This is a genomic window from Streptomyces sp. NPDC002133 (genome assembly GCF_040296405.1).
In the GTDB taxonomy this organism is placed as follows: domain Bacteria; phylum Actinomycetota; class Actinomycetes; order Streptomycetales; family Streptomycetaceae; genus Streptomyces.
Map to the genome: position 1 here is coordinate 171,340 of NZ_JBEOXF010000001.1, position 57,671 is coordinate 229,010.

A 57,671-nucleotide genomic window follows, 5' to 3' on the forward strand; every position below is an offset into this window, starting at 1 on the left:
CGACGCCTGGCTGCACGCGGGCACGCTCACCGGCGGCCGGGACATCCAGCAGTACTACGCCTCCGTCGACGGTCACGCCCGCGAAGGCGACTTCGAGTTCGGCAGCTACTGGCGCCGCTACGCCCCCCAGATCACCGAACTCGCCGTCGCCGACGGCTCCGTGCTGCACCCGCTGACCTCCGGCGTGGGCTCGGCCAACCTCGAGGGCACCGGCTCCGCGCAGCTCGTCGACGCCGGGTCGGGCACGGCGGCGGAACTCGCCGCGGCCGGGGCCGAGGGCCGCGTCGTACTGGTCCGCGTCCCCGACGGCACCACGTCGGTCGGCCAGCAGGCCCAGGCGGCCAAGGCCGCGGGCGCCGTCGCCCTGATCGCCCACCGCGCCGCCCCCGGCGCCTGGTACCCGTCCGCCGGCTTCCTCGGCGCCCCGCTGCCCGCACTCTCCGTGCCCTCCGTCGAGGCCGCCGGTCTGCTCACGCGGCTCGCCGGAGGACCGGTCACCCTGCGCTGGAAGGCCACCGCGACGAGCCCGTACGTCTACAACCTCGCCTTCCCCGAGGACGGCCCGGTCACCTCGGACCGCACCTACCGGGTCCGCGACGGCAAGCTCGCGGCGACCGAGGCGACGTACCGGGCGATGGGCGTCGCGGCCGACTACCTCGACAGCGTCTCCGCGGTCCGCCCGGCCACCGGCCAGCGGATCTACCTCGGCGGGCTCGTCGACATCGTCGCCGCGCCCGGCAAGCGCACCGAGTACCACTCGCCCGGGGACACGACCTACTCCGGAACGGTCTCCAGCAGTTTCCCCTGGGGCGAGTTCATGCTCGGCGCTCCCCGCGTCCACAAGAGCGGCGAGCGGCGCAGCGAGTCCTGGTACGGAGGCGTTGTGGCCCCGACCGCCCCGCGTGACGCGTCGGGTGAGCCGGTGCTCGCCGGCGAGCGGCAGGGCAATCTGATCGGGGTCGCGACCGCCTTCTGGGGCGACAGCGAGCACGACGGCGCGGCCGGGTCCTTCGGCGACATCGGCAACATGACGCTCGAGCGGAACGGCGAGGAGATCGGCAGCTCCCCCTACCCGTACGGGGTCTTCGAGGTCCCGGCGGACGACGCCGCGTACGAACTCACCCTGAACACCCTGAAGGTCGGGTCGCCCGCCAGGGTCTGGCAGCGCTCGACGCAGCTGTCCACGGTGTGGACGTTCCGCTCCGCTCTCGACGAAAGCGCGTACTCTCATGGCATCCCGGTCCTCTTCCCGGTGATCGGCCTTCCCGAGGACGGGCTCAAGACCCTCCCGGCGGCCGACGGCCAGAAGCTCACACTCGGGGTGTCGGGGCACGCGGGGTACACCCCGGGTGCGCTGGTCTCGGCCAAGGTGTCGTACTCGTACGACGGCGGCACGACGTGGACCGAGGCCAGAACCACGCAGCAGGGCGGCGACCGGACCGCGACCGTGGACCACGCCGGCAGGAGCGGTCAACCGGTCACCCTCAAGGCCGAGTTGACCGACGCCAACGGCAACTCCGTCACCCAGACCGTGGAGCGCGCGTACGACGTGCGCTGACCACCCGTACGTCCGCCGGGCGTCCTTCCCGTGGGGGGTTGGGCCGCCCGGCGGACTTCTTCGTGCATCCGTTCGCCGACAAAATCTCCCGTTGACCCGTTTTCGGTCGCGCCCTGCGGTGGACAATAAGGGCATGAGTCAGCAGGGGGAGAAGCCCGCCACCGCCGACGACGACTGGTGGCACCGGCTGTACGACGAGTCCACCCCGGACACCGCACCCGCCCCTTCGGCGGGTGACACACTGGACGACCGCTTCCACTCCGCGGTCGACACCGTGGGCGAGGAGCAGGAGTCCGCACCGCCACCGCCTGCACCCGGGAGCGGCCCTCGTGTCCGGTGGGAGCCGTCGTCCTCCGGGCCGCCGTCGCACCGCGCGCCGTGGGAGCCACCGGCCCCGCCCGCCCTGACCGTTCCGCCGCAGGCCACGCGGGCCGGCACGGCCCGTTCGGGCGGGAGGTCCGCCCCGGCCCCGCAGCCGGACGCGGGTACGGGCGACGCGGGTACGCGTAACGCGGCCGTGGGTGACGCAGTCGTGGGCACAGGCACGGACACGGGCCCCGCCGGGCCGTCGAGCCCACCGCCGCGGCCGTCCTCCGCACCGCCGCAGGTTTCGAGCGCACCGCCACCACCTGTGTCCGTACCGCCACCCCCCTCGGCCGTTCCGCCGCGGCCGCCCGAGGTTCCGCCGCAGCCCTCTGCGCCGCCCACCGCCGGCGCCGAGCCCGCCGTCCGGAGCGCCGCGTCCCCGCGCCCCCGCACCGAGTACGTCGGCGACCGCCCGCCCACCTACGACGCCGAGCCGACTGCGCTGCCCGTCGCACACCCCCAGGAGCTCGACGAGCTGGTCGCGGACACCGTGCTCGACGGCGCCCGGTACGGGGCGTACACCCTGCGCGCGGCTTCCGTGCGCGGGGACTCCGCGCGGTACCGGGGCGAGCCGCGACGCGACGCGCTGCTCACCGCACGCTTCGGCACGGGCGAGGGCGCGCTCGTGCTGGTGGCCGTGGCCGGCGGGGCCCGGGCAGTCGAAGGAGCGCACCGCGCCGCCGTCGACGCGACACGCTGGATCGGCGGAGCCGTCGGCCGCAGCCATGTCCGGCTCGCCGAGGACATCAGGGCCGGGCGGCGCGGTGATCTCAAGTCCGGGCTGCAGCGCCTCACCGACCGCTCCTTGGGAAAGCTGCGCGCCCGGGCGGCCGAACTGGGCGTCCCACCGCAGGAGTACACGGCGAGCCTGCGCTGCCTGCTGCTCTCCGCCGACCCCGCCTGCCGCACCCGCGTGTTCTTCGGCGTCGGCCCCGGCGGGCTCTTCCGGCTTCGCGACGGCGGCTGGCAGGACATCGAGCCGCAGGTCCCCGAGCCCTCCGCGGTGACCGGTGAGCCGGTCGTCGGCTACGGCTCCCAGCTCCCGGAGACCCCCGAGGACGACCGGCTCACCATGGACCTCGGCATCACCACGGCCCCGTCGCCGCACGTCGACGCGCCCGTACCGCCACCCGCCGAGTCCTTCCGGTTCCGCGCGTCCGTGGCCCGGCCCGGCGACACCCTCCTCCTGTGCAGCACCGGCCTCGCCGATCCGCTCCGCGGCGAACCCTCCCTGGCCGAGGAGCTGGCCCGGCGGTGGGCGGGCAACGCGCCCCCCGGCCTCGCCGCCTACCTCGCGGACACCCAGCTCAGGGTGAAGGGGTACGCCGACGACCGCACGGCCTGCGCCGTCTGGGAGGCGTAACGCGAGAGGCGTGACCGGCTCGGCCGTGGATAGATGGATCCATGGCCAAGCAGAACGTCGCAGAACAGTTCGTCGACATCCTCGTCCGCGCCGGCGTGCGACGGCTTTACGGGGTCGTCGGCGACAGCCTCAACCCCGTCGTCGACGCCATCCGCCGCAACGCCGCCATCGACTGGATCCAGGTCCGCCACGAGGAGGCCGCCGCCTTCGCCGCGGGCGCCGAAGCGCAGATCACCGGCAAACTTGCCGCCTGCGCCGGCTCCTGCGGCCCCGGCAACCTCCACCTCATCAACGGCCTCTACGACGCCCACCGCTCGATGGCCCCCGTCCTGGCCCTCGCCTCCCACATCCCCTCCTCCGAGATCGGACTCGGCTACTTCCAGGAGACCCATCCCGACCAGCTCTTCCGCGAGTGCAGCCACTACAGCGAGCTGATCTCCAGCCCGAAGCAGATGCCGCGCCTCCTCCAGACGGCGGTGCAGCACGCCATCGGCCGCAGTGGCGTCAGCGTGGTCACCCTCCCCGGCGACATCGCCTCGCATCAGGCACCCGAGAAGTCCGTCGAGCACGCCCTCGTCACCGCACGCCCCTCCGTCCGCCCCGGCGACGCGGAGGTCGACGCCCTCGCCCGACTGGTCGACGAGGCGGAGCGCGTCACCCTCTTCTGCGGCAGCGGGACGGCCGGCGCCCACACCGAGGTCATGCAGTTCGCGGAGCGCATCAAGTCACCCGTCGGGCATGCGCTCCGCGGCAAGGAGTGGATCCAGTACGAGAATCCGTACGACGTCGGTATGAGCGGCCTCCTCGGCTACGGCGCCGCGTACGAGGCCACCCACGCATGCGATCTGCTGATCCTGCTCGGCACCGACTTCCCGTACAACGCCTTCCTCCCCGACGATGTCAAGATCGCCCAGGTCGACGTGCGTCCGGAGCACCTGGGCCGTCGCTCCAAGCTCGACCTCGCCGTCTGGGGCGACGTGCGCGAGACGCTGCGCTGCCTCACGCCCAGGGTGCGGATCAAGAACGACCGGCGCTTCCTCGACAAGATGCTGAAGAAGCACACCGACGCGCTCGAGGGCGTCATCAAGGCGTACACCCGCAACGTCGACAAGCATGTTCCGGTCCATCCCGAGTACGTCGCATCGGTCCTCGACGAAATCGCGGACGAGGACGCCGTGTTCACGGTCGACACGGGCATGTGCAACGTATGGGCTGCCCGTTACCTGACGCCGAACGGGCGCCGCCGCATCATCGGCTCGTTCAGCCACGGTTCCATGGCGAACGCCCTGCCCCAGGCCATCGGAGCACAGTTCGTCGACCGCGGCCGGCAGGTCGTGTCGATGTCCGGCGACGGCGGCTTCGCCATGCTGATGGGCGATTTCCTCACCCTCGTCCAGTACGACCTGCCGGTGAAGGTCGTGCTCTTCAACAACTCCTCGCTGAGCATGGTCGAGCTGGAGATGCTGGTCGCGGGCCTGCCCTCGTACGGGACCACGAACCGCAACCCGGACTTCTCGGCGATCGCACGGGCGGCGGGCGCCCACGGCATCCGTGTGGAGAAGCCGAAGCAGCTCGCCGGGGCGCTGAAGGAGGCCTTCGCGTACAAGGGACCCGCCCTCGTGGACGTCGTGACCGACCCCAACGCGCTCTCCATCCCGCCGAGGATCAGCGCCGAGATGGTGACCGGCTTCGCGCTCTCCGCCAGCAAGATCGTGCTGGACGGGGGAGTGGGACGCATGGTCCAGATGGCTCGCTCCAACCTGCGGAACGTCCCACGACCGTGACGAGCGGAGCGTGCTGTCTTCATTACACGTGGTGAATCCCACATGCGTGGCCGCACGGGGGCGGGGCATGCATTTCGGGAGGGCTTGTGAGTGCCTGTGCGAGCAAGCGAGAAGGAAGGGACCGTTCCGACGTGCGGTGGGGGATGATGACGAGGCGTCAGGGAGGGTCTCGGCCGGCGCAGCTGCGCCGCAGAGTGGGGCGCGCGGACCTGAGAGCCGTGCCGGAGGTGAGGCGGGCCCTGCGCGACTTGCTGGGGCACGGCGACTGGGGCGAGCCGGGTTCGGCGGACGTCGCCGAGCTGCTCGTCAGCGAGCTGGTGACCAATGCGCTGGTCCACACGGCCGACGGCGCGGTCGTGACGGCGACGGTGGCGCCGAGCCGACTGCGGGTCGAGGTCCGGGACTTCACGTCCGGGCTGCCGGAGCCGCGCGTTCCGGTGGCCGACGAGAGCACCCACGGGCGGGGCCTCGTCCTGGTGCAGAACCTGGCGGATGCGTGGGGCGTGCAGGCCCACGCGCTGGGCAAGGTGGTCTGGTTCGAGCTGGACGGCGTGCGGACGTGAACCGTCCTGTCCGCCGTCCGCCCGACCTGCCGACCCGTCTCGTGCCGGCCGTCACTCGTCCGCCGGCCCGTGTGCCGCCGGTCCCTGTGCCGCCCGTTCAGCCGAACTGCCGCTCCAGATCCTTGAGTTTCCGCTCCAGGGAGTCGAGTCGCGGCAGCGCCTGGGTGTCGTCCTCGGCGGTGAGGTCGACCGTGAGGGGTTCAGCGCCCTTCACGGCCTGAAGGGAGGGCCGGGGGCGTCCCGCCTCGGCGGCTATGGCAGGCTCCGCGACCGGCCCCACGGAGGCCTGCGCGGAGCCGACCGGGCCGCCCGTGGCCGATCCGGGCACGGCCGATCCGGTCATGGGCGCGCCGCTCATGGTGGTGACCTCCACCTGACGGCCGCCACGGCCGCGGCCCCACGCCCGGTGCTGCCGGCTGAGGGCCCGCAGCTGCGCCCGCTCCCGCCTCTCCCGGTCGCGCCTGCGCATCCGGTCCTGCTCCTTCTGGCGTCGGTCCTCGCGGACCTCGTCCACGGCCTCGTCCAGCGTGCGTACGCCTTCGAGGAGCATCAGCGACCAGGCGCCGAAGGTTTCACGGGGCGCCCGCAGCCACCGTACGACCCGGATCTGCGGCAGCGGGCGGGGCACGAGGCCCTGCTCGCGGAGTGCGGCCCTGCGGGTCTGCTTCAGGGCGCGGTCGAAGAGGACCGCGGCCGACAGCGACATGCCCGCGAAGAACTGCGGGGCGCCCGCGTGGTCGATGCCGCGCGGCGCGTGGACCCAGTTGAACCAGGCGGCGGCGCCCGCGAACGCCCACACCAGCAGCCGGGAGCCGAGCGCGGCATCGCCGTGGCTGGCCTCGCGCACCGCGAGCACCGAGCAGAACATGGCGGCGCCGTCGAGGCCGAACGGGACGAGGTACTCCCAGCCGCCGGAGAGGTTCAGATTCTGCCGGCCGAAGCCGACCAGGCCGTGGAAGGACAGGGCAGCGGCGACCGCCGCACAGCAGAAGAGGAGCAGATAGGAGGCGGTGCCGTAGACCGCCTCCTTGCGCCTGCGGCGCTCCTCGCTGCGTTCCCAGGAGTCGTCGGCCGCGGAACCGTCACCGGCGCGCCTGCCGCGCGCGAGCACCGCCACCGCCGCCACGACCCCCGCGAGCATCACGGCGCCCGGAAGCAGCCAGTTCAGCGATATGTCGGTCAGTCTCATGCGGGGGTCCCTTGCATCCTTGCGTCGGCGACTGCTGCGTCCGCGTCGCGGTAGGGCGATTCGGGCGCCCATATTGGCCGAAGTCCGGTGGCGGACACGGGGTTTCGCGGCAAGAGAACGCCAAAGGGCCTTCGAGGCATGCGAATAGGTGCGTTCTGCTCGAACACGCACACACGGAGCGGGAATTGAGTTCGAATAACGCCACCCTGATGAGTGGCGCGAGAATGGGCGGGCGCCGTCAGTCCTGCGTGGCCGCGGTCAGCCTGCGCACGCGGTCGGCGTCGCACGTGCGCGGGCAGGTGACGCAGGTGTCCTCGGGTCGCAGCGCGTAGAACAGGCAGCAGCTCGCCCGGTCGCGGGTGGGCAGCGGCTCGCCGGCCGGGCCGGTGAGCTCGCGGAAGCCGGCCGTGCCGACGTACGGCTTGGTCGTGCCCGGCAGCAGCGCCTCCAGCTCCGCGATCGCGCGCCGCTCCTCGCCCAGCAGATGCGCGACGTACCAGAGGCCCTCGACGACCTCGTCCGTCACCATGCCCCACAGGGCCCGCCTGCCGCGCCGCATGCGCGGGCCGAAGCCGTCGAGGACGGGCCCGAAGTGGTCGGCGACGGCGTCCCGCACCTCGGCGCGCAGTGCTTCCTCGTCGGGCACGACGCGGGCGCCGGGCAGCTCCGCGGCAGGGTCGCCGGGCAGGCATGCGAAGTCGCGGACGCGGACGCTCAGCCGCCCGAGGGCCCGCTGGATGGCGACCTCCTCGACGGGGACCCGAGGCACCCGGCGGTCCAGGAACCAGGGGACCGTGATCAGCAGACAGGCCGGCCAGGCGTAGCGGTGCAGCCCGAAGCTGGCGATGACATCGGGGCGGGCCTGCTGCCCGTAGTCGCGCAGCACCTGGGCGTTGTCCCAGGCGAGGAACGCGTCCAGTACCGGGCCTCCGGCCGCGAGGTCCGCGGCCGCCGACCAGCCGCCGCCCCGGAGGGCCGGCTCGCCGTCGCGCAGCTCCTGGATGCGCAGCCCCGGGAACGCCTCGGTCAGGCGCGCGTAGGCGTCCGAAACGGGCGTGGCGGCGGAGGCGGAGGCGGCAACCCCCGAGCCGGGGAGAACGGCGGGGACGGTCATGCAGGGACCACCGAATCGCGATCGTCAGCAGGTTAGCCTTACCTTACCCGACGCGATCGATGTTTGAACTGCGGGCGTGTCCGCCTATCGTGCACAGGGGGCCCGTGCGGTGCGAGCCGGGCCCGTCGACGCCGGAGGAGGACCCGGGTGGAGCAGGGCAGAGCGCGCGGGGCCGCCGCGGCGCGGCCGTACGCCTCGTCGTACGAGTCCTCGTACGGGCCCGAGGCGCAGGTGCGCGTGCCGGAACAGGTCCGCAGTGCCGAGCAGGCCGGGGTGCCCGAGCCTGCCCGAGGTGAGCACACGCACAGCGAGCCCCCGGCGCCCCGGGTCGCCGTCCAGCGCCATTCGGTCCGCGGCCAGATTCTGGAGGCCCTGCGCACCGCCCTCGTCACCGGCGAGCTGGCCCCGGGCGAGATCTACTCGGCTCCCGCGCTCGGCGAGCGCTTCGGCGTCTCCGCCACCCCCGTGCGCGAGGCCATGCAGCAGCTCTCCCTCGAGGGCGCGGTCGAGGTCGTCCCCAACCGCGGCTTCCGGGTCGTCGAGCGTGACGCCCGCGAACTCTCCGAGCTCGCCGAGGTCCGCGCCCTCATCGAGGTCCCGGTCATGCTCCGGCTCGCCCGCACCGTCCCGGCCGCCCGCTGGACCGAGCTGCGCCCCCTCGCCGACGCGACCGCCGCGGCCGCGGCGACCGGCGACCGCGCCGGCTACGCCGAGTCCGACCGGGCCTTCCATCGCGCGGTGCTCTCCCTCGCCGGCAACGCGCAGCTCGTCGCCGTCGCCGACGACCTCCACCGCCGCTCCCAGTGGCCGCTCATGAGCGCCCCCGCCACCCGTCGCGCGCAGCTGGCGGCCGACGCCGCCGAGCACTCGGCGCTGCTGGAGGCCCTGATCGCCCAGGACTTGATGGTGGTCCAGACGCTGGTGCGGGAGCACTTCACCGGCGCGGACGGCTGAGGACGGGGGCGGGGCCCTTGCCGGACGCGATCGTGCCCCTCGCGGGCCAGAGCGTACGAGGCGCCGTCTGGGCACTGGCGAACCAGCTCGGCGTGGTGGCGCGGACACCGGGTGAGCTGATCGGCGCCCTGACGGCCGACCCGCGCCGCAGGGTGCTCGCCCTGCCGGACCTGCCCGCCGCCCACGACCCCGAGGCCCTGGCCGAACTGATGCAGGCGCTGCGGGAGCTGGGCCACATCCGGCTGATCACCGAGGCGAGGCCGGGCAGGACGGAGCCTCCCGGCGGCGCCCCGCCGGACCTCGACGACCCTTCCGCGGTCTGCGCGGCGGACCCGCTGCGGGTGACGGCCGCCTACGCGGACGACACCGGCCACGCGGACGACACCGGCCACCCGCACGACGCCCACGGCGGTCTGCGGGCCGCGTGGTTGCGTGCGGGTCAGTCCCTGGTCCGCGATCAGCCGGTGGCCGACCGTGCCCTCGTCCTCCTGGCCGCGCTCGGCGACGGCGCGGACCCCCGGCTGCGCCCGGCCCTCACCGGCCTCGCCACCGCCGCGCCCTGGCGGGTCGACTGGACCCGGGTGCGCGGCGACGTCACCCCGCCCTGGCCCGGTGCCGTGGCCGCGCTGGCCCACGGCACCGGCCGGTGGACGGACCACCTGCTCGTGGCGGACCAGCGCGGCACGGTCCGCTCGCTGCACCCCGCCGACGCCACGCCCGCGCCGGGCTCCGCCCCGATGCCCGTACGGATCAAGGCACTTGCGCCGGTGGCCGACGGCAGCCTGCTTCTGCTGGACGAGCGGGGGCACCTGCACACCCAGGGCCGTACGCCCCTCACGGAAGCCGTCGCGGCCACGCTGGCGAAGTACCCGGGCACGGCTCTGACCGCGACCGACGGCCTCGTTCTCGTCGGTGACCGGCACGGCTCGGTGCATGCCTTCGGCTTCCGGGGAATGCACCAGGCCGCCCTCCACCGGGGCCGGGTCACCGCCTTGGCGGTCAGCGACGCCACACCGGTGCCGCGGGCCTACAGCGGAGGGGCGGACGGCACGGTCCGCGCCTGGCACCCGGGCCGGGCCCCGGAGCCGGTCCCCGTTGCCGAGCGCCCCTGCCCGGTGGTCGCCCTTGCCGCGCAGGGCGCGGCGCTCGCGATCGCCTGGGCCGACGGCCTCGTGGAACTCGTGGGACCCATGGATCCCGTGGGACCGGTGGAACTCGTCGAGCCCCACCGCCCGGACGCCGCCGGTGCCCTGACCTTCCGTCCGGGCCCACCGGTCCGCGCCGTCGCGATGGCATCCGACCGGTCGGTCGTCATCGGCATGGACGAGGCCCTGATCCGCCTCACCGCCCGATCCGCTCGCTGATCCGCTTCCCGTGCGCATCCCGAGGCATCCCGGGCGCGTACTGCTCGTCGTCGACGGTTCCGTCGAAACCGGACGGGCGGCCCGGGCCCAGGGCCACCCGGACGCTACGCCGTGCGGCAGCAGCGCGAGCGCAACGACGGCGCGCCGGCCGGGTGGTCGACCGGCACGCTGATCATCCTCGTGGACATGGCGCGGTGATTTCTGCACGCAGGAGCCATGCCGTGGCCGTAGCCTCGTCGGGCCGCCGGTCGATCCTTCGGCGCGGAGCTGCCTCTCTCGCGGTGCCCGTGTCCGCCGGCTCAACGGTGCCGGACCTGTCGACGGCGGCTCAGGAGGGCACCATGGATTCGCTCGCCGCACGGAGCCGGGTGCGCTCCCGGAAGCGATTCCTGCTTGCCGCCATGGGATGTGCCGGCGGAATGGTCCTCTTCGACCAGACCGTCGTCGCTGTTGCCCTGACCCCCATGGCACGGGATCTGGGGCTCGATGCCGCGGCCATGTACCGCGTGGTGCTCATCTACGTCCTGTCGCTGTCGTCGTTGGCCGCCGTCGTCGGAATGATTGCGCGCCGATTCGGGTTCCCCCGCACCGTCCGGTGCGGGGTCGTGCTCTTCGCCGCCGCGGGGTGGGTGGTTCTGCGGTCCCGGCGGCCGGTCCTGGACCTTCGTCTCATGAGGCTTCGGGCCTTCGCTGTCGCCGTGGCACTGACGTTCCTGGTGCAGGCGGGACAGCTGAGCCTGATGTTGCACGCGGCGGTCCACCTGCAGCAGGTGGAGCACCTCTCGGTGCTGACCTCCGGCGTCGCGCTGCTCGCCCTGGTCGTTCCGCTGGGAGCCGGAACCTACCTGTCCGGTCGTCTGCGGGACCGCTTCGGCTCGGCCAGGGCGGCGACCGTGACCGGGCTGGCGTGCGCCGCGGCAGGAGTGGCCGTGTGGACCTCGGCCCTCGCGTCCGGCGACCCCTACTGGCAGATCCCCGGAATGCTCGCGGCAGGCCTGGGGATGGGCATGCCCATCCCCGCACTCAGTGCCGAGATGATGAACTCCGTTCCCGACGACGCGAGAGCCGACGCCTCCGTGCTCCGCCAGACGCTCCGGCAAATGGGCGGGGCCTTCGGCATCGCCGTGATCGGTGCGGTCGCGCTCACCGGCAAGGACCGCACGGCGAACGGCGCGGGCGTCTTCACCGGCGCGGCCACGGTCGCCGGTTTCGTCGGGGCGGGCGTCTTCCTGACCCTGGCGTTCGTGCTCGCCCTGACGATGCTGCCGCGGCGAACCGACCTCACACCGCCCTGACGGCCTGGGCCGGCGGATTCAACTGGTCCGCCAGCCATGTCGGTACGCCGCCCAGCAGCCGGAACAGCCGCATCGCCTCGGCCCGCAGGCGGGCGGCTTCCGGTTCGGGCTCGGTGTCGGCGAGTGCGGCCAGGGCCGGGGCCGTACCGACCAAATAGCCGAGCTCCTCACGGATACGGAGGGACTCCGTGAACCCGTGGCGGGCCTCGGCCAGTTCACCGTCGCGGAGCGCGAGCGCGGCCAGATGGCGCCATGTGAAGGAGAGCAGGAGAGCGTCGTCCTGGGCGACGGCGCCCGCGTGGGCCCGGTGGTACGCGGCGCGGGCGGCCTGCGGGGAGTCCGCGAGGTGTTCGGCGACGAGGCCGCGGCGGAAGTCGAGGAGAGGGCGGCCGGGGGCGGACGGCGCGAGCAGTGCCGCCGCCCTGCCCAGGGCCGCGCGGGCCTCGTCGGCCCGGTCGCGGACGCCCAGCACGGTCGACGCGTAGGCGAGCTGCCCGCGTTCGCAGGCCGCGGCCCCGCGCTCGTCGTCGTCACGGGCCGACGCCTCCGCCGCACGCAGCGCGTCCTCGGCGTCCGCCCAGCCCTTGCCGGTGAACAGGCAGCGCTCGACGAGCAGCGCGGCGCGTTGCAGCGTGAGCGCCGGGGACGCGGAGTGGGGGGCGAGGAGAGCCGCTGCGTCGGTCCAACAGCCGCGGGAGCGCAGCCGCCATACCGCGGTCTGGAGTGGATCGTCACCTGCAGTGGTTCCGGAACCAGACATGGCGGTATGCGCCACGTTGCCCTCCCCAAGCGCGCCATTGTGCTGTTGAGTCAGACCGAATCTCAGCATGGACAGGCATGCCTGGCCAAGGGTTCTGGTGAATCAGTTCACAATCTCTGGGCGTTCGACCGCTGCCTGGCGTACCGGTCGGCGTGATTCCGCTTGCGCGTACGCCATTTGAAGCTTTCCCGAAATCCCCGGGGTGAGCCGGTCCGGGCGGGTGGGTCCGCGTGTCCGTCCCCAAGTGCCTGACGGGCTGGGTGTGGGGGCTCGGTACCGTCCGCCGGCCCGCGAGTCCGTCCGGCCAGTCGCACTGGTCGCCCGCGGACGGCGCCCGGATCAGCAGCAGCGGGACGGCGGCGCTGATGAAGAGCGCACCCGCCCGGTCGACCTTCACCTGCCGCTCAGGCGCCGGACAGGCCTCGGTGGGAGGAAGGCTCGCCGCGGCCGCCCCCGACGTGCCGGACGCCGCCCCAGGGCAGGCCCGGTCGGGCTCAGCTCATGCGCAGCGCGAGGAAGAAGTCCAGCTTGTCCTCCAGCCGGGACAGGTCCCGGCCGGTCAGCTGCTCGATCCGCCCCACCCGGTACCGCAGCGTGTTCACATGCAGATGGAGCCGCGTCGCGCAGCGCGTCCAGGAGCCGTCGCAGTCCAGGAACGCCTCCAGCGTCGGGATGAGCTCCGCCCTGTGCCGCCGGTCGTATTCGCGCAGCGGGTCCAGAAGGCGGGCCGTGAAGGCGCGGCGGACGTCGTCGGGGACGAAGGGGAGCAGCAGGACGTGCGAGGCCAGCTCGTGGTGGCCGGCCGCGCACACCCGGCCCGGGCGGGCGGCGGCGACGCGGCGGGCATGGCGGGCCTCCTCCAGGGCGCCGCGCAGGCCCTCCGCCGAGTGGACGGCGGCGCTGACGCCGAAGGTGAGGCGGCCGTCGCCGTCGAGTCCCGCGGAGAGGGGCTCGCGGACTGCGGCGAGCAGCGCGTCCGCGTGGAGCCCGGCGCTGCTGGTGCCGATGTCGGCCGCCGGACCCTCGAGCAGGTCGTCGGGCGCATCGGGGGCGCCGGGGACGGCGGCTGCCGCCACGGCGGGCAGCGGGACCAGCGCGATCGCCTCGTCCCCCGTGTGCGCGACGGCGATGCGGTCGGCCGACTCCGCGCCCGTCGTCGCCGGGTCGACCAGGATCTCCTCGAGCAGCGACTGGCTGACCGGGCCGGCCTCGATGGGCGCACCGCCCTCCTGCTCCCACTCCACCCGCGCGACGACGACCTGCCAGTGCGGGGCGGTGCCGAGGCCGGGCAGCAGCACGGGTGCGGCGACCCGCAGCCGGGCGGCGATCTCGGCGGGCGCGGCGCCGCTCTGGACGAGTTCCAGGACTTCCTGGGCGAGTCGGCGGCGTACCGTTCGCGCCGCCTCGCGCCGGTCGCGTTCGACGGCGATGAGCTGGGTGACGCCCTGGAGGAGATCGAGGCGGGCGGCGGGCCAGTCGGAGGCGTCGGCCTCGACGGCGAGCAGCCATTCGGACAGTACGGTCTCGCGGACGTCGCGCGCAGCGGGCGCGGCGCCCCGGCCGGTGCTGCGGATCGGGAAGAGCGAAAACGTCGTGCCGGGGGCGCCGGCGGCGGTCGCGCGGTGCGGGCCGCGCCGGCCGGTGCGCGTCGCGGCGAGGTGCTCACCGGCGAGCGCGGCGCTGACCCCGGCGGGCAGCGGGTCGCCCGCGCCTGCGATCCGGCGGCCGGTGGGGGAGAGGACCCAGGCGTGAAGGTCGAGGTCGGAGCCGAGGAGGTCCAGGACCACCTCGGGCCCGCCGCCCGCCGGTCCCGAGGTCATCAGCCGGCGGTGCCGGTCCACGACGGCGGCCAGGTCACCTGCACGCTCGCCCGACACCTGCCGTACGACATGCTCGGTGATCGTTGCGAAAGCGACGGACTCGTTGACGGCGAAGAGCGGCAGGCGGTGCCGTACACAGGCCTCGACGAGGTCGTCCGGGACGTCCCCGAGCTCCGCCTCGCCGGCTGCGAGACCGGCGACCCCGGCGCTTGCGAGAATACGTACAAAAGGCTCGGAATCTTCGGCGGTGCGACGCCAGGCGAGACCGGTGAGGACCAGCTCACCGCCCGACAGATAGCGGCTCGGGTCTCTGAGGTCGGTCGTCATCACGCCACGGACGGTGCGGTCCAGCTCGTCGTCGCCGCCGAGCAGCCGCAGTCCCAGCGCGTCGGTTTCCAGCAGTGCGCGCAGCCGCATCTCGTCGCCGCCGATCTGTCTCGTTGTTGCCGTTGGACCCACGTGAGGTTCGGGCCGTTGGTTTCAGGAGGAAAGCCGAGAGGTTACCGAGTCCCGTCTTTCGTTCGAATCTACAAGACGGCGGTGGCGACCAGCCAACTCCTTCATGTTTTCGGTGACTGCACCGGGCGAGGCGGTGCTTGTGTACTTGGGCCACACCGCGTTAACAGGACATGTATGTCCAGACGAGGGCCGGCCGTCCCCAGCCCCTGCGAACGACCGAATCACGTAGAAGAGAGCCACTCATGGACTTCCTTCGCCCCGCCAGCTGGGAGGAGGCGCTCGCCGCCAAGGCCGAGCACCCCACGGCTGCGCCCATTGCGGGTGGCACCGACATCATGGTCGAGATCAACTTCGATCACCGGCGGCCCGAGTACCTCCTGGACCTGAACCGCATCGTCGAGCTGCGCGAGTGGGAAGTCGGCGAGGAGAACGTCCGTCTGGGCGCCTCCGTCCCGTACACCCAGATCATGGAGAACCTCCGGGCGGAGCTTCCCGGCCTCGCGCTCGCCTCGCACACCGTCGCATCCCCGCAGATCCGCAACCGCGGGGGCGTCGGCGGCAACCTCGGCACCGCGTCCCCGGCCGGCGACGCGCACCCGGCCCTGCTGGCCGCCGGCGCCGAGGTCGAGGTCGAGTCGGTGCGTGGCGCGCGCTTCATCCCGATCGACGCCTTCTACACGGGCGTGAAGCGCAACGCGCTCGCCCCGGACGAGCTCATCAAGACGATCCACATCAAGAAGGCCGACGGCCCGCAGCAGTTCTCGAAGGTCGGCACCCGCAACGCGATGGTCATCGCCGTGTGCGCCTTCGGCATCGCGCTGCACCCCGAGACCCGCACGGTGAAGACCGGTATCGGCTCCGCCGCGCCCACCCCGGTGCGCGCGACCGCCGCCGAGGAGTTCCTGAACGCCGCGCTCGAGGAGGGCGGCTTCTGGGACAGCGGCAAGATCATCACTCCTTCGATCGCCAAGCAGTTCGCGGAGCTCGCCTCCGCCGCCTGCAACCCGATCGACGACGTCCGTGGCACTGCCAAGTACCGCCGTCACGCGGTCGGCATCATGGCCCGCCGCACGCTCGGCTGGACCTGGGAGCAGTACCGCGGCACCGGCCGCACCCTTGAAGGAGCTGCATAACCATGCGCGTGAATTTCACGGTCAACGGCCGTAAGCAGGAAGCGGACGACGTCTGGGAGGGCGAGAGCCTCCTCTACGTACTGCGTGAGCGCCTGGGCCTGCCGGGCTCGAAGAACGCCTGTGAGCAGGGCGAGTGCGGTTCCTGCACGGTCCGTCTCGACGGTGTGCCGGTGTGTTCGTGCCTGGTCGCCGCCGGTCAGGTCGAGGGCCGCGAGGTCGTCACCGTCGAGGGCCTCGCGGACTTCGCCAAGCAGCGCGCCGAGCACGGCGGCGGATGGGGACACCTCCCACGCCCGGAGGGCTGTGGGGGAGGCACGGGTGCCTGCGGCTCCTCCGGCACCTCTCTCCAGGACGCCCGGCAGTGGTCCGCTCGCCCGTCCGACGGGGTCAGCGACTCCCGGACCGGCGAGGGCACCGAGCTCGCCCCGATCCAGCAGGCGTTCATCGACGCCGGCGCCGTCCAGTGCGGCTTCTGCACCCCGGGTCTGCTGGTCGCGGCCGACGAGCTGCTGGAGCGCAACGCCTCCCCGTCCGACGCGGACATCCGTGAGGCACTCTCCGGCAACCTCTGCCGCTGCACCGGTTACGAGAAGATCCTCGACGCCGTCCGCCTCGCGGCCGCCCGTCAGGAACGTCAAGGAAACCAGGAAGCGACGGTCTGACCATGGCGCTGAATCCCCGAGTCGCCGCCGCTCCGGCAGGCACTCCCACGAAGGTCACCCAGGGATCGCAGACCAAGGGCGGCATCGGCGAGTCCACGCTCCGCCCCGACGGCACCCTCAAGGTCACCGGAGAGTTCGCGTACTCCTCTGACATGTGGCACGAGGACATGCTGTGGGGTCAGATCCTGCGCTCCACCGTCGCGCACGCCGAGATCGTCTCCATCGACATCTCCGAGGCCCTCGCCCAGGCGGGCGTCTACGCCGTGCTGACCTACGACGACCTGCCGACCGAGGTGAAGAACTACGGCCTGGAGATCCAGGACACCCCGGTCCTCGCCCACGGCGTCGTACGCCACCACGGCGAGCCGGTGGCCCTCGTCGCCGCCGACCACCCGGAGACCGCACGCCGCGCCGCCGCCAAGATCAGGGTCGAGTACAAGGAGCTGCCCGTCGTCACCGACGAGGCCTCCGCGACCGCGCCCGACGCGCCGGTCCTGCACCCCGGCCGCGACGACCACCACGCGGGCCACGTCCCGCACCCGAACATCGTCCACCGCCAGCCGATCGTCCGCGGCAACGCCGACGAGGCCGCCGGCCGAGCCGATGTGATCGTCACGGGCGAGTACACGTTCGGCATGCAGGACCAGGCCTTCCTCGGTCCGGAGTCCGGCCTCGCCGTGCCGGCCGAGGACGGCGGCGTCGACCTGTACGTGGCCACCCAGTGGCTGCACTCCGACCTCCGCCAGATCGCCCCGGTCCTCGGCCTGCCCGAGGAGAAGGTCCGCATGACGCTCTCCGGCGTCGGCGGCGCCTTCGGCGGCCGCGAGGACCTGTCGATGCAGATCCACGCCTGTCTGCTGGCACTGCGCACCGGCAAGCCGGTCAAGATCGTCTACAACCGGTTCGAGTCCTTCTTCGGTCACGTGCACCGCCACCCGGCGAAGCTCCACTACGAGCACGGCGCCACCAAGGACGGCAAGCTCACGCACATGAAGTGCCGGATCGTCCTGGACGGCGGCGCATACGCGTCGGCGTCCCCGGCGGTCGTCGGCAACGCCTCCTCGCTCTCCGTCGGGCCGTACGTCGTGGACGACGTCGACATCGAGGCGATCGCGCTCTACACCAACAACCCGCCCTGCGGCGCCATGCGCGGCTTCGGCGCGGTCCAGGCGTGCTTCGCGTACGAGGCCCAGATGGACAAGCTCGCCAAGGAGCTGGGCATGGACCCGGTCGAGTTCCGGCAGCTCAACGCCATGGAGCAGGGCACGCTCCTGCCGACGGGGCAGCGGGTCGATTCCCCGGCCCCGGTCGCCGAACTGCTGCGCCGCGTCAAGGCCATGCCCCTGCCGCCCGAGCAGCAGTGGGTGACCACCGAGGGCGCCGACGTGCGCGCGCTGCCCGGCGGTCTGTCCAACACCACCCACGGCGAGGGCGTCGTCCGCGGCATCGGCTACGCCGTCGGCATCAAGAACGTCGGCTTCTCCGAGGGCTTCGACGACTACTCCACCGCCAAGGTGCGGATGGAGGTGATCAACGGCGAGCCGGTCGCGACCGTGCACACCGCGATGGCCGAGGTCGGCCAGGGAGGTGTCACCGTCCACGCCCAGATCGCCCGTACGGAGCTGGGTGTCACGCAGGTGACCATCCACCCCGCCGACACGCAGGTCGGCTCCGCCGGCTCGACGTCCGCCTCCCGGCAGACCTACGTCACCGGCGGCGCCGTCAAGAACTCCTCGGAGCTGGTCCGCGAGAAGGTCCTGGAGCTGGGCCGCCGCAAGTTCGGTACGTACCACCCGGCCTGGGCCACCGCCGAGTTGCGGCTCGAAGGCGGCAGGGTCGTCACCGACGGCGGCGAGGTCCTCGCCGACCTGGTGGACGTCCTGGAGGGCGAGGCCGTCGAGGTCGAGGCCGAGTGGCGGCATCGCCCGACCGAGGCCTTCGACCTGCGCACCGGCCAGGGCAACGGCCACGTCCAGTACTCGTTCGCCGCGCACCGCGCGGTCGTCGAGGTGGACACCGAGCTCGGCCTGGTGAAGGTCATCGAGCTGGCCTGCGCCCAGGACGTCGGCAAGGCGCTCAACCCGCTGTCTGTCGTCGGCCAGATCCAGGGTGGCACCACGCAGGGCCTGGGCGTGGCGGTCATGGAGGAGATCATCGTCGACCCCAGGACCGCGAAGGTGCGCAACCCCTCCTTCACGGACTACCTCATCCCCACGATCCTCGACACGCCGACCATCCCGGTCGACGTGCTCGAACTCGCCGACGACCAAGCCCCGTACGGGCTCCGTGGCATCGGCGAGGCCCCGACCCTGTCGTCCACGCCGGCCGTCCTCGCGGCGATCCGGAACGCGACCGGTCTGGAGCTCAACAGGACGCCGGTACGCCCCGAGCACCTCACGGGGACCTGACCGGCTCGCCCACCTCCCCGGACGGTGCGTCCTGCCCGGAACGTCGGAGTCCAGGCCCGCACCGTCCGGAGGAACCCGTACCGCACCGCTCGCGCCACGGGACCACCGCGCAGTACCAGCAGTATCCGCAGTACCCGCAGTACGAGCACCATCAGCAACAACAGGTAGCAGCAGTCGTTCGTCTCGGGCCGTCCCCCGGGTCGTGCAGCCCACGCAAGATCCCAAATCCCGCAGCTTGTCCGACACTTCACGTCTTATGCGGGTGCCCCTGTGAACCTTGGGAGTAGGCACCATGACCCAGTCGTCAGTGGAGCCGAAGACCGCCGCGGAGGACGCGGGCCCCGGCTCGCACGTCCCCGCCGGTAGGTCTTGGCTCGACCGGTACTTTCACATATCCGAACGAGGATCGACGGTCGCGCGCGAGGTGCGCGGCGGCATCACCACCTTCATGGCGATGGCGTACATCCTCCTGCTCAACCCACTGATCCTCAATGGCAAGGACGTTGCGGGCAACGTCCTCGGCCAGCCGGGACTCATCACTGCGACTGCCTTCGCGGCCGCGGCGACCACCCTGTTGATGGGCTTCGTCGGCAAGGTTCCGCTCGCCCTCGCGGCCGGTCTGAGCGTGTCCGGCGTTCTCGCCTCGCAAGTAGTGCCCCAGATGACCTGGCCGCAGGCCATGGCCATGTGCGTCCTGTACGGCCTCGTGATCTGCCTCCTGGTGGTCACCGGTCTTCGCGAGCTCATCATGAACGCGATCCCGCTCGCGCTGAAGCACGGCATCACCATGGGCATCGGCCTGTTCATCGCCCTGATCGGCCTGGTCAAGTCGGGCTTCGTCGGCAGGGGCCCGGAGTTCGGCCCGCCCGTCACCCTCGGCGTGGGCGGCGAACTGGCCGGCTGGCCCGTCCTGATCTTCTGCTTCACCCTGCTGCTGATCTTCATGCTGCAGGCCCGCGCCATCCCCGGCGCGATCCTCGTCGGCATCGTGGCCGGTACGCTCGTCGCCGTCGTCGTCCACAACGTGGCCGGTCTCGACGCCAAGGCGTGGAACATGGCCCCGCCGGAGCTGACCGGCGGCGCGGTCTCCATGCCCGACTTCTCGCTCTTCGGCCAGGTCGAGTTCGGCGGCTGGGGTGACGTCGGCGCGATGACCGTCGGCTTCATCGTCTTCACGCTCGTGCTGGCCGGCTTCTTCGACGCAATGGCCACCATCATCGGCGTGGGCACCGAGGCCAACCTCACCGACGAGCGGGGTCGGATGCCCGGCCTGTCCAAGGCCCTGTTCATCGACGGTGCGGGCGGTGCGATCGGCGGTGTCTCGGGCGGCTCCGGCCAGACCGTGTTCGTCGAGTCGGCCACCGGCGTCGGCGAGGGTGCCAGGACCGGGCTCGCCTCGGTCGTCACCGGCCTGTTCTTCGCCGCCTGTCTGTTCTTCACCCCGCTGACCGCGATCGTGCCGCCCCAGGTCGCCTCCGCGGCCCTGGTCGTCATCGGCGCGATGATGATGCAGAACGCCAAGCACGTGGACTGGAGCGACCGCTCGGTCGCCATCCCGGTCTTCCTCACCGTTGTGCTGATGCCGTTCACCTACAGCATCACCGCGGGTGTGGCCGCCGGTGTCATCTCGTACGTTGCCATCAAGGTCGCCCAGGGCAAGGCCCGTGAGGTGGGCGGCTTCATGTGGGGCCTGACCGCGATCTTCGTCGTGTTCTTCGCCCTCCACCCCGTCGAAGGGTGGCTGGGGGTCCACTGACCCCCCGAGCGCCCTCCACGTATCCGCAGAACCCCGAGGAGACCGACATGCTGGACATCGCCGACGAGCTGCACCGGTGGGTCGAGCAGGGACGCGACTTCGCCGTGGCCACCGTGGTGGCGGTCGGCGGCAGCGCGCCCCGCCGGCCCGGTGCCGCACTCGCCGTCGACAGCGACGGCACGGCGATCGGGTCGGTCTCCGGAGGCTGCGTGGAGGGCGCCGTGTACGACCTGTGCCGACAGGCGCTCGAGGACGGCGAAACCGTTCTCGAGCGCTTCGGGTACAGCGACGAGGACGCCTTCGCGGTCGGCCTGACCTGCGGTGGGATCATCGACATCCTCGTCACCCCGGTACGCGCGGACTCTCCCGCGAGGACGACGTTCGCTGCCTCGCTGGCCGCCGCCGCGCGAGGGGAGGCGGCGGCGGTCGCGCGGATCACCGACGGCCCGGCCGAACTGCTGGGGCGTGCCCTCCTCGTCCGTACGGACGGTTCCTACGAAGGCGGCCTGGGCGGGCACCCCGAACTGGACCGCACCGCGGCGGGCGAGGCCCGCGCCCTCCTGGACGCCGGCCGGACCGGCACCGTCGGGATCGGTGCGGACGGCTCGCGCTGCGGGCAGCCGCTCACCCTGCTCGTCGAATCCAGCGTGCCCGCCCCCCGGATGATCGTGTTCGGTGCCATCGACTTCGCGTCGGCGCTGGTGCGGGCGGGCAAGTTCCTCGGCTACCACGTGACCGTGTGCGACGCGCGGCCCGTGTTCGCGACGAGGCCGCGCTTCCCCGAGGCGGACGAGATCGTCGTCCGGTGGCCGCACGAGTACCTCGCGTCGACGGACGTCGACAGCCGTACGGTGCTGTGCGTCCTCACCCATGACGCCAAGTTCGACGTGCCCCTGCTGGAGCTGGCGCTGAGGCTTCCCGTCGCGTACGTCGGCGCGATGGGCTCCCGACGTACCCATGAGGACCGCAACACGCGGCTGCGTGAGGTCGGCGTCACCGAACTCGAGCTCGCCCGGCTGCGCTCGCCGATCGGCCTCGACCTCGGCGCCCGGACGCCCGAGGAGACGGCCCTGTCGATCGCCGCGGAGATCGTCGCCGACCGGCGCGGAGGCAGCGGGGTCTCGCTGACCGGTGCGCACACCCCGATCCACCACGACGGGCCGCCCGCCCCGGAGCAGGTCATCGGGTCCGTCGCCTGACGCTCTCCAGCGGCCGCGGTTCTCTTCCGGCTCCTCATATCGGGCGCCCAAAAGGGGTGAAAGTTAGAATCGTGGCATGGGAGAGCGTCCCGTCGCGCCGAACGCGCCCCAGCTCGTCCTCGAGACCGACGGGGGCTCCTTGCTGATGAGCCCCGGTCGGGAGTACCACGTCGGACGCGACCCCACGAGCGAGATCGTGCTGGACGACGCACGTGTGTCCTGGCACCACGCCGTGCTGCGCACCGAGGGAGGGCACTGGACCGTCCAGGACGTGAACAGCACCAACGGCACCTACGCCGACGGCCATCGCATCAACGAGTGGGGCGTGGGGCCCGGCAGTGTCCTGCGGTTCGGCAACCCGGCCGACGGGCCACGGGCCGTGATCAACAGGGTGTCCGAGGCCGAGCCCAAGCCCGCGCCTCCCCCGCCGCCCCCGCCTCCTGCGTCGCGTCCCCGCCCACCCGCGTCCCCCACGCCTCGTGCGCATCCCGCCCCACCCGCGTCCCCCACGCCTCTTGCGCATCCCGCCCCTCCCGCGCCTGTCCGCCCCGCCGAGCCCGCTCGCGCCGCAACCCCGCCGGACGGGCACCCTGCCGTGCACCCGTCCGCCGTCTCCCTGCCCTCCGCCACGCACACCTTCAAGCAGCCCACGACCGTCCGCCCGCTGCTCACCCGCACCGTGCGGATCGGCCGCGCCCGGGACAACGACCTCGTCATCGACGATCTGATCGTCTCCCGCCGGCACGCGGAACTGCGGGCGCACCGGGACGGCACGTACGAGATCGCCGACCTCGGCAGCCACAACGGGACCTACCTCAACGGCCGGCCCGTCGCCCGCGCCCCGGTGACCGAGAACGACATCATCGGCATCGGCCACTCCACCTTCTGCCTCATCGGCGACGAGCTGCAGGAGTTCGTCGACTCCGGCGAGATCTCGCTCGACGTGCAGAACCTCGCCGTCGCCGTGGACGGCGGACGCAAGGTCCTTCTCGACAGTGTGTCCTTCCCCGTCGCCGAGAAGTGCCTGCTCGCCGTCGTCGGGCCGAGCGGCGCGGGGAAGTCCACGCTGCTCAACGCGCTCACCGGACTGCGCCCCGCCGATCACGGCACCGTCCTCTACGACGGCCGCGACCTCTACCGCGACTACGCCGAGCTGCGCCGGCGCATCGGACTCGTACCGCAGGACGACATCCTGCACCTCCAGCTCACGGTGCGCAGGGCCCTGCAGTACGCGGCCGAACTGCGCTTCCCCGGGGACAGCGCGCCCGAGGAACGCGACGAGCGGGTCGAGGAGGTCATCCGGGAACTGGGCCTTGAGCAGCGCGCGGACCAGCCCATCCACACCCTCTCCGGCGGCCAGCGCAAACGCGTCAGCGTCGCCCTGGAGCTGCTGACGAAACCGTCGCTGCTGTTCCTCGACGAGCCGACATCGGGACTCGACCCCGGCATGGACCGCTCGGTCATGCACCGGCTGCGCGGGCTCGCCGACGACGGGCGCACCGTCATCGTCGTCACCCACAGCGTGCTCAGCCTGGACGTCTGCGACCGGCTGCTCGTCCTCGCGCCCGGGGGCCGCATCGCCTACTACGGGCCGCCCGACGAGGCCCTCTCGTTCTTCGGTTTCGATCACTGGCCCGAGGCCTTCGAGGCGTTCGAGAACGACCGTGACCGCGACTGGGCGGGGGAGTACCGGGTATCCTCGTACCACCGCCAGTACATCGCCGTCGGCAGCCCGCAGCCCCGGCTCGACGAGGACAGGCATCCCGCGGACTTCACGCCGCCGCCCAAGTCGCAGAGCTGGTTCGACCAGTTGAGCACGCTCGTACGGCGCTACGCGGCCGTGCTGAGCGCCGACCGCACCTTCATCATCATCATGATCGCGCTGCCGATCGGGATGGGCCTCATGGCCCGGGGCCTGGCCGGCAGCAGATTCACCGAGGAGACGGCGCTGGACGCCCTGCTCGTCCTGTGCGTGGGCGCGGTCCTGACCGGCGCGGCGAACGCGGTGCGCGAGCTCGTCAAGGAACGCGTCATCTACCGGCGGGAGCGTGCCGTCGGACTCTCCAGATCCGCGTATCTGATGTCGAAGGTCGTGGTCCTGGGCACGATCACCGCGGCCCAGGCCGTCGTGCTCACCCTCGTCGGACTGTTCGGGGTCGACCTCAACGCCCCCGGCGGTCAGGGCAACCTGATGCCGCCGCTCCTCGAGATCACCGTGGCCGTCGCGCTGCTGTCGCTCACGGCGATGATGCTCGGCCTCGTCATCTCCGCACTGGTCCCCAAGGAGGAGGTCACCATGCCGCTGCTGGTCCTCCTCACCATGGTCCAGATCGTCTTCTGCGGTGCCCTGCTGAAGCTGAACGGCGTCGCGGGTCTGGAGCAGTTCGCGTGGCTGGTGCCGGCCCGGTGGGGCTTCGCGGCCATGGCCGGGTCGGTCGACATCGCCCGGATCGTGCCGACGCCGGACACCGACGATCCGCTGTTCGGGCACTCCGCCGGGCTCTGGCTGCAGAACATGGGCGTGATGGTGGTGTTCTGCGTCGTGCTCCTGGGCGTCGTCGCGCGGCTGCTGCGGCGCCATGAACCCGCGGTCATGCGGAAGTAGAGGGTGGTGGCGACATGACCGACTCCGCTTCCGTGCCCGGGTTCCGGCCCACGCATGTCGTCCCCGGCGACGGGATGCAGACCTGGGAGTCGCCCGACGCGAGCCGTCCCAGCGCGCCGCTCGACGCCTATCTGCCGGTCCAGGTCGTCGACCGGCGCGGCGACTGGGGCCGGGTGCTCTGCGCCAACGGCTGGTCGGCCTGGGTCGACGGCCGGCTGCTCGTCCCGGTACCGCAGGACCCGCCGAGCGCCGGCCGGCCGCTCGACCGCGCGGTGGATCCGCGCCCGCTGCTCGCTCGCGCGGAGGAGGCGCTGGGACAGTACCGGCGAGCGGCGGAGTCCCTCGCCGGGGGCGGGTCGGACGGGGAGACGTTCCGCCGGAGCACCCAGGGGGTGCGGGTGGGCGTGGTCGTGGACGGGGAGTCGCTGTGGCTGTACGACGGTGAGCAGGAGCGGTGGATGTACTGCGACGGCACCCGGCTGGCCACGTTCGCGTCGGACTCCCCGCCCCTGGGCACGCCCACGCCCTCCGGTACCGCCGCCGACGGCTTGCCCACACCCGCGCCCCCCACACGCAGCGTCCCCCTGGACGGCTCGGACCCGCAGGCCTCCCCGCCTCCGCCGCAGTCCTCGTCCCCGACCCAGGACACGGCGGGCTGGCGCAGCGGCGGGTGACGGTGCGGGTGCCCGCGTCCGCGGCGGGGCCGTACGGTCCGCGTGGGCCCGCGTGTCCGTCCTCAATTGCAGAACGGGTTCGGATCGGCCACCGGTACCGTCCGGACGGGCCCGCTCGTCCGTCCTCCAGCGCCGGACGCGCTTCGACGAAAAGGCCTCGTGCCTACGGGCGGTCCGGTGGGGCCGGGACCTTGCCGCGGCGGCGGACCGGGGCGGCGAGGACCGAGCCGAGCAGGCCGGCGACCAGGCCCCAGGCCAGACCGATACCGACCGCCCCCCAGAGCCGCGGATCCAGCGCGACCTCCCCGCCGAGCCCCTCGACCTCGCCGATGCCGATCAGCGACAGCCCGTACCGTGCGGTGACCCGGACGAGGAGGCAGACGACCAGCGTGGTGAGAGCCAGCGCGATGCCCATGTGCAGGGCGTGCTCCCAGGGCCGCATCCGGGCCGGGGACCGCACGGCCATCAGGAAGGCCGCACCGAGCACCAGCACCACCGCTGCCACCAGCAGCCACCATGCACGGCCGTCGCGCTCGGAGAGCGTGGCGAGGTTGAGCGTCCCGCCCTCCGGCGTACGCAGCACCTCGTCCAGCACCTGCGGCATCGGCAACCCGAACGGCCCCTGCACCTTGCCGTCCCACGACGCGCCGAGGCCCAGCGTGAGCGCGAGCCACATCAGGTTCGGCAGTCCGAGCAGGATCACCGCGAAGGTCCGGGCGGCGTGCCCCTGTGTCGCGGCGACGACCAGACCGATGCACAGGCCGAGGACGACGTACGCGAGCAGCAGCGCCACCATCGCGAACGCCGCCGGGCGCACCGACTCCTGGAAACGCACCAGCCGGGTGGGCAGCGGCGCCCGACGCGACACCAGGAGCGCCACCGCGATCACACCGATCAGCCACAGCAGGCCGTACAGGAGCGTGAGCCCCACGTCCGCCGCGAAGCCGACCTGCGGCCTGGCGTCGAGGAGGTCGCCGATGTCACCGATCAGCGAGTCCTCGCCGAGCGAGATCTGGAAGCTCTGCCGCGCGAACGCGGCCAGGCCCGCGAGCGCCGCGAGCCACAGCAACGCCAGCCGGGCGAAGCGGCCCAGCAGCTCGCCGGTCCCCGCGACGGCACGGTGCCGCAGTGGACGCAGGAACAGCTCTGCGGTCACCAGCGCGCCGGCGAGGCCGACGGACAGCGGCACGGCGGTCAGCTCCGCCTGCGACTCGGCGATGACCCCCGCGTCCCCGGCGAGCCCCACGGAGCCGCCCGCCGCCATCACGACAACGGCGGCGACGACGCGCGGGAACGCACTCTCGGGGAGATCGGTGCCGCCCGCCGCCCACAGCCCGAGAGCCGCCACGACGATCATGGTGACCAGACCCGCGACAACCGCCAACAGCGCGTCGGTCCAGTCGCGGACGCCGCGCGCGGCGCCGCTCCGGGCGGTGGATCCCCGCCGGTTCACGCTGCCGCGGTGCTCGCTCACGCTGTCACCGTAAACAAGGCCGAGGGCCTGCGCGCGCCCGGCGGGTCCGACCGCGTCGGCTTGCGGGCCGTACGGAGCAGGGGCACACAATTGGGGCAAGGGGAACAGGAGTGAGGAAGCGAGCTCCGCTGCCTGGAAGAAGCGCCCGTGAGCGACCAGCCGCCGTCAGGCCGACCGACAGGACCTCCTTCGGGCCCGCTGTCAGGCCGGGAGCCGGCGCCACCGTCCTCACCGCCCGGACCGCCCAGCGGCCCGACCAGCGGTGGCGGCGGACCGTCTCGCGGAGGCGCGGGCGGCGCGGGAGGTCCCGGCGGCCCCGGAGCGGGAGGGACCGGGGAGCAGGGAGGCCCCGGCGGACCCGGTGGCCCCGGCGGTGGGGGAGCGGCCGGCGGCGGTGCGGGGGGCGGTGGCGAGCCGTGGTACCGGTCCGTCCCCAAGATCGCCGCGGTCACGGCCCTCGTCGTCGCGGCGGTCGTCATCTCCGTCGTCCTCACCCGCCCCGGAGGCGGCCCCGCCGGCGCCCGTGACGAACTCGTCCTCCAGGCCGCGGACGCCACCGGCCGCGACCCCTTCACCGAGTCGACGGCCGGTGGCACTGCCGAGGAACCGCCCGCCGCCGTCCCCACCACGGCGCCCCCCACGTCGCCGACCGAGGGCAACGTGCGGGACGTGGACGGCGCGACACCCGGTCTGTACGGCGGCACGCGCAACGCCGCCAGCTGCGACATCGAGAAGCAGATCGGGTTCCTCACCGCCGATCCGGCGAAGAACCGTGCCTTCGCCGGGGTCCTGCGCATCGAGCCGCCCGCCGTCCCGGCCCATCTGCGCTCCCTGACGGCCGTGCAACTGCGCGTGGACACATGGGTCACCAACCACGGCTACAAGGACGGTGCCGCGACCGGCTACCAGGCCGTGCTGCAGGCCGGCACGGCCGTGCTCGTCGACGGCCACGGAGTGCCGCAGGTGCGCTGCGCCTGCGGCAATCCGCTGACGCCACCCGACCTGTCCCGGAGCACGTTCAAGCGGACCGGTGACAGCTGGGAGGGATTCGAGCAGTCCAACGTCGTGATCGTCCGGCCGGCGCCCCAGGTCGTGGCCGACTTCGTCGTGTACGACCCCAGGGAGAACACCTACTTCTCCCGCGGCCGCGGCGACACGGGCGGCCACGACAAGCCCGTACCGCCACCCGAACATCCCCTGACACCGACCCATGTCCCGACCCCGCCGGGGAACGCCCGTCCCGACAACTCCAAGGACGAGGACTCGCCGAAGACCGGGAGCTGCACTCCGGGCAAGGGCGACGCCGGCTGCCCGCCCACGCCGCCGTCGTCCAGGAGCGAGGGCCCGAAGAACCCGTCGTCGAAGAGCGAGCCCCCGAGGAGCGAGGCTCCGGAGAGCAAGCCCCCGAAGGACGAGCCCCCGAAGGACGAGCCCCCGAAGAGCGAGGCTCCGGAGAGCAAGCCCCCGAAGACCCCGCCGGCGGAGCCCCGGACCGACGAAACGGCCCCGAACGAGCCTCCCCCGGCAGAGCCCCCGCCCGACCTGCCGATTCCGCCCATCCCGGGCCGGACCGCGTCGAAGGAGCCGCCGCCGCAGTCGCTCGCCCCCGAGTCCCGGCGCGCGCCCGTGTCCCCGCAGACGTGGTCGTCGCATCGGGTGTCGTCTGCCTCCGGTGCGCTGTCCGGACCGAACACCTGACGCCGGTACCCCACCGCGCCGGTGTCCCTGTTGCCCGGATCCGTGCTCGCCCTCTACACCGACGGACTCGTCGAGGCGCCCGGGGCCGACCTGGACGAGGCCCTGGCCGACCTCGGTGCGCACCTTGCGGCGATCGGCGACCGTCCGCTCGAGGAGGTCGCCGACAGTCTCGTCCGGCACACCGATCAGGCCCGTGAACGAGCCGACGACGTGGCGCTGTTGCTGCTGCGGCCCCGCTAGCCTGCCCGGCCCATGCCACGGCCGGCTCTAATGCCGAGGGCGCTCCAGCAAGGGCTGTTCCTCGGCCTTGGCGCGCCGGCGGATGCGCGCCGCGAGCAGGGCCACATCGTCCTCCGCCTTGTCCGCGCCCAGTTCCCTGACCACCGCGTCCACCAGCTCGTCCACCGGTGTGGCGCACGGCAGCCGGACGCGGGTCAGCCGCGCCAGCGACTCGTCGATGTCCTCGTCGCGCCGCTCGACCAGTCCGTCCGTGAACAGCAGCAGCGTGTCGTCCGGGGTGAGTTCGCGGGTGACGAGTTCGTACCCGCCGACGCCCGTGCCCAGCGGAGGTCCCGCGGGTACGTCGATCAGCTCGGCTGTCCCGCCGTGGGTGAACACGACGGGCGGCAGATGTCCGGCACTGGAGAACGACGCGAGCATCCTGGCCGGGTCCACGCGCACCAGCAGACAGGTCGCGGGCCGGGCGCTGGTGTCGGCGATGGCCATGTCGAGCTGCCGCAGCACCCGGTGGGGCGGGAGGTCGGCGGCGGCGACGTCGCGCAGCATCGCGCGGTACGTGTTCATCTCGACGGCCGCCTCGACGCCGTGGCCCATCACGTCGCCCATGACGAGAAGCGTCCGCCCGTAATGGAGGCGTACCGTTTCGAACCAGTCCCCGCCCACGAGATTGCTCGTGCCGACCGGTAGATAGCGGGTGGCGAACAGCAGATTGGGGTGCGGCTTGCCCGGCTCCGTCAGCAGGGCGCGCTGGAGCTCGACCGCGGTCCGCTGCTCCGCGGCGAACTGACGGGCGTGTGCGATACCGATGGCGGCGCGGCGCGCGGCGTGCAGGGCGATGAGGATGTCGTTCCTGCCGAACGCCGAGCGTGTACGGGCCAGTCGGACCACCCCCACGGCCTCGCCGCCCGCCTGCGAGATCGGCACGGCGAGCACCGCGGCGCGGGCCCCCACGCTGTGCTCGGTGGCCGGCATGCCGGAGGCGAGGGCCTTCGCGGACGCCGACTGCGCGGGGTGGCCACTGCCACCGTCCTGCTCCGCGTCGTCGAAGAGCTCGCCGGCGCCCGCCGTGGCGGCGCGGACCAGCCTGGCCGGACCGGGGTCCGTCACCAGCGAGCCCCTCGGCGGCGGAGCGGGGAGTACGTCGACGGCCGCCGCGTCCGCGATCCACGAGCCGAGGAAGTCCGCCAGCTCCCGGCAGGTGGCGCCCTCGTCGAGGGAGGACCCGACTCGCTCGACGGCCTCGTCGGCGGCGGCGATGCGGGCCCGGGCCAGTTCCAGCTCTTCGTACAGTTCGGGGGCGGGGGTCTCGACCACGATGCACAGGACGCCGGTCACCGTCCCCTGGTTCTCCAGCCGGACACAGGTCGTGTGGCAGCTGCCTCCGGGGCCCGAGACCCGGGCCCGGGGGATCCCGTCGTCGAGCACCCCGGCCGGCAGGTCGGCCGGGCCGAGGTACTGTTCCGCGGACGCACCGGGGGACCGGCCCGCGACCTGCTCCGACGGCTCCCCGGCCATCCGGCAGTAGGCGGGATTGGCGAAGAGGTAGCGGAGATCCGTCCCCAGAACGGCGATGCCGGCCGTGGCATCCCGCAGAACCTCCTCCAGCGCCCAGGGACCGGCGCCGTCGGCCTCGGACGTGCGGCGCCCGCCACGGGCCTGGAACCAGTCCCGAGGATCGGTTGCCACACGATCACCTCCTCCCCTCAGGGGGCGGTGACCCCAGCTTGCTGCACGGCCTCACTGCTCGCATCACCTGAGGGAAGCGCACTTCTCTGTGCTGCCGGCACGTACCCCGGCAGGGTGTCCGCGAAGGCCCTTGCGACCCGCGATGCGAGCACGTCAGCGGTGGGAGGACGGGCCCCCGCGGGCGCACCGCACGGCGCCGTTCACGACCGCCGGACGGCAGCTCGGTGACCAGGGTGGGCCGGCGTCGGCGCGAGGACGGCCTGGTCGTCGTCGGTGTCCACCGCATCGGCCGCCCAGCGCTTCGTGTCCGACCGCAGGAACGCCACGATCGCCTCCGGGTCCGGCGACCGGGCGCCGCCGAAGCGTTCCGCGAGCCGCTCCACGACCGGGTAGAAGGTGCCGGCCGCGTCGCGGGCCTCGCTCACGCCGTCCGTGTGGACGACCAGCACCTCGCCCGGACACCCCGGCGCAGGGACAAGGATCCCCGGTGCCGGGGAGGACTCCCCTCGGGCATGAGGCCAGGTATAGGGCGCCCCCTAAGAGCCGGGGCCGCCGCGGACGATCACGGCGTGCGCCGTGTCGTGGAACGAGTCCTCGATCCGGGCGAGCTGGGCGGAGAGACTGCGCAGCCACGTCTCGAGGTCGATCAGCATCGGCAGCGGCGGGGCGTCCGCCGGTACCGGACGCGGCGGATCGGGTGCCCGTGGGCTCGGTGCGTCCTCGGTGACGAGCACGGCGATCCGCTCGGTGGTCGCGGCCAGGCGGTCGGCCGTCGTACGGGCCCAGTCGGCGGCGTCCGGCGGGACCACGACCACGGGCGGAGCGAAGCAGGGAAGCCAGTGGGTGCCGAGGAGGACCTGGTTCGCGGTGATGAGCACGGCATGCCAGTCCGCGAGGGCGGCGGCCCGGTCGCGGCCCGGTTCGCTCCGGTACTGGTCGTACGCGGCCTCCGCGAGCCGGAGGCGGTGCAGGGTGGGCCACGTGGACGGCGGCGGGGGCCTGGTGCCCGACGCGTCGCCCAGCAGCACGCCGACCGTTCCCGTGATCAGCGGGCCGCAGGAGCGGAGCAGGGCGGCCATGGTTCTGCGCACCTCGCGCCGGGCGCCGGCGGGCCACGCGAGCAGCCCGCACAGCAGCCCGATCACGCTGCCCGCCACCACGTCGACGAGGCGTGCCTCGGCCAGGTGCCAGGACGCGGGCGCGATCTGGGCGAACGCGGACGCCACGACGAGCGTGAACAGCGCCTGTGCCCAGGCGATTCCGAGCAGCGGCCCGAGCGTGAACGCGAGGACCATCCCGGGCGCGAGGATGGCGGCGTACGCCTCGGTGTTCGGCCCGAGCCCCAGGATCAGCGAACCGGCGGCCACCGCGCCGACGAGATTCCCGGCCACGGCCTTGCGCACGGCCGCCCAGGTGGCCCCGACGGTGGTCCGGCCCAGGGTCAGGACGGCGAGCAGCACCCAGAACCCGTGCGTCAGATCGAGCGATCCCGCCACCAGCCGGGCGGCACCGAGCCCGAGCGCGATCCGGACGGCGTTCTGGAACTGCACCGAGCGCAGGGTCATGTTCCCGAGGAGCCGCGCCTTCCACAGTCTCGCGGTGCTTGCGTCGGCGTACCAGAAGAGTTCCTGCGGCGCGATGGGTGCCGTCCGCCGCCCCTCCGTGCCGACCCGTACCGCGGTCTCCAGGATCCGCACCGACTCCGCCATGGCCAGCACCGAGGCCTGGTGTCGCAGCACGGGCACCGCGGGCACGGTGTCCGCCGGGCCCGTGGCCTGCCGGACGCGCAGCTCCTGGAATTCCCGTATCGCGTCCTCGAGCGTCCCGGGCGCCGGGGGCGGCCTGCCGGCGCGCAGGGCGGCCGCGATGCCGGTGCACAGGGCCGCGATCCGGCGCAGGAGCGACTCGGAAGCGGCGTCCACGCCGCCCCGGCCCCCGCCGCCGGAGGCGACGGTGCCGTCGGCCGACTTCGCGTCGGCGAAGTGTGCCAGCTGGTCGAGGAGCCGGCGGGCCGCGCTGCCCGCCTGGAACATGGCCCGGTCCGTGCGCCAGGGGCCGGCGGGCCGTTCGGCCGGGGGCAGCTGCGAAAGACGCAGGAGCCTGCCGGCCTCACGGAGGCCGGCCGGCGACGCGGCACAAGGATCCGCCGCCGCGGCGGCCGCGGTGTCGACCGCGTCCGCCAGCAGGTCCCGGTAGGAGGCGGTCGCCGGCGTGGGCAGGAGGAAGAGCTCGCACGCGACCAGGAGCAGGACCCCCGCGGTGAGGCCGGCGAGGCGGAGGCCCAGGGTTTCGGGGGCGTACGGCGGGAAGCACGCCAGGATGTAGAACAGCTGCAGCCCGGGTGCCACCCCGGCCGGGCGGGGGCCCGCGACCGCCGCGAAGGCGAGGAGGAAGCCGACGACGAGCATCCCGAGCACCGCGGCCCAGGTCCGTACCGCCAGGGCCGTTCCCAGCGTCACCAGCGCCAGGGCGATCGGCAGCGCCTTCAGCATCACGACGGCCCGCTGCCGGCCCGACCCGGGGACCGACGACAGCGCGCCGAGGGAGACGGGGGCGAACAGCGCGTACAGCGCCATGACGGGCTGGTCGAACCCGTAAAGGAAGGAGTAGAAGCCGGCGCTCGCCGCGACGGCCACGCGGACCGCCCGGTGCAGGATCGCCGTACGCTCCGGCCCGCCGGTCACTGCCGGTCCTCGCCGGTCCGCCGGTCACCACCGCGGGCGTCGGCGGCTCCGTCCCCGCTCGGCACGGGCAGCGGCGCGGTGTGCAAGGACAGCGGTGGGGCCTTCCCGAGGGCGACGAGCCGGTGGCGTACGGCCATGACGACGACGGCCGCCGCCAGGATGACGACGCCGCCGAAGCGCAGGATCGCGTCGTACGCCTCCTCGGGCGACCTCTCCGGGGTCATCGAGGTGATCGCGGCAGCCGCCCCGGCGAGGGCGATCGCACCCAGGGTGACCAGGAACGTCAGCAGCACGCCCGATGCCTCGCCCGCTCGCGCGGGCGGTACGACCTGCTGGGTGGCGACGCTGGAGAAGGTCCAGCCGAGGCCGAGGCCGAGCCCGCACCAGGCGAAGACGGGCACGTACAGCCACCATGCGGTGACATGGCTGAGCGCGTACATCCCGGTCCCCGCGACGGCCCCGGCGAGCGCCATCACCGCCGTCGGCCGCATCCGCAGCGCCAGCCGCCCGCCCAGCGGCCCGCTGAGGGCGACGAGCAGGGCGGGGGCCAGGAAGACGATGCCGGCCGTCAGCGGGGACAGCCCGCGCACGCCCTGCAGGTAGAGGGTGGCGACGAAGACGGTGACGGCGTAGCCCATGTTGGCGATCGACCCCATCCCGGTCACCAGAACGTACGGGATGTTGCGGAACAGCCGCAGATCGATCAGCGGATGCCGCGCCAGCCGCTCGCGCAGCAGGAAGAGCCCGCCCGTCACCACGGCGAAACCGAGGAGGGCGAGGGTGCGGGCATGGTCCCAGCCCCAGGCGCTGCCGCGCTCCACGGCCAGGGTGAGGGCGCCCAGACAGCACACGATCGTGAAGCAGCCGACGAGATCGAGCTGGCGGGGCGCCGATGTGTCGCGCGAGTCGGGGACGTACGCGAACGCGATGAGCAGTGCCAGCGCGCTGAGCGGTGCGAGCAGCCAGAAGATCCAGCGCCAGCCCGGCCCCTCGGTGAAGCCGCCGCCCACGAACGGACCAAGGGCGGTCCCGATGTTCGCGACACCGAACGCCCAGCCCAGGGCGTGCGCGCGGGTCTCCTCCGGGAACGCGTTGCTGATCACGGACACGGAGACCGGGAAGACGAAGCCCGCGCCCACGCCCTGCACGATCCGCGCGGCCACCAGCGGACCGAGACCGGGGGCGAGTGCGCACCCCACGGAACCGGCGGCGAACAGCGTGATCCCGGTGAGCAGGGTGCCCCGGCGCCCGAAGACGTCGCCCAGCCTGCCGCCCACGATGAAGGAGCAGCCGATGGCGAGCATGTACGCCGAGAGTGTCCACTGGGCGGCCGGGGCCGTGACACCGAATTCGTGCGAGACACCGGGGATGGCCAGGTTCAGGGCGAAGAAGTCGAGCTGGATGCAGAACAGCGCGACCGTGACCGCGATGAAGGCCCCCGTCCGCGCGGCCGCTGACGACTCTGCGCGCATGAGCACGTTCCTCTCGGCCGACGCCGTGCCGACGTCGTCCGACGTCGTGAGTGGGTCGGGCATGCGGCTCGGGGCATGCGACCTGGACCCATTGTCGGACGGCGCCGTGCGCACCGCAGCCCGGCCGGTTCGGTCGCGGGGGACGGCGGGCGGGGGTCACCATGGCAGAAGTACGGGACAGAAGATGCGGGTGGAAGCGGGAGGTCGCACGGTGTTCACCTTCCTCCCGGTCCTTTTCGCCCTCGCCTCGGCGCTCAGCAACGCCTTCGCCACCGTGCTGCAGCGCCAGGAGGCCCTCAAGGTGCCCAGCGCGGCCGGCTTCCGCCCGGGGCTGATGGTCGATCTGCTGCGGCGTCCGCTCTGGTTGGCCGGCATCGCCGCCGTGATCGCCGCGGGCGTGTGCCAGGCGCTGGCCCTGAACAGCGGACCGATAGCGGTCGTTCAGCCGCTCTTCGTCCTGGAACTGCCGCTCGCGCTGATCGTCGCGTCGCTGCTCATGCGGCGCCGGCTGCCCCGTTCCGGCTGGCTGGCCGTGACCTGTGTGGTGGTGGGCCTCGGCGTCGCCCTCGCCGCCCTGGCCCCCGCGGGCAATCGCACGGATGTACCGATGGATCGCTGGCTGCCCGCTCTCGTCGTCTGTGCCGCAGCGGTCGTGGTCCTCTCCGCCGTGGCGCTGAGGCGCCCCGAGGGGCGGGCCCGGGCGGCCTTCCTGGGCGCGGCCACCGCCATCAGCTACGCACTGACCGCGGCGCTCATGAAGTCGGCGACCCACACCCTGGACGACCGGGGAGTCGCGGCCTTCTTCACCACCTGGCAGACCTACGCCTTCGCCGTGACCGGCGGGACCGCGCTCTTCCTCCTGGAGAACGCGCTGCAGGGGGGACCGCTCGTCGCCTCGCAGCCCGCGCTGACCCTCGGCGACGCGACGGTGAGTCTGGCGCTCGGCATCCTGTTGTACGAGGAGCACGTGCGCTCCGGCTGGTGGCTGCTGCCGCAGCTGCTCGGCTTCGCGCTGATCGCCCTCGGCGTGGTCGCCCTGGCCCGTGTTCCGTTCACCCGGTCGCTCGTGGCCGCCGACGGGGCGTCCGGCTCGGCACCTCCTCCAGCCGGGCAGCCGCTGCCGTGAGCAGCATGTCGAGCGCTCCCGGGCAGGCGCTGAGGTTCATGTCCGCCACCAGATGCCGTGCCGTGGCAGTACCCGTTCGGCGCGCTGCTGGGCGCCGGGGCGACGCCGGCCGCGGGCAGCGACCGGGCGGTCAGCAGCCCCGACCCGCTCCAGGGCATCCATGTCGCCGTCAACCGCGTCCTGCCGGGGGAGCCGGGACCGGCGTTCCTGCCCGAGGAGCGCATCGGGCTGACCGCCGCACTCACCGCGTACACCGCGGGCTCGGCGTACGTGAACCACCTCGACGACACCGGCGCCGTACGCACCGGGGCCCTCGCGGATCTGATCGTGCTGGACCGTGACCCGTACGCCGGGCCGCCCGAGGCCATCGCGGAGACCGGGGTCGCGCTGACGTACGTCGGAGGCGAGCGGGTCCACGCCGCCCCGGCGCCTGACGCGGTGGTGCACGGTGGTCCGGGAGCGCGTCAGACGACGCAGAACTCGTTGCCCTCGGGGTCCTGGAGCACCACCGCGTAGTACTCCATGCCCGGCTCGTCCATGACGCGGAGCACGGTGGCGCCGGCCTTCACGAGCCGCTCCACCGTGCTCGTGACCCGCTGCGTGCGGAGCGCGACCGGCACGCCCCGGCCGCCGCCCACCTTCAGGTCCAGATGCACCCGGTTCTTGACCGTCTTCGGCTCCGGCACCACCTGGAACCACACGCGTGGTCCCCGCCCGTCCGGATCGACGATCGACTCCGGCGCGTCCCCTGCGCCGTCGGTCAGCTCGTCCTCCGGTACCCCCATGTCCGCCCAGTAGTCCCGCCAGGTGGCATGCCCGCCGGGCGGCGGCTCGGGCACATAGCCGAGCGCCTCGCACCAGAAGGCGACGAGCCTTCGCGGGTCGGCGCAGTCGATGGTCAGCTGCAGTGTCGTCTCCATGCCAGGAGCTTCCCAGACCGGTCCGACAGCGTCGTGGAAGCCGTTGACCGGAACGGTACAAAAAGCGTTTCATTTCAGATGAAAGGGTCAATTCAGGCTCCCGAGGGAGGACGGCCGGCAATGACCACACACCCGAGCATCGAGCAGCATCCCGACCTGGCCGAGATGCGCGCCCGCTTCGAGCGAGCGACCAGCACGCCCCGCGCCCAGGCGATAGAGACTCTGGCCCTGCTCACGGGCCTCTACCTGGCGGCCTCGCCGTGGATCGCCGGGTTCAACGGCCTCACCACACTGGCCGTCAGCAACCTGATCACCGGCGTCGCCTATGCCGTGTGCATGGGCGGGTTCGGCTCGGCGTACGAGCGGACCCACGCCATGGCATGGTCGGCCATCGTCATCGGAGCATGGACGATCATCGCTCCGTGGCTGGTCGCCGGCGACGTCGCCACAACGCGCAGCGTCGTCAGCAACATCATCGTCGGCGTCGTGGCACTGTGCCTCGGCCTGGCCATGGCCGCCGTGACCAGGGGCGGCCAGGGCGGTGGCCGTCGTCTCTCGGCGGAGCCCCGACGCGGCGGCCGCTCGAACATCGATCCGCTGCACTAGCGCTCACCGCTTCGTCGAAGGTCCCGCTCCACGGAAGGGCCCCGGCCCCGAGCAGGGCCGGGGCCCTTCCCGGCGCACCGGACGGCCGACCGAGCCGGCCGCAGTGTGCGTCGTCAGTCGCGCCGGTCGTGTACGCCGGCGATCAGCAGCGCGACATCGTCCTGGCCCATCCCGCTGCGCAGGGCCTCGAGCAGCCGGTCGCACGTCTCCTCCAGCCCCGGACGCGGCTCGTCGAGCAGCCCGAGCAGCACGTCGAGGCGCACGTCGATGTCCTGGTCGCGGGTCTCGACGAGGCCGTCGGTGTAGAGCACGAGCCGGTCGCCCGGGTTGAGGTCGACGGTGACGGCGCGGAACGGGACGCCGCCGACGCCGAGCGGGGCGCCGGTGGGCAGTTCGAGCAGGCGCGGGGGGTGGCCCGGTCGTACCAGCACCGGCGGCAGATGACCGGCGGTGGCGATGGTGCACTGGGCCTGATGGGGGTCGTAGAGGGCGTAGAGGCACGTGGCGATGTACGACTCGAGGCCGATGGTGATCGCGTCGAGATGGTGCAGCACCTGCGCCGGGTCGAGATCGAGCACGGACAGCGTCCGGGTCGCGGTGCGCAGCTGGCCCATGGCGGTGGCGGCGTTGACGCCGCTGCCCATCACGTCGCCCACCACCAGGGCGGTCCGGTCCCCGCTGAGCGGGAGGATGTCGTACCAGTCGCCACCGACCTCTCCCGCGGAACCGGCCGGCTGGTAGCGCGACGCGACGTCCAGGCCCACCACGGGGGGCGGCTGCTGGGGGAGCAGACTGCGCTGCAGTGTGAGCGCGGTGTTGCGCTGCTGCTGGTACCAGCGGGCGTTGTCGATGCACACCGCCGCCCGGGCGGCGAGCTCCGATGCCAGGATGATGTCGTCGGAGTCGAAGGGCAGCGGATTCCTGAACCGTTTGAGATCGAGCGCGCCGAGCACCTCGCCCCGCGCGATCAGCGGCACGGCCAGATACGAGTGGACGCCCGCCTCGGCGAGCAGGACGGCGGAATCGGCGTCGCGGGCGATGCTGGGCAGGTCCGCTTCGCCGACACGGGGCACCACGACCGGCTCGCCCGTCTGCACGCACTTGGTGACCAGACGGTCCGAGGCGTAGCGGGCGAGCTCGCCGGTCGGGTCGGCCGCCCGGACCGCGGGGGTGGGGGCCGCCGCGGCGACGGCGAGGGCGCGCAGGACCGCGGTGCCGCCCGCCGGGATCTCTTCGCGACGGCCCTGGACGGCGGAGTCCAGGACGTCCACGGCGGCGATGTCGGCGAGTTCGGGCACGGCGACCGCGGCGAGCTCCCGGGCGGTCTCGCGCAGGTCCAGGGTGGTGCCGATGCGCACCGACGCATCCGCGACGAGGGCGAGCCGGTGCCTCGCCCGCTCCGCCTCCATGGCCGCCTGGTGCCGGTCCGTGACGTCGACGACCGATGCGGCGACGCCCAGGATCCGCCCGCTGGGGTCCTCCAGCCGGAACAGGGACACGGACCAGGCCCGCTCGGTGTCCGGGTCGGCCGGGGTCCGGCCCAGGACCTGGCGGTCCAGCAGCGGTTTCCCGCTCTCCAGGACCGTGAGCATCGCGGCCTCGATGGTCCCGTCGTGCCGGAACGGCAGCATTTCGCCCGCCCGCCTGCCGATCTGCTGCGCGGCGGTGATGCCGTTGAGCCGTTCCAGTGCCGGGTTGACCGCCACGTAGCGCAGGTCGGAATCCAGGACGGCGAGTCCGATGGGGGACTGGTCCACCAGGCGTACGGACAGCGCCAGGTCCCGTTCCACGCGGCGCAGCGTGGCCTGCTCGGCGGCCAGACCGAGCGCGTAGTAGCTGCCGTGCACGTCCTGCAGCCGCATGTTGCGCATCTCGAGCAGCCGGATGCCGCCGTCCTTGTGCCGGACGGGGAAGACCCCGGCCCAGCTCTCGCCGCTGCCCATGACCTGCGCGAAGAGGCCGAGCACGAGCTCGATGTGCTCGTCGGCGACGAGCAGCCGGGCCGCGTACTGGCCCAGTGCCTCCTCCGCGGTGTAGCCGAGCAGCTCCTCGGCCGCGGGGCTCCAGAGGGAGATCCTGCCCGAGTCGTCGAGCACGATCGCCGCCATCTGCAGGACGTCCAGCAGTCCGCCCGGCGGGGCAGGCCCGAACTCCACCTGACCGGTCGCGGCCTGGCCGGCGGAGAACGCGTCCGTGCCACCCATCCCTAGCCGCTCCTCCCGACGCCGTCACGGCGTATTTGTGCGGACCTGCCCACCCCACCGGATCCGCGCGCGTTCCATACTCCCTCCGCGACCATGGACACGCACCCCCCGCGTGCGGCTTCGTCCCCGGAGTGTGACCCGGCGTCCGCCCGGCGACGGCGCCCCGGCGGCGCTTCCGGGCCCGTCGCTGCGGGGCGGGTGAAGCCGGCGGGCACCGCCCAGGCAGGTGACCGCCGCCCGGAACCGGGCGCCGGCGGGCGGGGAGGGCCGGACGGACGACGGACCGAGGGACCGATCGCGGCGGTGCGGGTCGCGCTATGTTGAGCACGAGCGGGACAAGAAGGAGGCACACGGTGCCATCAGGGCAGCAGGCGCGCGCACAGGCGTCTGCGATCACGCCGGGACGGCAGTCACCGGACACCGAACCGTCCCCCGCGGACAAGGTCCGCGCTCTGTTCGGCGGTCACCGTCTCTCTCCCGGCCAACGGCGCATCGCGCAGTACATCACCGACCACCTCACCGAGGCCGCGTTCCTGTCGATCACCGACCTCGCGGAGCGGGTGGGCGTCAGCCAGCCTTCGGTGACCCGCTTCGCGTCGTCGCTGGGCTTCAGCGGTTACCCGGCGCTCAGGGAAGCCCTCCAGCCCATCGCCCTCAGTGCGCTCGCCGGTTCTCCGGACACGGGGGACGAGCGCCGCCGCAACGAGCTCCAGGCCGCCGTCGACGCCGAGATCGGCAACCTGGAGAGTCTGCGCCGCGTCTTCGCCGACACCGACCAGGTGCTCGCGCTCGGCCGCGAGCTGGCCCGGTCGGTCCCCCTGACGATCCTGGGACTGCGGATCTCCGCGTCGCTGGCGGAGTACTTCGCGTACGCGGCCCGGCGCATCCACCCGGACGTACGTCTGGTCTCCCGCGGCGGCAGCGTGGCCTACGACGCGCTCCTGCAGTCCCGGGAGGCGGGCGGGAGCTGGGTGCTGGCCTTCGCGATGCCGCGGCACGCCAAGGAGACGCTCGCGGCTGTGCGCTCCGCGCGCAGCACCGGGCTGCGCGTCGCCCTGATCACCGACCTGACGCTCGGCCCGCTCGTGGACGAGGCCGACGTGACGCTCAATGCCGGCACCGGATCACGTCTCGTCTTCGACTCCTACGCGGCGCCCGGAGTCCTCTCCGCTGCGATCCTTCAGGCCATGGCCGACGCCGACCCGGAGCGCACGCAGACCCGGCTGGAGAAGTACGAACAGGCCGCGGAGCAGCACGACTTCTTCCTCGAGTACTGACGGCGTGCCTGCGCAGGGCCCGGGTCTTTCACGCCAACTTCCGGAATGAAATTTTTCATACTCTTGCTTACTTGGCGGTATATATATTTACTGCACCTGGCACTGCGGACGACACTCCTCCTCGTCGGCCCCACGGTGTTCCTGTTCGGACACTTCGCTCCCCTCGGAGTGCCCGTTCCCCGGTGGCCCCGGTCAACCCCTGGGCCGGGGCCGCCGGCAAACCACGTCACGCGCGATCAGGCGAGCTTGAGCTCGGTCCAGATCGTCTTGCCCCGCTGTGTGTAGCGCGTTCCCCAGCGCTCGGCGCACTGCGCCACGAGGAACAGCCCGCGGCCGCCTTCGTCGCTCGTGCGGGCATGCCGCAGCCGTGGCGCGGTACTGCTGCCGTCGGAGACCTCGCACGTCAGGACGCGGTCCCGGATCAGTCGCAGCCGGATGGGGGACTTCGCGTGCCGTACGGCGTTGGTGACCAGCTCGCTCGCGATGAGCTCGGTGGCGAACACCTCCTCCTCCAGGGCCCACGACGTGAGCTGGCGGGTGACGAGCGAACGGGCGGTGGAGACGATCGCCGGGTCCGTCGGCAGGTCCCACGACACGACCCGGCTCGAGCCGAGGGCGTGCGTCCGCGCCACGAGCACGGCGGCGTCCTCACTGGGCCGTGCCGGGACCAGCGCCTCGGTGAGCATGCGGGCGGCGTCCCGCACGGGGCCGTGCGACCGGGCGAGCAGGCCGGCGAGCCGGGACTCCTCCCCTTCACCGGGGTGCGCCTGCAGGAACCCGCTGGTGTACAGGGCGAGCAAGGAACCCTCGGGCAGTGTCACCTCGGTCTTCTCGAACGGGGGGCCCGGCAGGCCGAGAGGGGCGGCGGCGGGGACGCCGAGGATCTTCGCCGTCCCGTCCGGGAAGGCGACAGCGGGGCCGGGATGGCCCGCACCGGCCACCGAGCAGAGCTGGGAGACGGGGTCGTAGACCAGATAGAGGCAGGTACACCCGGCGTCGTCGCTCACCGGGCGTGGCCCTGGGCCGTCGGCGGACGGGGGTTCGCCGGCCGCGCCCTGCGAGTCGTCGCTGCCGAGGCGGCGTACCAGGTCGTCCAGCCGGGCGAGCACCTCGTCGGGCTCCAGGTCCAGGTCCGAGAGCGTGTGCACGGCAGCCCGCAGCCGTCCCACTGCGGCGGCGGACCCCACGCCGCGTCCCGGCACGGTGCCGGCCACCAGGGCGACCCGGGCTCCCGACAGCGGTACGACGTCGACCCAGCCGCCCCCGGTACCGGCGTGGATGTACTCGTGGGCCACCTCCACCCCGTTGCTCTGGGGCAGCTCCCCCGGAAGCAGGCTGCGTTGCAGGGACACGAGGGAGTTGTGCTCGCGGAGGTAGCGGCGGGCGTTGTCCAGGCACAGGGCCGTGCGATGGCTCAGGTCGCTGGCCAGGGTGAGGTCGTCCTGCTGGAAGGGACCCTGCTCCCCCCAGCGGTAGAAGGTGGCGATGCCCAGGGCGCGGTCCTGGGCGACCAGCGGCACGAACATGAGCGAGTGCACCTTTTCGTCCAGCATCCGCCGGCCGCGGACGGGATCGTGCAGCACCCAGTCGCTGTCCGCGTGCACCGGGCTGATCAGGCGCGGCCGCAGATCGGAGAGGGCCCGGGCGGACGGGGCGACGAGGGGGAACGTGCTCTCCTCGCCGATCGCGTAGGCACCGGCCGGTACGCCGTGCCGGCGGGACCGCGAAGCCGCACGGCGCAGCACCGCGTCGGGCCGCACGGGGCCGGGGACGATGTCCTCGCCCGCGAGCACTGGTTCGAGGACCTCGACCGCGATGCTGTCGGCCAGCCGTGGCACCGCCACTTCGGCCAACTCCTGCGCCGTCCGCATCACATCGAGGGTGGATCCGATGCGGGCACCGCCCTCGGCCAGCACGGCCAGCCGCTGCTGCGCGAGGTAGCGGTCGGTGACGTCGACCGCGGCATCGGCCACGCCGAGTACACGGCCGTCGTGGTCCTCGAGGCGGAACGCGGAGACCGAGTGGACGTGCTCGCGACCCGGGTCACCCGGGGTCCTGCCGTGCTTCTCGAATCCGATCACCGGTACGCCGGACTCCAGCACCTGTGCCAGCACGCGTTCCGCCAACTCCGCGCTGAATTCGGGCCATACCTCGGTCAGCCGCTTCCCTATCCCCTCCGACTCCGGCGTGCCCTGCATCCCCTCCGCCGCGGCGTTGTACCGCAGCAGATGCAACTGCTCGTCGAAGACGAAGAGCCCGACCGGCGACTGGGTGAACAGCGACTCCAGCAGCGCCCGGTCCCAGTCCCGCTCCCGCATCCCCGCCGGCTCCTGCATCCCCGCCGGCTCCCGCGTCGCCGCCGGGGCGAGCATCACCACCCAGCTGGTCCCGACCTCGCGCCCGGCACGGGCGGATTCCTCGGTACGGACGGTCAGCCGCAGGGGCACGAGCCTGCCGTCGCGATGCCGCACGAGGACCGCGCCCCTCTCACCGCCACCCGGCTCCCGGGCCGGCTCCTCGGCCCTGGCCAGCAGGTCGGCCGCCGGGCGCCCCAGCACCTGGTCGGCGGCGTACCCGAGCAACTGCTGGGCAGCCGCGCTCCAACCGGTCACGACACCCCGTGCGTCGACCACGACACGAGCCCAGCCGGGCCTCGTGAACCCGTCGCGCTCGCTCGTCCCCTGCCCGACGTCCGGTGCACCCATGGCCACCCAGCCTCGCCCTGCGTCGACGTCTTCCCTGCTCCCAGTCTCCTCTACGGCAACCCGGTGACAACTCGGCGCCCGGACGTCGGATGCGGTCCTGTCGTCGATGCGATCCAGCTGTTCCCCCCCCCGCGGCCGGGGCCGGGGCCGGCCTCTGCGGCGAGGTCCGGGACGATCCCGGAAAGCGGGAAAGTAGGCCCCGCCGCCCCCGCCACGGACGAGCCGAAGGCCACCAGACCGTCGGCCTGCGACCAGTCGTAGGTGCCGCGCTCGGGCTCCACGACCTCCCGGCCGAACCGGCCGCGCCCTCCGAAGGTGCGAGAAGGACTCAGCGCCCCGCCCGGGCGAACCACCCACCCGCATCGCCGAGCACCGCCTCGATCCGTTCCCACGTCGCCTGGTCCCGTTCCACGGCGGGCAGCTCGTGGCCCCGGCCGGTGCCCCAGCCCGTCGCGACGGCCACCGGGTCGTCGCCGGTCGCCGCGCCCGTGGCGAGGGCGGCCGCGCCCAGCGCGACGAGTTCCTGGGCCTCGGGGATCAGGACGGGCCGGCCGGAGAGCCGGCGTACGGTCTCGACCCAGGTGCGACCCTGCGCGCCGCCGCCGATGAGCCGCAGCGGCCGGGAGCGCACGCCGGGCCCGTCCGGGTCGAGGCCGACGGCGACCAGCAGCTCGTCCAGCGCGCGCAGCACGGTGAAGACCGCTCCCTCGTAGGCGGCCCCGAGGAGCTGGCCCGCCGTGGTCGTGTGCCGCAGGCCGGTGAGCAGGCCAGAGGCGTGCGGAAGGTCGGGGGTGCGCTCGCCGTCGAGGTACGGGAGCACGACTGCCTCGCCGCCCGGCTCCGCGTCCTCGCGGCCGAGGCCGAGCAGCGCCGCGACCTTGTCGACGGCGAGCGTGCAGTTGAGGGTGCACGCGAGGGGCAGATGGGTGCCGTCCGTGGCGGAGAACCCCGCGAGCGCGGCGGATACGGCCCGCGTACGGGTGGCCGCGAAGGCGGTCCCGGAGGTCCCGAGGCTGACCACGGGATGGTCGAGCAGCCCGGCGCCGCCGAACCCGAGTCCGACCGCGGCGGCCATGTTGTCGCCCGTCCCGGCGGCCACGGCGATGCCCTCGGGCAGGCCCAGCGCGGCGGCGGCCGCCCGGGTCAGCGGGCCCACGCGCTCGGCACCGCCCGTGGCAACGGTCGGCAGCAGCGCCGCGTCGAGGCCGACGAGGTCGAGCAGCCCGGGATCATAGGCACCGGTGGCGGTGGAGTACCAGCAGGTGCCCGACGCGTCGCCCGGGTCGGTGGCCGCGACGCCCGTCAGCCGCTCGGTGAGGAAGTCGTGCGGCAACCGCACGGCGGCGGCCGCTTCGGCGACGGCGGGCTCGTGCTCCCGCAGCCACTGCCACTTGGCGGCGGTCATGGACGCGACGGGCACGGAGCCGGTGCGGGCCAGCCAGGCGTCCGGGCCGCCGAGCGCCTCGGTGAGCGCGGCCGCCTGCGGGGCCGAGCGCGTGTCGTTCCACAGCAGGGCGGGGCGCAGCGGGCGTCCGGCGGAGTCCAGGGTGACCAGCCCGTGCTGCTGGCCGGCGACCGCGATGCCGATGACGTCCGACGCGGCCGTGCCGGACTCCTTGAGAGCGGCGGCGACCGCTTCGCGCAGCGCCTGCCACCACCCCTCGGGATCGGTCTCGCGCGCGCCGCCGTCACCGGTGACGGTGTGGGGCGCGCGCCCGACCGCCAGGATCCGGCCGGTGGCGGCGTCGGTCACGACCGCCTTGGTGGACTGGGTGGAGCTGTCCACGCCGATGACGACGGGTGATGTCGGCACTGCGCACCTCACTGGTGATGTGGGCTGATTTTGGTTGTACGAAGAACAAAATATGTCTAGGGCGTGAGCGGCCGTCAAGCGGGGCATCGGGGACGAGGCAAGCGGGCATACGGGGTGAATCATCGAATATTCCTCAGAGCCTGTGCCGTGGGCCGAGGGCTTGGCGGGAGCTGCTTCATGAGATATTGGTTAGGAGACAAACAAATCATCGAGCTGCCGTCACCCAAGGGGCCGCACCATGTCCGATTCCTTCACCCCCACCCCGCAGGACAAGTTCACGTTCGGTCTGTGGACCGTCGGCTGGCAGGGCCGCGACCCCTTCGGCGAGGCCACCCGCCCGGCCCTCGACCCCGTCGAGTCCGTCGAGCGCCTGGCCGGCCTCGGTGCGCACGGCGTGACCTTCCACGACGACGACCTGATCCCGTTCGGCTCGTCGGAAGCCCAGCGCGAGGCGGTCGTCAAGCGCTTCAAGGACGCGCTCGAGCGCACCGGGCTCAAGGTGCCGATGGCGACCACCAACCTCTTCACGCACCCCGTCTTCAAGGACGGCGCCTTCACCGCCAACGACCGCGACGTGCGCCGCTACGCACTGCGCAAGACCATCCGCAACATCGACCTCGCGGTCGAGCTGGGCGCCACCACCTATGTCGCCTGGGGCGGCCGCGAGGGTGCGGAGTCCGGGGCCGCCAAGGACGTGCGGGTCGCGCTCGACCGTATGAAGGAGGCCTTCGACCTCCTCGGCGAGTACGTCACCGAGCAGGGCTACGACCTGCGCTTCGCCATCGAGCCGAAGCCCAACGAGCCCCGCGGCGACATCCTCCTGCCGACCATCGGCCACGCCCTCGCCTTCATCGAGCGTCTGGAGCGTCCCGAGCTCGTCGGCGTCAACCCCGAGACCGGCCACGAGCAGATGGCGGGCCTGAACTTCCCGCACGGCATCGCCCAGGCGCTGTGGGCGGGCAAGCTGTACCACATCGACCTCAACGGCCAGTCCGGCATCAAGTACGACCAGGACTTCCGCTTCGGCGCGGGCGACCTGCGCCAGGCGTTCTGGCTCGTCGACCTCCTGGAGACGGCCGGCTACGAGGGCCCCCGCCACTTCGACTTCAAGCCCGTGCGCACCGACGGCTTCGACGGCGTGTGGGAGTCCGCGAAGAACTGCATGCGCAACTACCTGATCCTCAAGGAGCGCGCCGCCGCCTTCCGTGCCGACGCCGAGGTCCAGGAGGCGCTGACCGCCTCCCGGCTCGACGAGCTCGCGCTGCCGACCGCCGCCGACGGCCTGAAGGGCCTGCTTGCCGACACCGCCTCTTACGAGGACTTCGATGTGCAGGGCGCGGCCGAGCGTTCGATGGCCTTCGAGCGCCTCGACCAGCTCGCGATGGAACACCTGCTCGGGGTGCGCTGACCCGGTCCCTGCCGGGCGCCCGGGGCGGTCGACGGCCGCCCGTGGCGCCCGGCGCGTGGCACGGTCGCCCACGGCCCCGGGGAGCGCGGCCGCCCATGGCCTCCGTGGCGCGGCCGTCCGTGGGCCCGGGTGTCCCCGTCCGTGGTCCGGCGCGCCGGGACATGCCCGGAACCGGCGGGTTATGTTGACCCGTCGCCCCATGGCGATCAGCGATTCGGCGCGCCGCAGCCGGCGCACAGCGAAACCCTTCAAGCAGGTCGCCCTGCCGGGGCAGGTAGGGAGTGAGTACGTGTCACAGAGCGCCGCCGAGGCGGCTCGCTCCCCCGGGGCGGCCCCCGTCGACCAGATGGCGGTGCGCCGCGTCAACCTCGTCCGTGTACTGGGCGAGGTCCGCTCGGCGGGGCCGTTGTCCCGGGCGACGGTCGCCCGGCACACCGGGCTGACCCGGGCCACGGTCTCCAGCCTCGTCGCGGAGCTCATCGAGCGCCGGCTGCTGCGCGAGACCGACTACCAGCAGGACGGCACGGTCGGCCGTCCGGGACGGCGTCTGGAGATCGACGGCAGGGGAGTGGCCGCGCTGGGTCTGGAGATCAACTCCCGCTACCTGGCGGCCTGGTCGACGGACCTCGCGGGGCGGCCGCTCCACGAGCGGCGCCTCGTGCACGACGCGACGCGCGAGGACGCCGAGGTCACGATCCGCACGCTCGCCGCGATGGCCGGGGAACTGGTCGACGGCGCCCTTCGCGCCGGCGTCCACACGGTGGGCATCGGTGTCGCCGTGCCCGGCCCCGTGGACATCGCCACCGGTCTCGTACGCTCCGCGCCGAACCTGCACTGGAAGGACGTCCCGGTCGCCGGGCTGCTGCGCGATCTGCTCGGCCTGCCGGACGGTGTCAGCGTCGTCGTCGACAACGAGGCCAACCTGGCCGCCCTGGCCGAGCGCGGTCACGCCCAGTCCGCGGCCGCCGACCTCCTGTACGTCACGGGCGAGGCGGGCATCGGCGCGGGCATCGTGGCGGACGGCAGACTGCTGCGTGGCGCCGGTGGCTTCAGCGGCGAACTGGGGCACATCCAGGTCGATCCCGCGGGCGAGACGTGTGCCTGCGGGCGCACCGGCTGCCTGGAGACCAAGGTGGGGCTGCCCGCCGCGATGCGGGTCGCCGCTCCCGACCTGGTGAGCCGGCAGGCGGCGGGCACCGCCTTCGACGACCCCCAGGAACAGGCCCGGGAACTGCTGCGCCGCGCCGCGCAGGGCGACCCGAGGGCGCTGACCGGACTGGACGAGATCGGTCGCTGGCTCGGCATCGGCCTGTCGATCCCGGTGAATCTCCTCAACCCGGACGTGATCGTGCTGGGCGGCTACTTCGCGGCGGTCGCCCCCTATCTGCTTCCTGCCGCCATGCGTGAACTGCGCGACCGGGCTGTGGCGGGCGACTCGGCGGTGTGCCGGGTGACCGGCTCGGCGCTGGGCTTCACTGCGGCGGTGCGCGGCGCCGCGGACGTCATCGTGGAGGAGATCTTCGCCGATCCGGGCCGGGTGGGCGTCGCGTCGTAGGGCGCGGGATTCCGAAACTTCTTCGAAACTCCATGCACCTTCAAGCAGCGCGGTGTGCCGAGCGACTGCGTCGGCTTCCAGTCGCACTTCAACAGCCGGTCCCCGGTGCCCGGCGACTACCAGCAGAACCTGCAGCGCTTCGCCGACCTCGGCGTCGACGTCCGGATCACCGAGCTGGACATCGAGGGCTCCGGCACGTCCCGGACCACCGGCTACGGCAACGTGGAGCTACCGCTTCAACGGCAAGGTGACGATCACGGCGGGCAGCTCCCCGATCAGCGGCTGGAGCGTGAACGTCACCGTGACGTCCCCGCAGAGGAGCTCGACGACCTGGAGCGGCTCGCCCACCTGGGACAGCAGCGGCAACGTCACGACGATGAGGCCGAACGGCAACGGAACCTGGCGGCCGGCGCATCGACGAGCTTCGGCTTCACGGTCCTGACCAACGGCGACACGTCGGCCGCCGTCATCGGGGCCTGCACCACCTCCTGACGACAGCGCCGTCCTCCGGCGGACCGGTCGGCGTCAGCGGCATCCCGGGGACGGGCCCTCCCCGGGGTGCCGCCGTTTGCGCGGGGCCGGATCCGGCCCGTCCGGCGGACGGGCCCTCGCCCTCAGTCCCCGGAACGGGGTGCCGGGACGTCCTCGAGCGCAGCCGCCGTCCTGCCCGCGGGTGCGGGAGCCGTGGCGTCGTCCTCGGCCGGCGGGGCCGCGGTGCTCTTCCTGACGACGAGGCTGGTCGCCAACTCCAGCCTGGTCGCGGAGGCTTCCTCGGTACGCAGCCGCAGGAGCATCTGCACCGCCTCCTCGGCCATCTGCCGCAGGGGCTGGTGCACCGTCGTCAGTGCCGGGCTGGACCACCGGGCGACCTGCACGTCGTCGTAGCCGACGACCGAGAGGTCGTGCGGGACACGCAGCCCCGTGACGCGCGCCGCCTCCAGGACGCCGAGCGCCTGGAGGTCGCTGCCCGCGAAGATGGCGGTGGGCCGCTGCGAACGCGGCAGCGCCAGCATCTCCATCGCCCTGTCGTGCCCGCCCTCCACATGGAAGTCGCCGAACCGGACGAGCTCGGGGCCGGTCTCCAGGCCGGCCATGCTCATCGCCGAGCGGTAGCCGTCGAGGCGGGCCAGGGAGCAGAGCATGTCCTCGGGGCCGGTGATGATGCCGATCCGCCGGTGGCCGAGCTCGATCAGATGGCGGGTGGCCGCCAGGCCGCCGGTCCAGTTGGCCGAGCCCACGGAGGGTACGTCCGGGTCGGGGTCGCCGGCCGGGTCGACGATGACGAAGGGGATGGACCGCGCCCGGAGTTGCTGCTTGACCTCCTGGGGGAGGGCGGAGAAGACCAGGACGACACCGATCGGGCGGCGCTGGAGCACGCCCTCGATCCAGTCGGGTCCCGGCGAGTGGCGGGTGCCGCTCTCGGTCAGCACCACACTGGCCTGGTTGGCCTTGGCGACGTTCTCCACACCGCGGATCAGCTCCAGCGCCCAGATGCTGTCGAGTTCGTGGAAGACGATCTCGATGAGCGGTGCCTCCCGGGACGACCTCGCCGTGCGTCGGTAGGCGTGGGTCTCCAGGAGGCGTTCCACCTTGACCCTCGTCGGCGCGGCCACGTCCTGCCGGCCGTTGAGGACCTTCGAAACTGTCGAAATGGAGACACCGGCCTTCTGGGCCACCTGGGCCAGGGTGATACGGCCAATCTCCTCGTCATCGCGCATGGCGGGAGCATAAGGCACGTTCAACTGCCGCAACAGCGTAACGCTTTGGTAACTCGTTGTTCGAGGGTTGACCCCCCAGGTGGGGAGCCCTAGCGTCCCCTCTCGTGAACTTTCGGTAGTGGTGCCGAAATAGTTTCGAGAGGCGAGGCGATGAAGCGACGCGTACGGTTCCCGCGGACCGCCGTCATCGGCGGTGTGACGCTGGCAATGGCGCTCTCACTGGCCGCGTGCGGCGGAAACTCCGACGACTCGGCAGGCGGGTCCGACGAGATTCACGTCCTGGTCTACGGCGACGCGGCCAACAAGGTCGAGAAGCAGCTGGTCGAGACCTTCAACAAGACCTCCGAGGTCAAGGCGGTCCTGGACACCATCCCGGGCGCGGACTACCAGGCCAAGCTGCAGACGATCATCAACAGCAAGCAGGCCCCCGACGTCTTCTTCAACTGGGGCGGCGGCAGCATCAAGCCGTTCGTCGACGCCGGCCTGCTGATGCCGCTGGACGACTTCATCGCCAAGGACCCGGGCCTGAAGGACAAGTTCCTGCCCTCGGTGTTCAACACCGCCGTCGTCGACGGAAAGCCGTACGGCGTCCCCATGCGCGGCACCCAGCCCGTCCTGATGTTCCACAACAAGAAGGTCCTCGCGGACGCGGGTATCACCCCGCCGAAGACCTGGGACGAGCTGCTCGCAGCGGTCAAGACCCTCAAGGGCAAGGGTGTGACCCCGATCGCGCTCGGCGGCGGCGACAAGTGGCCGACGCAGATGTGGTACCAGTACGTCTACGACCGCGTCGCCGGGCCCGAGCTGTTCCAGAAGGCCATGACCGGGGACAAGAGCGCCTGGGAGAGCGCCGACAGCAAGAAGGCCCTCTCCATGATCAGGGAGCTGGTCGACGCGGGCGCCTTCGGCACCAACTTCGACTCGGTGAAGTTCACCGACCAGGGCTCGCCGACCCTGCTGGCCACCGGCAAGGCCGCCTTCGAGCTGATGGGCTCCTGGGAGTACTCGACCCTGCAGGACGCCCACCCGGACTTCGCCAAGAGCGACCTCGGCTACGGCACCTTCCCGACCGTCACCGGCGGCAAGGGCGACCCGAACAACATTGCCGGCAACACCAACAACTACTACTCGGTGCTGAAGAAGACCAAGCACCCCGATGCGGTCGCCGACTTCCTCGAGCTCATGTACTCGGACGAGTTCGTGAAGGCGCAGCTGTCCATCGGCAACCTGCCCACCACGACGAACACCCCGGACTTCCTGGACACCTCGGCGAGCCCGGAGTACTCGAAGTTCCAGTACGACCTGGTCGCGAAGGCCCCGGCATTCCAGCTCTCCTGGGACCAGGCGTACCCGCCCGCGGCGACCACCACGATCCACTCGGCCGTCCAGCAGTTCTTCAACGGCCAGATCGACGCGGACGGCTTCATCGAGCAGATGCAGTCCCTGCCGGCCGCCTGACCCACCACTGATCCGGATCACTTGACATGACCACTGCCACTGCACACGCCGTGGACAGCGAGAAGTCCGAACGGACCGGCCGGGCCCCCGGCCGGTCCGGCACCGGAGTGGGCCGCCCGGGCTTCGCCTGGGCGGCTCCGGCCGCGCTCTTCTTCGGACTCTTCGCCATCGTCCCGCTCGGCATGCTCGTCGTGCTGTCCTTCGCCGGCTGGAACGGCCTCGGCGAGCCCGAGTTCGTCGGTTTCGACAACTGGAAGAAGCTCCTCGACGACCCCGTCATGCTGGAGAGCCTCTGGCTGAGCGTTCTGCTCACCGTGCTCGGTGTCGCCGTCCAGACCCTCGTCAGCATCCTGCTGGGCGTCTGGGCCGCGGGCCGCCAGCGGAACCGGGCGGTGCTGACCGCCATCTACTTCGTCCCGCTGCTGCTCTCCATCACGGCCGTCTCCGTGCTGTGGCGTGCGGTGCTCGACCCCAACTTCGGTGTGCCATCGCAGGCCCAGTGGCTGTTCGGGGACGGCAATCTGCTCGGCAAGCAGGCATCCGCGATCGGTGTCCTCGTCTACGTCGCCACCTGGCAGTTCACGCCCCTGCACACGCTCATCTACCAGGGCGCGGCCCGCGCGATCCCGCAGGTCCTCTACCAGGCCGCCGAGATCGACGGGGCCGGCAGGATCAGGAAGTTCTTCCACATCACCCTGCCGCAGCTGCGCAACAGCGTCATCACCTCGGTGATCCTCATGGTCGTCGGCGGTCTCACCACCTTCGACACCGTGCTGATCCTCACCCAGGGCGGCCCCGGCACCGACACCACGATCAGTGCCTACTACATGTACCAAAAGGCCTTCAAGAGCTTCGACTTCGGCACGGGCTCCGCCGTCGCGCTGCTCCTCGTCCTGGTCGCCACGATCATCTCGCTGATCACGGTCAAGCTGTCGGGCTACGACAAGATGCGCAGCACCCAGGAGGGCGTGTGATGAAGAGCCGTCCCAACTACCTGGCGGGGTTCGGCTCGCTCGTCTGGCTCTTCCTGGTCGGCCTGCCGCTGTACGTCATGCTGATCGCGACGTTCCAGAGCCGCGCGGACTACGCGGCCAACGGCCCGCTCGCCTTCCCGAAGAACTTCACGCTCGACAACTACATCAACGACCTCAACGAGGGCTTCGGGCAGTACTTCCTCAACACGGTGATCGTCACCGTGGCGGTGGTCGGCATCGTCCTGCTGCTCGTGCCGCCGCTGGCCTACGCGATCGTCCGCAGCCAGGGCCGCACCACCACCGTCGTCTTCCGGCTCTTCCTGCTCGGCCTCGCGATCCCCTCGCAAGCCGTGATCGTCCCGATGTTCTACGTCATCAGCAAGGCCGGTCTCTACGACAACCTCATCGGCGTCATCCTGCCGACGGCGGCTTTCGCGATGCCGGTGTGCGCGCTCATCCTCACCGGCGTGATGCGCGACATCACCCCTGATCTGTACGAGGCGATGACCATGGACGGCGCCTCGCCCCGGCGGACCTTCTTCCAGCTCGTCGTCCCGCTTTCCAAGAGCGGCCTGTCGACGATCGTGGTCTTCTCGGCGCTCCAGGCGTGGAACGGCTTCCTCTTCCCGCTGGTCCTGACCCAGTCGGCGGAGACGAAGGTGATCACCATGGGCCTCTACGACTTCCAGACCGAACACGGAGTCGACATCCCGGGCCTCCTCGCCGCCGTGGTCCTGTCCATGCTCCCCATCCTGCTCGTCTACCTGTTCGCCCGTCGCGCCCTGGTCCAAGGGCTGATGGGCGTCGGAGGAAAGTGACCGACAACGTGGCTGTAGAGGACAACCTGGCCGTGGAGACCGCCGTGGAGACCGATTCCGCCCGCCCTCTCTGGCGCGATCCGTCCTTCGATGCGGAGACCCGCGCCGAGGCCCTGGTCGCCGAGATGACCCTCCAGGAGAAGATCGCCCAGCTCTTCGGCGTCTGGGTGGGCGCGTCGAACGAGGGCGCCGAAGTCGCCCCGCACCAGCACGACATGGAGGAGACGCCGGACCTCGACGAGCTGCTGCCGTACGGCCTCGGGCAGCTGACCCGGCCCTTCGGCACGGCCCCGGTCGACCCGGCGATCGGCGCGCTCTCGCTGGCGCGCACCCAGCGCCGTATCGCTGAAGCGAACCGTTTCGGCATCCCGGCCCTCGCCCACGAGGAGTGCCTCGCCGGCTTCGCCGCCTGGGGCGCCACCGCCTACCCGGTGCCGCTGTCGTGGGGCGCCACCTTCAACCCCGCGCTGATCCGTGAGATGGCCGCCGCCATCGGCCGCGACATGCGCGCGGTCGGCGTCCACCAGGGCCTCGCCCCGGTACTCGACGTCGTAAGGGACGCACGCTGGGGCCGGGTCGAGGAGACCATCGGCGAGGACCCGTACCTCGTCGGCACAGTCGCCACCGCCTACGTCCAGGGCCTGGAGTCCGCGGGCATCGTCGCCACCCTCAAGCACTTCGCCGGGTACTCCGCCTCCCGCGCCGGGCGCAATCTGGCGCCGGTCGGCATGGGTGCACGCGAGCGCGCCGACATCATCCTGCCGCCGTTCGAGATGGCCGTGCGGGAGAGCGGCGTGCGCTCCGTCATGCACGCCTACACCGACACCGACGGCATCCCCTCCGCCGCCGACGAGCGGCTGCTGACCGGGCTGCTGAGGGACACCTGGGGCTTCACCGGAACGGTCGTGGCCGACTACTTCGGCATCGCCTTCCTCAAGACCCTGCACGGAGTGGCCGGCACCTTCGGCGAGGCGGCCGGCGCCGCCCTCGCCGCAGGCGTGGACGTGGAGCTGCCGACGGTCAACACCTTCGGTGAGCCCCTGCTGGAGGCGGTCGCCTCGGGCCGTGTGCCCGAGGCGCTGATCGACCGCGCGGTACGGCGCGTCCTCGTCCAGAAGGCCCAGCTCGGCCTGCTCGACCCGGACTGGAGCCCGCGCCCCGAGGCGCTGGCCGGAGCCGGAGCCGGAGCCGGAGCCGGAGCCGGAGCCGGAGCCGACTCGGAGACGCTGCGCGGAACGATCGGCCTCGACACGGACGCCAACAGGGCCCTCGCCCGCCGCGTCGCCGAGCAGGCCGTCGTCCTGCTCCACAACGACGGCACCCTGCCGCTGGCCCCGGCCGCCGGTGCCGAGGACCGCACCGCACCGGCCCGGATCGCGCTGATCGGCCCCAACGCCGAGGTCCCGACCGCGGTCCTGGGCTGCTACGCCTTCCCCGTCCACGTCGGCGTCCAGCACCCCGAGATCCCGGTCGGCATCGAACTGCCCACGCTGCGGGAGGCGCTGGCTGCGGAGTTCCCCGGCAGCGAGATCGTGGTGGCCCCGGGCGCGAGCGTCGACGGCACCGACACCGACGGCTTCGCGGTCGCCGCCGAACTCGCCCGGGGCGCCGACATCGTTATCGCCGCGCTCGGCGACCGTGCCGGACTCTTCGGCCGCGGCACCAGCGGCGAGGGCTGCGACGCCGAGTCGCTGGCCCTGCCCGGAGTCCAGCAGCAGCTGCTGGACCTGCTCCTCGACTCCGGCACCCCGGTCGTGGTGACGATGCTGGCCGGTCGGCCCTACGTGCTCGGCCGGGCGGCGACGGAAGCCGCCGCCGCCGTCCAGTCCTTCTTCCCCGGCGAGGAGGGCACCCGGGCCATCGCCTCGGTGCTGAGCGGCCGAACCGCCCCTGAGGGACGGCTCCCGGTCAGCGTGCCCCGCCACCCCGGGGCCCAGCCGTCCACGTATCTGGCGGCGCGGCTCGGCCACTCCAGCGAGGTCTCCAACATCGACCCGACTCCGGCCTTCGGCTTCGGCCACGGGCTGACGTACACCACCTTCGAGTGGACCGACCTGGCCGTGGAGGGCGACGAGGCGGCCACGGACGGCGCGTTCCGGCTTGCCTGCACGGTCACCAACAACGGTCCGCGCGAGGGCACCGAGCTGGTGCAGCTGTATCTGCACGACCCCGTCGCCTCGGTGGTCCAGCCGCTCCAGCGGCTGATCGGCTACGTCCGGCTGGACCTCGCACCCGGCGAGGCCGTACGGATCCACGCGACGGTCCCCGCCGACCTGGCCTCCTTCACCGGTCGCGACGGCAACCGTGTAGTGGAGCCGGGCGAGCTGGAGCTGCGGTTCAGCGCGTCGAGCACCGACCCGCGGCTGACGGCGCGGGTCGTGCTCACCGGTCCCGTACGGGAGGTGGACCACCGCCGCAGCCTCCACGCCGAGTTCACGGCGGTGCCGCACCCGGCACGGTGACCCCCGGCGCCCGGGCGCTTCGGCGCCCGGGCCTGCCGTCGGCTGCCGCTGCCGGCCCGACTGCCGGGCTGGGGGCGGCGGTTGCCGGCGCGTCGCGGCCCCTGCGCGGCGCAACGCGGCGCGGCTGTTCGGCGGCCTGCGAGCGAGGCGCCCGCCCCGGCGGTACGGCGGTGGCGCCGAGCAGAGGCGTCGCCCCATCGGCGTGGCCTGGAGTCAGGCGGCGCCTGCCCCCGCGTGGCACAGGATGCGACCGCCTTCGCGTACCGCCACGCCACGTTCGCCACGGTCATCGCCGGCATGTGGCCGGACCCCGCGGACACAACGTCATGGCCGGCGACGAGCAGGGCCGGATCAGGGCCCACCACAAGGGCGGTGACGACCGCCTCGTCGAGGTCGATGTCGAGCCGTGGCCGGGCGCGAGGGCGTACGGCCTTCAGCGGACGAGGCGTACGCCCTTCAGCGGACGACCCGCACGACGGGACGCATCCGCGAGGTGAGATCGGCCAGCAGCCGGTCGGCCTGCGGCAGTACGTACGGACCGAGGGAAGCGGCACCGACGGCGACGGCCACACCGGTCCAGGCCAGCGGACCGAGCGGCGTGCACCCGAAGAAGTGGCTGACGACGGGTGTCTGGACGAGTGCCACGAGCACGGCCGCGGTGCCGAGCACGGTGACCAGGACCAGCGGACTGTGGCGGCGTCCCACGACGGTCTGCGTGAGCTGGGCGCCGACCACCCCGCACAGGGCCATGGTGCTCGTGCGTCGCGCCGAGCCCGGAGTGAGCGTGCCGATCAGCCAGGCGACGGCCGCGCCGATCCCGGTGATCACGCCACGGTGCCGGATCTGACGGTTCAGCGGCCGGCCGAGGACGGCGACGCCGACGGGCATGCCCTCGGCCGCGACGGGCTCACCCGCGGGGTCCTGGGTGTGGGGGGTGACCGCGACCGCCATCGCCGGGAACATGTCGGTGAGCAGGTTGACCAGCAGCAGCTGACGTGTCGACAGCGGCGACGTACCGGACAGCAGCGTGCCGAGTACCGAGAAGCCGACCTCGCCGGCGTTCCCGCCGAGCAGGATGCTGATCGCGTCGGCCACGCTGCGCCACAGAGCGCGGCCCTCGCCGATGGCGTCGATGAGCACCGACAGCTCGTCGTTGGTGATCACGAGGTCCGCGGCGTTGCGCGCGGCCGCGGATCCGCGTGCCGCGATACCGACCCCGACATCGGCGGCGCGGATGGCGGCGGCGTCGTTGGCGCCGTCCCCGACCATGCCCACGACGCGTCCCGCCTCCCGAAGCGCCTCGACGACCTGGAGCTTCTGTTCGGGGGCGACGCGGGCCACGACGCCGCAGTCCCGCAGCAGGCGCGCCCGCCCTGCCCGGTCCAGCGCGGCCAGATCGTCCCCTGTGACGACCGTGACGTCCGGTGGCCAGCCGAGTGCGACCGCCACCGAGCGGGCGGTCTCGGGGTGGTCGCCGGTGAGCATGACGGGCCGAACGCCCGCCTTGCCGAGTCCGGCCACGAGCGGGGCGGAGCTGGCGCGTGGCGTGTCGGCCAGGGCCACGAATCCGATGAGTTCCAGCAGTTCGAGGGGCTTGTCCAGGGCCTGCGCCGACTCGTCCGCCGCGACGCGGCGTTGAGCGACGGCCAGCAGCCGCAGGCCCTGGGCGGCGAGCGTGTGTGCCGTGTCGACGACTGCCGGATCCGCGTCGGGGCAGCAGGGCAGCACGACTTCCGGCGCGCCCTTGACCACCAGCAGGTCCCGGCCGTCGCCGTCGGGCTTCGCGGCCGTTCCCGCGGCGGCCGCGTAGCCCCGGCTCGCCTCGAAGGGCTGGGCCCGCACCGTGGTCCACCCGGTCTCGCGCGGGGCTGCCGCCAGGACGGCTTCGTCGGTGGCGTGGGCGTGGAAGCCCGCCTGCTCGACGACGCGGGGGCAGGCACGGGCTGCGGTGCGGAGGACCGGCTCCGCGTCGGGGCCGGACGCCGGGTGCTCGGCGCCGTCGGCGGTGATCACGCGGACGACCCGCAACCGGTTCTCGGTGAGGGTGCCGGTCTTGTCGAAGCACATGGTGTCCACGCGTCCCAGCGCCTCCAGGCTGCGCGGTGTGCGCACCAGGACACCGAGCCTGCTGAGCCGCCGCGCCGCGGCCATCTGCGCCACCGTCGCCACCAGGGGCATGCCCTCGGGCACGGCGGCCACCGCGACCGCCAGCCCGCCCTGGAGCGCGGTGCGCATCGGGCGGCCGTGCAGCAGGGACAGCCCGGCCACCGCGGCGCCGCCGGCGAGGGTGAGGGGGAGCACCCGGCGCGTCAGCTGGTGCAGCCGTGCCTGGACCCCTGGCGAGGTG

39 protein-coding genes and 3 pseudogenes (2 of these 42 only partly in view) are annotated in these 57,671 nt (G+C 72.7%); 27 read left to right on the forward strand and 15 right to left on the reverse strand.

Annotation, left to right across the window (positions count from 1 at the left end; genetic code table 11):
• The 4 genes from ABT078_RS00725 to ABT078_RS00740 all read left to right on the forward strand — a co-directional run.
• Positions 1–1,558, forward strand: the 3' portion of a protein-coding gene (locus tag ABT078_RS00725; protein WP_351222320.1) for a S8 family serine peptidase. It extends 2,186 nt beyond the left edge of the window; only the last 1,558 of its 3,744 coding nucleotides appear in the window; its start codon lies off the left edge, out of view; its stop codon occupies positions 1,556–1,558.
• Positions 1,559–1,691: 133 nt separating this feature from the next.
• Entirely contained in the window at positions 1,692–3,287 is a 1,596-nt protein-coding gene (locus ABT078_RS00730; RefSeq protein ID WP_351222322.1) for a protein phosphatase 2C domain-containing protein, read from the forward strand.
• Between the two features lie 41 nt (positions 3,288–3,328).
• Positions 3,329–5,071, forward strand: coding sequence for a pyruvate dehydrogenase (locus ABT078_RS00735; protein WP_351222324.1), 1,743 nt, complete (start codon positions 3,329–3,331; stop codon positions 5,069–5,071).
• Positions 5,072–5,214: 143 nt separating this feature from the next.
• A complete protein-coding gene (locus ABT078_RS00740; RefSeq protein ID WP_351222326.1) occupies positions 5,215–5,634 on the forward strand; it encodes an ATP-binding protein in 420 nt (139 codons plus the stop codon).
• Positions 5,635–5,731: 97 nt separating this feature from the next.
• Here the strand turns inward: ABT078_RS00740 and ABT078_RS00745 are convergent, their stop codons facing one another.
• Positions 5,732–6,823: a DUF2637 domain-containing protein gene (locus ABT078_RS00745; protein ID WP_351222328.1), complete on the reverse strand. Its 1,092-nt coding sequence runs from the start codon at positions 6,821–6,823 to the stop codon at positions 5,732–5,734.
• 238 nt (positions 6,824–7,061) lie between these two features.
• Entirely contained in the window at positions 7,062–7,937 is an 876-nt protein-coding gene (locus ABT078_RS00750; RefSeq protein WP_351222330.1) for a (2Fe-2S)-binding protein, read from the reverse strand.
• 147 nt (positions 7,938–8,084) lie between these two features.
• Here ABT078_RS00750 and ABT078_RS00755 point away from each other — a divergent pair, with 147 nt between their 5' ends.
• The 3 genes from ABT078_RS00755 (at position 8,085) to ABT078_RS00765 (ending at position 11,550) form a co-directional block, all read left to right on the forward strand.
• Complete coding sequence (locus ABT078_RS00755; protein ID WP_351222332.1) at positions 8,085–8,891, forward strand: GntR family transcriptional regulator; 807 nt, start codon at positions 8,085–8,087, stop codon at positions 8,889–8,891.
• Positions 8,892–8,908: 17 nt separating this feature from the next.
• The gene (locus ABT078_RS00760) at positions 8,909–10,255 is read left to right on the forward strand and encodes a hypothetical protein (RefSeq protein ID WP_351222333.1); all 1,347 of its coding nucleotides are present in this window, start codon (positions 8,909–8,911) and stop codon (positions 10,253–10,255) included.
• 341 nt (positions 10,256–10,596) lie between these two features.
• The gene (locus tag ABT078_RS00765) at positions 10,597–11,550 is read left to right on the forward strand and encodes an MFS transporter (protein WP_351222335.1); all 954 of its coding nucleotides are present in this window, start codon (positions 10,597–10,599) and stop codon (positions 11,548–11,550) included.
• Here ABT078_RS00765 and ABT078_RS00770 read toward each other — a convergent pair.
• Both ABT078_RS00770 and ABT078_RS00775 read right to left on the reverse strand, forming a co-directional pair.
• A complete protein-coding gene (locus ABT078_RS00770) occupies positions 11,537–12,310 on the reverse strand; it encodes a hypothetical protein (RefSeq protein ID WP_351222337.1) in 774 nt (257 codons plus the stop codon). The genes ABT078_RS00765 and ABT078_RS00770 overlap by 14 nt on opposite strands.
• Positions 12,311–12,804: 494 nt before the next feature.
• On the reverse strand, positions 12,805–14,547 hold the full coding sequence (locus ABT078_RS00775) for a PucR family transcriptional regulator ligand-binding domain-containing protein (protein ID WP_351222897.1): 1,743 nt from the start codon (positions 14,545–14,547) through the stop codon (positions 12,805–12,807).
• A gap of 284 nt (positions 14,548–14,831) precedes the next feature.
• On the opposite strand from ABT078_RS00775, the gene ABT078_RS00780 reads away from it, so the two are divergent.
• The 7 genes from ABT078_RS00780 (at position 14,832) to ABT078_RS00810 (ending at position 25,026) form a co-directional block, all read left to right on the forward strand.
• Complete coding sequence (locus ABT078_RS00780) at positions 14,832–15,722, forward strand: FAD binding domain-containing protein (protein ID WP_351222339.1); 891 nt, start codon at positions 14,832–14,834, stop codon at positions 15,720–15,722.
• 2 nt (positions 15,723–15,724) lie between these two features.
• On the forward strand, positions 15,725–16,384 hold the full coding sequence (locus ABT078_RS00785; protein WP_351222341.1) for a (2Fe-2S)-binding protein: 660 nt from the start codon (positions 15,725–15,727) through the stop codon (positions 16,382–16,384).
• Between the two features lie 2 nt (positions 16,385–16,386).
• Complete coding sequence (locus ABT078_RS00790; RefSeq protein ID WP_351222343.1) at positions 16,387–18,792, forward strand: xanthine dehydrogenase family protein molybdopterin-binding subunit; 2,406 nt, start codon at positions 16,387–16,389, stop codon at positions 18,790–18,792.
• A gap of 292 nt (positions 18,793–19,084) precedes the next feature.
• The gene (locus ABT078_RS00795; RefSeq protein ID WP_351222345.1) at positions 19,085–20,548 is read left to right on the forward strand and encodes an NCS2 family permease; all 1,464 of its coding nucleotides are present in this window, start codon (positions 19,085–19,087) and stop codon (positions 20,546–20,548) included.
• A gap of 47 nt (positions 20,549–20,595) precedes the next feature.
• Positions 20,596–21,747 carry an XdhC family protein gene (locus ABT078_RS00800; RefSeq protein WP_351222347.1) on the forward strand — a complete coding sequence of 384 codons (1,152 nt, stop codon included), beginning with the start codon at positions 20,596–20,598 and terminating at the stop codon, positions 21,745–21,747.
• Between the two features lie 76 nt (positions 21,748–21,823).
• Positions 21,824–24,352 (forward strand): FHA domain-containing protein, encoded by a 2,529-nt coding sequence (locus ABT078_RS00805; RefSeq protein ID WP_351222349.1) that lies wholly within the window; start codon positions 21,824–21,826, stop codon positions 24,350–24,352.
• A 14-nt stretch (positions 24,353–24,366) separates the two neighbouring features.
• Complete coding sequence (locus ABT078_RS00810; protein WP_351222351.1) at positions 24,367–25,026, forward strand: SH3 domain-containing protein; 660 nt, start codon at positions 24,367–24,369, stop codon at positions 25,024–25,026.
• 163 nt (positions 25,027–25,189) lie between these two features.
• Here the strand turns inward: ABT078_RS00810 and ABT078_RS00815 are convergent, their stop codons facing one another.
• Positions 25,190–26,500, reverse strand: a complete 1,311-nt coding sequence (locus ABT078_RS00815) for a streptophobe family protein (RefSeq protein WP_502981120.1) — start codon at positions 26,498–26,500, stop codon at positions 25,190–25,192.
• Positions 26,501–26,647: 147 nt separating this feature from the next.
• Here ABT078_RS00815 and ABT078_RS00820 point away from each other — a divergent pair, with 147 nt between their 5' ends.
• Both ABT078_RS00820 and ABT078_RS00825 read left to right on the forward strand, forming a co-directional pair.
• Positions 26,648–28,198: a DUF6777 domain-containing protein gene (locus tag ABT078_RS00820; RefSeq protein ID WP_351222353.1), complete on the forward strand. Its 1,551-nt coding sequence runs from the start codon at positions 26,648–26,650 to the stop codon at positions 28,196–28,198.
• A 6-nt stretch (positions 28,199–28,204) separates the two neighbouring features.
• A pseudogene (locus ABT078_RS00825) lies at positions 28,205–28,438 on the forward strand (SpoIIE family protein phosphatase); the annotation flags it as partial.
• Between the two features lie 27 nt (positions 28,439–28,465).
• Here ABT078_RS00825 and ABT078_RS00830 read toward each other — a convergent pair.
• The 4 genes from ABT078_RS00830 to ABT078_RS00845 form a co-directional block, all read right to left on the reverse strand.
• On the reverse strand, positions 28,466–30,124 hold the full coding sequence (locus ABT078_RS00830) for a SpoIIE family protein phosphatase (RefSeq protein WP_351222355.1): 1,659 nt from the start codon (positions 30,122–30,124) through the stop codon (positions 28,466–28,468).
• 200 nt (positions 30,125–30,324) lie between these two features.
• Complete coding sequence (locus tag ABT078_RS00835) at positions 30,325–30,573, reverse strand: SpoIIE family protein phosphatase (protein ID WP_351222357.1); 249 nt, start codon at positions 30,571–30,573, stop codon at positions 30,325–30,327.
• Between the two features lie 87 nt (positions 30,574–30,660).
• Positions 30,661–32,808: an FUSC family protein gene (locus tag ABT078_RS00840; protein WP_351222359.1), complete on the reverse strand. Its 2,148-nt coding sequence runs from the start codon at positions 32,806–32,808 to the stop codon at positions 30,661–30,663.
• Positions 32,805–34,343 (reverse strand): MFS transporter, encoded by a 1,539-nt coding sequence (locus ABT078_RS00845; protein WP_351222361.1) that lies wholly within the window; start codon positions 34,341–34,343, stop codon positions 32,805–32,807. The genes ABT078_RS00840 and ABT078_RS00845 overlap by 4 nt, the downstream gene beginning before the upstream one ends.
• A 121-nt stretch (positions 34,344–34,464) precedes the next feature.
• Here ABT078_RS00845 and ABT078_RS00850 point away from each other — a divergent pair, with 121 nt between their 5' ends.
• A complete protein-coding gene (locus ABT078_RS00850) occupies positions 34,465–35,406 on the forward strand; it encodes a DMT family transporter (protein ID WP_502981121.1) in 942 nt (313 codons plus the stop codon).
• A 48-nt stretch (positions 35,407–35,454) separates the two neighbouring features.
• Positions 35,455–35,829: pseudogene (locus tag ABT078_RS00855) on the forward strand (amidohydrolase family protein); the annotation flags it as partial.
• A gap of 41 nt (positions 35,830–35,870) precedes the next feature.
• Here ABT078_RS00855 and ABT078_RS00860 read toward each other — a convergent pair.
• Positions 35,871–36,326, reverse strand: a complete 456-nt coding sequence (locus ABT078_RS00860) for a VOC family protein (protein ID WP_351222365.1) — start codon at positions 36,324–36,326, stop codon at positions 35,871–35,873.
• A gap of 120 nt (positions 36,327–36,446) precedes the next feature.
• Here ABT078_RS00860 and ABT078_RS00865 point away from each other — a divergent pair, with 120 nt between their 5' ends.
• Entirely contained in the window at positions 36,447–36,932 is a 486-nt protein-coding gene (locus ABT078_RS00865; protein ID WP_351222367.1) for an SPW repeat protein, read from the forward strand.
• 113 nt (positions 36,933–37,045) lie between these two features.
• Here the strand turns inward: ABT078_RS00865 and ABT078_RS00870 are convergent, their stop codons facing one another.
• A complete protein-coding gene (locus ABT078_RS00870) occupies positions 37,046–39,136 on the reverse strand; it encodes a SpoIIE family protein phosphatase (RefSeq protein WP_351222369.1) in 2,091 nt (696 codons plus the stop codon).
• A gap of 353 nt (positions 39,137–39,489) precedes the next feature.
• On the opposite strand from ABT078_RS00870, the gene ABT078_RS00875 reads away from it, so the two are divergent.
• Positions 39,490–40,413: a MurR/RpiR family transcriptional regulator gene (locus ABT078_RS00875; RefSeq protein WP_351222371.1), complete on the forward strand. Its 924-nt coding sequence runs from the start codon at positions 39,490–39,492 to the stop codon at positions 40,411–40,413.
• A gap of 236 nt (positions 40,414–40,649) precedes the next feature.
• On the opposite strand, the gene ABT078_RS00880 is transcribed toward ABT078_RS00875, so the two are convergent.
• On the reverse strand, positions 40,650–43,118 hold the full coding sequence (locus ABT078_RS00880; protein ID WP_351222373.1) for a SpoIIE family protein phosphatase: 2,469 nt from the start codon (positions 43,116–43,118) through the stop codon (positions 40,650–40,652).
• Positions 43,119–43,446: 328 nt separating this feature from the next.
• Positions 43,447–44,931, reverse strand: coding sequence for a xylulokinase (xylB, locus tag ABT078_RS00885; RefSeq protein ID WP_351222375.1), 1,485 nt, complete (start codon positions 44,929–44,931; stop codon positions 43,447–43,449).
• Positions 44,932–45,169: 238 nt separating this feature from the next.
• On the opposite strand from xylB, the gene xylA reads away from it, so the two are divergent.
• The 3 genes and pseudogenes from xylA to ABT078_RS00900 form a co-directional block, all read left to right on the forward strand.
• A complete protein-coding gene (xylA, locus tag ABT078_RS00890) occupies positions 45,170–46,339 on the forward strand; it encodes a xylose isomerase (RefSeq protein WP_351222377.1) in 1,170 nt (389 codons plus the stop codon).
• A 289-nt stretch (positions 46,340–46,628) separates the two neighbouring features.
• A complete protein-coding gene (locus ABT078_RS00895) occupies positions 46,629–47,894 on the forward strand; it encodes an ROK family protein (protein ID WP_351222379.1) in 1,266 nt (421 codons plus the stop codon).
• A 39-nt stretch (positions 47,895–47,933) separates the two neighbouring features.
• Positions 47,934–48,386 (forward strand): annotated as a pseudogene (locus tag ABT078_RS00900) (endo-1,4-beta-xylanase); the annotation flags it as partial.
• 122 nt (positions 48,387–48,508) lie between these two features.
• On the opposite strand, the gene ABT078_RS00905 reads toward ABT078_RS00900, so the two are convergent.
• Complete coding sequence (locus tag ABT078_RS00905) at positions 48,509–49,612, reverse strand: LacI family DNA-binding transcriptional regulator (protein WP_351222381.1); 1,104 nt, start codon at positions 49,610–49,612, stop codon at positions 48,509–48,511.
• A gap of 150 nt (positions 49,613–49,762) precedes the next feature.
• Between ABT078_RS00905 and ABT078_RS00910 the strand changes: the two genes are divergently transcribed.
• The 4 genes from ABT078_RS00910 to ABT078_RS00925 are packed head-to-tail and all read left to right on the forward strand — an operon-like array spanning position 49,763 to position 55,324.
• A complete protein-coding gene (locus ABT078_RS00910) occupies positions 49,763–51,070 on the forward strand; it encodes an ABC transporter substrate-binding protein (protein ID WP_351222383.1) in 1,308 nt (435 codons plus the stop codon).
• 26 nt (positions 51,071–51,096) lie between these two features.
• Positions 51,097–52,044: a carbohydrate ABC transporter permease gene (locus ABT078_RS00915; RefSeq protein ID WP_351222384.1), complete on the forward strand. Its 948-nt coding sequence runs from the start codon at positions 51,097–51,099 to the stop codon at positions 52,042–52,044.
• A complete protein-coding gene (locus ABT078_RS00920) occupies positions 52,044–52,862 on the forward strand; it encodes a carbohydrate ABC transporter permease (RefSeq protein ID WP_351222386.1) in 819 nt (272 codons plus the stop codon). Before ABT078_RS00915 ends, ABT078_RS00920 begins: the two co-directional genes overlap by 1 nt.
• Before the next feature lie 44 nt (positions 52,863–52,906).
• A complete protein-coding gene (locus ABT078_RS00925; protein ID WP_502981139.1) occupies positions 52,907–55,324 on the forward strand; it encodes a beta-xylosidase/alpha-l-arabinosidase in 2,418 nt (805 codons plus the stop codon).
• A 456-nt stretch (positions 55,325–55,780) separates the two neighbouring features.
• Here the strand turns inward: ABT078_RS00925 and ABT078_RS00930 are convergent, their stop codons facing one another.
• On the reverse strand, positions 55,781–57,671 hold the 3' end of the coding sequence (locus ABT078_RS00930; RefSeq protein WP_351222388.1) for a cation-translocating P-type ATPase. The gene runs 2,936 nt beyond the window's last position; the window shows 1,891 of its 4,827 coding nt (coding positions 2,937–4,827); its start codon lies off the right edge, out of view; it ends in the stop codon at positions 55,781–55,783.

Bases quoted from the DNA above. Each gene is read 5' to 3' on its own strand.
- ABT078_RS00800 (WP_351222347.1), top strand. From the start codon at position 20,596: ATGCTGGACATCGCCGACGAGCTGCACCGGTGGGTCGAGCAGGGACGC.
- ABT078_RS00770 (WP_351222337.1), bottom strand. From the start codon at position 12,310: ATGTCTGGTTCCGGAACCACTGCAGGTGACGATCCACTCCAGACCGCG.
- ABT078_RS00860 (WP_351222365.1), bottom strand. From the start codon at position 36,326: ATGGAGACGACACTGCAGCTGACCATCGACTGCGCCGACCCGCGAAGG.
- ABT078_RS00735 (WP_351222324.1), top strand. From the start codon at position 3,329: ATGGCCAAGCAGAACGTCGCAGAACAGTTCGTCGACATCCTCGTCCGC.
- ABT078_RS00865 (WP_351222367.1), top strand. From the start codon at position 36,447: ATGACCACACACCCGAGCATCGAGCAGCATCCCGACCTGGCCGAGATG.
- ABT078_RS00730 (WP_351222322.1), top strand. From the start codon at position 1,692: ATGAGTCAGCAGGGGGAGAAGCCCGCCACCGCCGACGACGACTGGTGG.
- ABT078_RS00790 (WP_351222343.1), top strand. From the start codon at position 16,387: ATGGCGCTGAATCCCCGAGTCGCCGCCGCTCCGGCAGGCACTCCCACG.
- ABT078_RS00810 (WP_351222351.1), top strand. From the start codon at position 24,367: ATGACCGACTCCGCTTCCGTGCCCGGGTTCCGGCCCACGCATGTCGTC.
- ABT078_RS00765 (WP_351222335.1), top strand. From the start codon at position 10,597: ATGGATTCGCTCGCCGCACGGAGCCGGGTGCGCTCCCGGAAGCGATTC.
- ABT078_RS00740 (WP_351222326.1), top strand. From the start codon at position 5,215: ATGATGACGAGGCGTCAGGGAGGGTCTCGGCCGGCGCAGCTGCGCCGC.
- ABT078_RS00905 (WP_351222381.1), bottom strand. From the start codon at position 49,612: ATGCGCGATGACGAGGAGATTGGCCGTATCACCCTGGCCCAGGTGGCC.
- ABT078_RS00785 (WP_351222341.1), top strand. From the start codon at position 15,725: ATGCGCGTGAATTTCACGGTCAACGGCCGTAAGCAGGAAGCGGACGAC.
- ABT078_RS00845 (WP_351222361.1), bottom strand. From the start codon at position 34,343: ATGCCCGACCCACTCACGACGTCGGACGACGTCGGCACGGCGTCGGCC.
- ABT078_RS00910 (WP_351222383.1), top strand. From the start codon at position 49,763: ATGAAGCGACGCGTACGGTTCCCGCGGACCGCCGTCATCGGCGGTGTG.
- ABT078_RS00745 (WP_351222328.1), bottom strand. From the start codon at position 6,823: ATGAGACTGACCGACATATCGCTGAACTGGCTGCTTCCGGGCGCCGTG.
- ABT078_RS00870 (WP_351222369.1), bottom strand. From the start codon at position 39,136: ATGGGTGGCACGGACGCGTTCTCCGCCGGCCAGGCCGCGACCGGTCAG.
- ABT078_RS00920 (WP_351222386.1), top strand. From the start codon at position 52,044: ATGAAGAGCCGTCCCAACTACCTGGCGGGGTTCGGCTCGCTCGTCTGG.
- ABT078_RS00780 (WP_351222339.1), top strand. From the start codon at position 14,832: ATGGACTTCCTTCGCCCCGCCAGCTGGGAGGAGGCGCTCGCCGCCAAG.
- xylA (WP_351222377.1), top strand. From the start codon at position 45,170: ATGTCCGATTCCTTCACCCCCACCCCGCAGGACAAGTTCACGTTCGGT.
- ABT078_RS00850 (WP_502981121.1), top strand. From the start codon at position 34,465: ATGCGGGTGGAAGCGGGAGGTCGCACGGTGTTCACCTTCCTCCCGGTC.
- ABT078_RS00880 (WP_351222373.1), bottom strand. From the start codon at position 43,118: ATGGGTGCACCGGACGTCGGGCAGGGGACGAGCGAGCGCGACGGGTTC.
- ABT078_RS00805 (WP_351222349.1), top strand. From the start codon at position 21,824: ATGGGAGAGCGTCCCGTCGCGCCGAACGCGCCCCAGCTCGTCCTCGAG.
- ABT078_RS00775 (WP_351222897.1), bottom strand. From the start codon at position 14,547: ATGCGGCTGCGCGCACTGCTGGAAACCGACGCGCTGGGACTGCGGCTG.
- ABT078_RS00795 (WP_351222345.1), top strand. From the start codon at position 19,085: ATGACCCAGTCGTCAGTGGAGCCGAAGACCGCCGCGGAGGACGCGGGC.
- ABT078_RS00915 (WP_351222384.1), top strand. From the start codon at position 51,097: ATGACCACTGCCACTGCACACGCCGTGGACAGCGAGAAGTCCGAACGG.
- ABT078_RS00750 (WP_351222330.1), bottom strand. From the start codon at position 7,937: ATGACCGTCCCCGCCGTTCTCCCCGGCTCGGGGGTTGCCGCCTCCGCC.